The following is a 57,671-nucleotide window of genomic DNA, read 5'->3' as shown; positions in this document are numbered from 1 at the left end:
GGTGCGGCCTGTCTTCAGGCGGCGTGCACTCTGATTGGGCTTGTAGCCCACTTCACTGGCGTAGGCCTGCACCCGCTCACGGGTCGTGGCGCTGACATCCTCGAATCCGCCCAATGCCCGCGAGACCGTCGTGACCGACAGGCCCAGCTGGCTGGCGAGATGCTTGAGTGTGATGTTCGGCGGCATGGCACTTTTCCTTTGCGGTAACTGTGAGCGGAAACCGTTACCCGAAACGTTTCGGAAGCGATCTTTTCACTGTTTTGATTAGCTTGGCAAGAATGACGAGACCAAAGAATATATCCGTAATAATCCCGACATATAGCGCTGAAAATCGCCGCTCAGGCTGGCGATTGAGCCGGCGACGATACCACGCTATTTGCACGTAGCGATCTGGCGCGCGTCAGCGCAGGAGGAGGGCAGCAAGCCATGTACGTTGTGGGTAGCGGAGCCGCTCTCATGTCGTGAGGCGACGCTCGGCGGGGGCTCCTGGCGGGCATGACTGCCAGAGCCATAAACGCCGGCACCCCGCACAGGGCGGGGTGTCGGCGTCTGTAGAGCGTTATTCGAGTCAGACTTCAAAGCTAAGTCGTCAAGAGCCTCAGTTGCCCTGTGGCGCGAGTGCCGCTGCCTGCTCCTGCTCCTTCTCCTTGCGTGAAGGGCGGATCAGACGGCCCTGCAGGTCCTCAAGCGAGACACCCTTGGTCTCGGGCATGAAGAACAGCACGAACACCAGTTGCAGCAGCATCATGACGGCGAAGAAGGCAAACACCGGCCCGCCACTGAAGTGGCTGAGGATGGTCGGCATCAGCAGCGCGATCAGCGCCGCGAAGATCCAGTGCACGGAGCTGCCGAAGGACTGGCCCATGGCACGTACCTTGTTGGGGAATATCTCGGAGATGAACACCCAGATCACCGTGCCCTGACTCATGGCATGCGCCGCGATGAACACGCCCAGCAGCACCGGCACGCCATAGCCGCCCATGGCGGAGAAGTCCTCGAGATGGAAGGCCCAGGCGATCAGGCACAGCGACACCAGATAGCCGGCAGAGCCGATCTTGATCAGGGTGCGGCGCCCCAGCTTGTCGATCAGCGACATGCCCAGCAGGGTGAAGACGAGGTTGATCACCCCGATGCCCGCCGTCGAGAGCAGGGCAGCACTCGCTTCCAGCTGCGCCTCGGCCAGAATGCGCGGCGCGTAATAGATGATGAAGTTGATGCCGGACAGCTGATTGAAGGCCGCGATCAGGAAGGCGAACAGCACCGGCAGACGATAGCGCCAGGCGAACAGACGGGTGTGCTGTTTGGCACTTGCCTCGCTTTCGGTGCCGCGGATGATGGCGATTTCCTCGGCGATGTCGGCCTTGGGGTTGATCAGCGCGATGATCTCGGCGGCGGCCGCCTCATCGTTGCGCTTGAGGATCAACCAGCGCGGGCTGCGCGGCACCTTGCAGATCATCAACAGATAGAGCGCGGCCGGCACGGCTTCCACGCCCAGCATCCAGCGCCAGTTCTCACCGTCGATGAAGCCGATGAAGTAGTTGGAGACGAAGGCGATCAGGATCCCGAAGACGATATTGAACTGATAGAGCCCGACCAGCGCCCCACGCCGCTTGCGCGGTGCGATTTCCGAGATGTAGATAGGCGCCGCGACGGATGAGGCCCCCACGCCCAGCCCGCCCAGCAGACGGAAGAACGAGAATACATAAGGGTCAGTGGCCAGCGCCGACCCCAGCGCCGAGACCAGATAGAGGATACCGATGCCGATCAGCGTGGCGCGGCGCCCGAAGCGATCGGTCGGCCAGTTGCCGAAGATGGCGCCGATCACCGTGCCCCACAGGGCCATCGACATGATGATGAGGCCGTGGTTGAGATCGCTCAGACCCCACTGGCTCTGCAGTGAGGTATCCGCCCCCGAGATGACGGCGGTATCGAAACCGAACAGGAAGCCGGCGAGGGCAACCGTGATCGACCATTGAAGTATTCGTGACATGGTGTAACTCGTCCAATGAGGGCTAGGGTAAGTGACAGCAACTTGTGAAGCTTAATCGTTCAAGATTGTATGGCTGAATCGTGTCACCGCGCAATGTCAGCATAGCGTGTGCGATTCTTTCTATCAGCTATACCTTATGGTGAAAGGCATTTCGTTGAGGGATGTCGCTAATTGCCTATTCGGAAATTCAATAGCTAGAACAATAGGTTATTGAAAACGCCTTATTGTTATTCTATATGGTTTTAACGTTATTCTATTTTGCGTTATTGCCGCTGCAGGCGTAGGCTTGAGACATCAATCCTTGAGCGAAGCAGGAGGTCGAAAGATGGCAACCTCAACACAGCGCCCCCAGGTCGAGAGCTTCTTCGACGAAGACAGCAACACCTTCACGTACCTGGTGCGCGACCCGCAGTCCCGCCAGTGCGCGATCATCGATCCCGTGCTCGACTTCGATTATCCCGCAGGCCACACCAGCACCCGCTCTGCGGATGCCTTGCTTGCGCATATCGAAGCCGAGTCCCTCGAGGTGGCGTGGATTCTCGAGACCCACGTGCACGCCGACCATCTGTCGGCGGCCGCCTATCTGAAAGGCAAGCTGGATTGCCAGCTGGCGATCGGGGCGCGCATACGCGAAGTGCAGGACATCTTTGCCGATATCTTCGCCGCCGAGGCGGGCTTCGCGCGTGATGGCCGCCAGTTCGATCGCCTGCTGGAAGAGGGCGACAGCCTGGCGATCGGGGGGCTTGAATGCCGCGTATTGCATACGCCGGGCCATACGCCGGCCTGCGTGAGCTACGTGATCGGCGACGCCGTCTTCGTCGGCGATACCCTGTTCATGCCCGATTACGGCACCGCGCGCTGCGATTTCCCCGGCGGCGATGCGCGTACGCTGTATCGCTCGATTCACAAGGTGCTTTCGCTTCCGGACAGCACACGCATCTTCCTGTGCCATGATTATTCGGCCGAAGGGCGTGAAGGCTTCTGCTGCCAGACGTCGGTGGGTGAGCAGCGTGAGCACAATATCCATGTGCATGACGGCATCGATGAGCAGGCCTTCGTCGACATGCGCACCAAGCGTGATGCCGGGCTTGGCATGCCGCGTCTGATGCTGCCGGCGGTGCAGGTGAACATGCGTGCCGGCCAGATGCCGCCGGCGGAAGACAACGGTCGCGCCTATCTCAAGATTCCGCTCAACCTGCCGTTTGATCAGCTGTGATGGCTGCCATGCAGGCAGGGAGTGTGTCCAAGCGCTTTGCCTATGTAGCTTGCTTACGTAATTTTGTGACTCAAATGGACGATTTTCCGCGATGGGAGCCTTATCGATGAGCCAGAGCACGCCACAGACCCCGCCAGTTTCGGATTCTGCAACGACGCCTTGTGACAATCAGGGGGCTGATTCGGCCTCGGAAGCGACCCGCGCCGCCAATCACCGCCTGGCACCCAACGCCCACAAGGTGGTGATCATCGGTGGCGGGGCCGGCGGTATCGCGGTGGCGGCCAGTCTGCTCAAGCGCCAGCCGGGCATGGATATCGCCATCGTCGAACCCGCCGAGCAGCACAGCTATCAGCCGGGCTGGACGATGGTCGGTGGCGGCATCTTCACGCCGGAATTCACGCGCAAGCCGATGCACTCGGTGATGCCCAAGGGCGTGCACTGGTATCGCGATACAGCCACCGGCATCGATGCCGAGGCGCACGAAGTCACGCTCGGCAATGGCCATCGCCTGCGCTACGAGCGTCTGGTGATCGCCATCGGGCTGGAGCTGGACTGGGGCGCCATCGACGGGCTTGAGGAGACGCTGGGAATGAATGGCGTCACCTCCAACTATCGCTATGATCTCGCGCCCTATACCTGGCAGCTGGTGCAGACCCTCAAGGGCGGCAAGGCGCTCTTCACCCAGCCGCCGATGCCCATCAAGTGCGCCGGTGCGCCGCAGAAGGCGATGTATCTGGCCTGCGATCACTGGCAGCGCGAGAACGTGCTGTCGCAGCTCGAGGTCAGCTTCCACAACGCCGGCGGCGTGATGTTCGGCGTGCCGGCCTACGTGCCAGCGCTGGAAGAGGCGGTCGCGGGCTATGGCATCGACGTCAGGTTCCATCAGCGGCTGGTCGCGGTGGATGGCGAGACGCAGACGGCACGCTTCGAGGTGCCGGCCGCCGAGGAGGGCGGCGAGCCGCAGATCGTCGAGCAGTCCTTCGACATGCTGCATGTGGTGCCGCCGCAGAAGGCGCCGGCGTTGATCGCACAATCCGGGCTGGCCAACGCCGCTGGCTGGCTGGATCTCGAACCCGAGACCCTGCAGCACATGAGCCATCCCGACATCTTCGGGCTGGGCGATGTCAGCGGTACCTCGAATGCCAAGACCGCCGCGGCGGTGCGCAAGCAGTCCCCCGTAGTGGTCGAGAACCTGCTGGCCACGCTGACCGGTGGCGCGCTTACCGCAGGCTATCGGGGCTATGGCTCCTGCCCGCTGACGGTGGAGAACGGCCGTATCGTGCTGGCGGAATTCGGCTACGGCGGTGAACTGCAGCCGACCTTCCCCAAGTGGGTCAATGACGGCACGCGTCCGACTCGCCTGGCCTGGCAGCTCAAGGCACGGGGTCTGCCGTTCATCTACTGGAACCTGCTGCTCAAGGGCCACGAATGGCTGGCGCGTCCGGCGTCACGCGATGTCTGAGCCGGTTCGAGAGGCAAAGGGGACGTCGCTTGCCCGCTGGCTTCCGCTGGCGGGTTGGCTTGCCCACTATGACCGCCACAGTCTCGGGCGTGATCTGCTGGCGGCGGTGATCGTCAGCGTCATGCTGGTGCCTCAGGCGTTGGCCTATGCGCTGCTGGCCGGGCTGCCGGCGCAGGTCGGCCTCTACGCCAGCATGTTGCCGCTGGTGCTGTATGCGCTGTTCGGTACCAGCAGCACCCTGGCGGTGGGGCCGGTGGCGATCATCTCGTTGATGACGGCCTCGGCGATCGCGGGCATGAGCGGCGCCGATGGCGCGGCGCTCTCCACGCCCGAGATGCTGGCCGCCGCACTGCTGCTGGCCTTTCTCTCCGGCGCGATGCTGATCGCCATGGGGCTGTTGCGCCTGGGAGTGCTGGTGAATTTCATCAGCCACCCGGTGATCTCGGGCTTCATGACCGCCTCGGGCATCCTGATCATCGCCAGTCAGCTCGGGCCGATCACTGGCCTGAGCCTGAGCGGCGGCAATCTGATCGCGATGGGCGAGTCGCTGTCGGCAGGCGCGCAAGAGTTGCACTGGCCGACACTCGCCATCGGGCTGGGCTGCCTGGCGTGGCTGATTCTGGCACGCCGTCATCTCAAGCATGGCCTGATGGCCTTGCGGATGAGCGAGAGCGCGGCGGGCATGCTGTGCAAGACCACGCCGATCATCGCGGTCATCGTCTCCAGCCTGCTGGCCTGGGGGCTGAGTGATCCTCTCGTTCAGGGCGAACAGCTTGAGCAGGGCAAGAGCGGCATGGCGCTGGTCGGTGCCGTGCCCGGCGGGCTGCCCGACCTCAGCCTGCCGAGCCTTGTCAGCCATGACTGGTCGGGTCTGCTGATCTCGGCACTCTTGATCAGCGTGGTCGGCTTCGTCGAATCGCTGGCGCTGGCCCAGACCCTCGCCGCGCGGCGCCGTCAGCGCATCGACCCCGACAAGGAGCTGATCGCGCTGGGCGTCTCCAACATGGGCGCAGGCGTCAGCGGTGGCATGCCGATCTCGGGCGGGCTGTCGCGCTCGGTGGTCAACTTCGATGCCGGCGCCGCCACGCCCTTGGCGGGGGCCTTCACCGCCATTGGCATTCTGCTCGCCAGCCTGTGGCTGACCGACTGGCTGGCGTGGCTGCCGCGCGCGACGCTGGCGGCGATCATCATCGTCGCCACCACCAGCCTGATCGACATCGCGGCGATCAAGCGCACCTTCCGCTACTCGAAGGGTGACGGTGCGGCGCTGATGATCACGCTGATCATCACTCTCGCGCATGGGGTGGAGAGCGGCATCATCGTCGGCATCGCCGTGTCGCTCGGGCTCTATCTCAAGCGCACCAGCCAGCCGCACAGTGCGTTGGTCGGGCGGGTGCCGGGCAGCGAGCACTTTCGCAATGTCGAGCGTCATGAGGTGGAGACCGACCCCGAACTGGCGATTCTGCGCATCGACGAGAGTCTGTATTTCGCCAATGCACGCTATCTGGAAGACACGGTGCTGGCGCTGATGGCCGAACGCCCCTCGCTCAAGCATCTGGTGCTGGCCTGTCAGGCGGTCAACCTGATCGACGCCTCGGCGCTGGAAAGTCTGGAAGTCATCAATGAGCGCCTGAGCGCCGCTGGCGTGAAGCTGCATCTGAGTGAAGTGAAGGGCCCGGTGATGGACCGCCTCAAGTGTTCGGAGCTGCCGGCCAATCTCGGTGGCGACATCTATCTCAGCACCTTCGATGCCTGGCAGGCGCTGAGCATTCACGGCAGCCATTGCGGCCAGTCCTGCGCCCGGGACGGCATCAGCCAGACGGCGGCGGTCGGCTGATAGGAGAAATAGCTGGTTTCAAGAAAGAGTCGTGAACCAAAACGCCCCGCCTCGGTGATTGCCGAGGCGGGGCGTTTTCTTATCTGGTCACACAAGATGCTCAGTCAATACTATCAGTCAATACGTTCAGTCAATACGTTCAGTCAATACGTTCAATCAAGTACTGGGCCGATGATGTGCTTGACCTCCAGATAGCCCGCCAGGCCCCACGGCCCCAGCTCACGGCCGATGCCGCTGCGCTTGAAGCCACCCCAGCTGGCCTGCACCAGCGGCAGCTGCTCGCTGTTGTACCACACCACCCCGGCGCGCAGGCGACGACCGAGCTGCTGGGCACGTTTGGCATCACCGCTGACCACCGTGGCCACCAGCCCGAAATCACAGTCATTGGCGAGGCGAATCGCCTCGGCCTCATCGGCGACGCGGCGCGTGCACAGCACCGGCCCGAAGATCTCCTCGCGCCACAGACGGCTTGTCACCGGCACATCGGTGTATAGGGTCGGCGCCACGAAATAGCCCTTGCCTGGCAGGCTGCGATGGGTGCCATCGCGCAGCGCCGTCAGGCCTTCCTCGCGCGCCACGTTCAGATAGCTCAGCACGGTGTCGCGCTGGCGGGCACTGGTCATCGGGCCCATCTGGGTCGCGGCGTCCAGCGGGTCACCCAGCACCAGCGCATCGATGCGGCTGGCCAGAGCGGCGTGCAGCTCATCGGCGATGGCCTCGTGCACCAGCAGGCGCGAGGTGGCAGAGCAGATCTGACCGGCATTGAAGTAGATGCCCGCCATCACCCAGTCGGCGGCTTCCTCGATGTCGGCATCGTCGAGCACGATGATCGGCGACTTGCCGCCAAGCTCCAGGGAGACGCCGCGCGTGCCGCAGGCCGCGGCCTGCATGACCTTCTCGCCGACCACATTGCTGCCGGTGAAGGAGATCTTGTCGATGCGCGGATGACGGGTCAGCGGTGCGCCGATGCCCTCGCCATCGCCGTGCAGCAGGTTGAACACGCCCGCCGGAAGACCGGCTTCCAGCGCGATCTCGGCCATCACCTGCTCCGGCAGCGGCGTCACTTCAGACGGCTTGATCACCAGGGTGCAGCCGGCGGCGAGCGCCGGCGCGACCTTCCAGGCGCTGGTGACCAGCGGGAAGTTCCACGGCGTGATCAATCCCACCACGCCTGCCGGCTCGTGATAGGTGTGCGCGGCATAGCCTTCGACATCATGCGCGACCTCCGCACCCTGACGCGCATCCAGCGCGCGTGCCTGGGCGGCGTAATAGCGGTAGCAGCCGATGGCGTCATCGAGATCGATCTCGGCCTCGGCGCGAATCTTGCCGTTGTTGCGACACGACATCTCCACCAGCGCTTCCCGGCGTGAGGTCAGCCCCTCGGCGAAGGCCTCCAGATAGACCGCCCGCTCGGCGCCACTCAGTGCCTGCCAGCCCTCGAAGGCCTCGGCGGCGGCCGCGACGGCGGCCTGTACATCACGCGCATCACCCGCCGTCACCTCGGCGATGATGGTCTCCTCGAAGGGGTTGGTGACCGCCAGACGACGCTCGCCGTGAGACTTGACCCACTCGTTGTTGATGAACTGATGATCGAGCTTGTGCATGGACATTCCTGACATGTGAGTTTCTGGCATGAGAGTTCCATGCCGCCTGCCACCACAGGGTCACAGGCGGGCATTGTTCAGTGTTGTGGCGCTAAGCGGCGAGCCAGACTCACTGTGCGATTGAGCGCTGCCACGCCGCCGCATCAATTTCCACCAGCAGCGGGGCGCTTGCGTCGCGCTCGCTGATCGCTGTCGCCAACTCACGGGGGGAGTCGATCGCGACGGCGGCGCAGCCGAAGCCCTGGGCGAGCAGCTGGAAGTCGGGGGCCTTGATGTCGACGCCCAGGCGCGTGACGCCGGCGTTGTCCATGAAGCGGCGAATCTCTTCATAGCCCTGGTTGTGCCACAGCACGATCACCACCGGCAGCTGTTCTTCCACCGCGCAGGCGAGTTCGGACAGCGTGAACATGATGCCGCCATCGCCGACCAGCGCGATCACCGGCAGGTCCGGGCGGCCCAGGGTCGCGCCCATCGCGGCGGGCAGGCCGTAGCCGAGCGTGCCGTAGCCGGTGGAGGCATTGAAGTAGCGGCGCGGTGCCGGCTGGCTGAGCAGATGATTGGCGGCGTAGACGGTCGCGCAGGAATCGCCGACCCAGATCGCCTCCGGCAGCGCTTGCTGCAGGGTGTCGAACAGCGGCACGTAGGGCGCGAAGGCCGGGTCAGTCGGCAGCGCGAGGGCCTCGAGCGCGGTGGCGGTGATCTGCTCGCCGCGTGTCTTGCCCGCCTCTGCGTCAGCCGTCTTGTCATAGGTTTCGCCCAGGCTATCAGCAACGCTCGCGGCGAGAGTCTCCAGCGCCAGGCCGGCGTCGGCGACGATGGCGAGTGTCGCCTGCTGGTTGCGCGCCAGCTGTTCGGGGTCGATATCGATTCGGATCAGCTGACCGCCGATCACGAAGCCATCATCGAACACCACGTCGTAGTCGGTCTCGCCAAGTTCGGTGCCGATCGCCAGCACCACATCGGCGTCGCGCGCCAGTTCACGTACCGCAGGCAGTGCGGCATTGGCGCCGAGATCCAGCGGGTGGGCGCTGCCCAGCAGACCCTTGGCATTGATGGTGGTAACGGTGGGGGCATCGAGCGCCTCCACCAGCTGGCGGGCCGCGTCGGGTGCAGCGACACAGCCCCCGCCCAGCAGCACCAGCGGACGCTCGGCGCCCTGCAGCAGGCTCACGGCCTCAGCGAGCAGGGCCGGGTCCGGCGCGAGGCGGCCGATGCGCGGGCGCGTGAAGTCATGCGTGGTGCGACCGGCGGGCGGTGGGATCTCGGCATTGAACAGGTCAATGGGAATCTCGATATGCACCGGGCCTGGGCGGGCACCCTCGAACAGCGCGAAGGCGCGGGCCAGCACTTCCGGCAGCGCGGACGGGTCGAGCAGGGTGTGGCTGAAGCGCGCCACGCCCGATACCAGTTGCTGCTGGCTGGGCAGCTCGTGCAGACGCCCCTGGCCACGGCCGAGGGTGTCGGTGCGATTGACGCTGGAGATCACCAGCATCGGGATGGAGTCGGCCAGCGCCTGGCCCATCGCGGTGGTGATGTTGGTCATCCCCGGGCCGGTGATGATGAAGCACACCCCGGGCTTGCCGGTGCTGCGGGCATAGCCATCGGCCATGAAGCCGGCGCCTTGTTCATGGCGCGGGGTGACGTGGCGAATGCTGCGCGCGGCGGGATCGGCATCCGGCTCCAGGCCACGGTAGAGCTCGACGGTATGCACGCCGGGAATACCGAAGACGGTGTCGACGCCGTAGGTGTCACGCAGCAGTCGGATCAGGAGTTCAGCACAGGTCATGGCAGGTTATTCCAATGACGGGAGCACCGTGGTGCTCCCGTATGAGATGAGAAACAAGTTGAGTGCACGCTTGGCTCAGAACACGAACAGATGCGCGATACCGGCGATGATCGGCAGGGTGATCAGCGTGCGCAGCACGAAGATGGCCACCAGCTCCCAGATCTTGAGCGGAATCTTCGACTTGAGCAGCAGGGCACCGATCTCGGACATGTAGATCAACTGGGTCAGCGACAGGCAGGCGATCACGAAGCGGGTCAGTTCGCTGTCGATGTCCTTGGCCAGCACCGCCGGCAGGAACATGTCGGCAAAGCCGACCAGCGTCGCCGGGGCTGCCTCTGCCGCGTGAGGAATCTGCAGCAGTTCCAGCAGCGGGATCATCGGGTAGGAGAGCCAGGTGAACACCGGCGTGAACTCGGCCAGCATTAGCGCCACGGTGCCGATGGCGATCACCACTGGCAGCAGGCCGAGGAAGATGTCCGCCACGTTGAAGCCGGCCGATTTCACCAGCTTGAGCGGGCCCGGCGCATGCTCGGCGCGCGCGACGGCCATGCCGAGTGAGTAGCGCAGCACGCCACAGTCGCTCTGGTTCTCTTCACTGATCTGGCAGCCGACCGGCTCGTGATAATCATCACGCTTGCGTGACAGCGGCGGCAGACGCGGCACGATGACGGCGGCGATCAGGCCCGCGATGACGACGGTCAGGTAGAAGGGCACGAACAGGTGGTTGATGTTCATGAAACTGGTGACCAGCAACGCGAAGGCGATCGAGACCACCGAGAAGTTGGTGGCGATCACCGCCGCTTCGCGCTTGCTGTAGAAGCCTTGCTCGTACTGCTGGGTGGTGATCAGCACGCCGACGGTGCCGGAGCCCATCCACGAGGCGGTGGCATCGATGGCGCTGCGCCCGGGCAGATTGAAGATCGCGCGGAACGGACGACGCACCAGGCTGCCGATGAATTCCATGAAGCCGAAGTCAACCAGCAGCGGCAGCAGAATGGCCGCGAAGAAGAAGAAGGTCAGCAGTACCGGCGCGAGATCATTGAGCATCACGCCGCCGGTGAAGGCCGCGGTGACTTGGGTTGGCCCCCACTGGAAGTAGGTCATCAGCGCGAAGATGGCGCCGAGGGCGCGCATGGCGAACCATACCGGCGAGACATCGAACAGCTCGTGCGCCGCGCCCTGACGTGCCCAGGCGGGCTTTGCGAGCTTGACGAAGCCGGTGAGGATCACCGACAGACACAGCACCGCGACGGCGATGGCGGGCAAGGCGCTGCCGAGCGTGGCCTTGAGCCAATCGGCCATCAGGCCCATGCCGATGTTGATGGTGTCGCCGACACTGAACGGCACCAGAAAGAAGCTGACGCCGAGCAGTGACGGCACCAGGAATTTCATCAGCCCCTTGGCCGTCAGCGGCACGGGGCGGGTGGCGATGAGGTCTTTCTGCGCCTTCTGTGGCTTGGCGGTCTCAGGCTGTTCAGCACCTGAGCTAGAACTTGATACGGAACTTGAGACAGAGTCGGAAATAGCGCGGGGCGGCGTATGGTCCGCCGCGGAGTCGATGCTGGTTGTCATTCGGGTCACCTAGATCTTGTTGTAATGGTCAGGCTCTAGCCGAGCATTGTGTGATGCATCATGCCGTATCGTCTCGAGTGATTCTGTGTGCGCCGAGGGCGGGACGGGCCCCCGGCGCGGGTACAGCAGGACAGCGGGTCATTCGTGGATCGTTCGTGGATCAGTCGCGCTGTTGCACGCCCGGCAGTACGCAGAGCATTTCGTAGAGCAGGGTCGCGCCCATCAATGCGGTGTTGCCGCTGGTGTCGTAGGGCGGGGAGACTTCCATCAGGTCACCGCCGACGATGTTGAGGCCACGCGCGCCACGCACGATTTCCATGCCCTGCGGCATGGTCAGGCCGCCGGCTTCCACGGTGCCGGTGCCGGGGGCGACGGAGGGGTCCAGCCCATCGATGTCGAAGGTGATGTACACCGGGCGGTCGCCCATCATGTCGCGCACTTCGGCCATCAGCGGGGCGAGTGACTTGAACCAGCACATCTCGGCGGTCTCGACACGGAAGCCCTGCTGGCGGCACCAGTCGAAGTCATCGGCGGAGTAGCCGGTGCCACGCAGGCCGATCTGCACCACGCGATTGCTGTCGAGCAGGCCTTCTTCCTGGGCGCGGCGAATCGGCGTGCCGTGGGCGATGGGCTCACCGAACATGTGGTCGTTGACGTCGGCGTGGGCATCGATGTGGATCAGGCCGACCGGACCGTGCTTCTTGGCGATGGCGCGCAGCACCGGCAGGGTGACGGTGTGGTCGCCGCCCAGTGTCAGCGGTACGCAGTCGTGGCGCAGCACCTCATCGTAGAACTGCTCGATGATGTCCATGCTCTTGGGCAGGTGGAAGGTGTTGATCGGCACATCGCCGATGTCCGCCACCTGCAGGCTATCGAAGGGCGCGGCGCGGGTGGCCATGTTGTAGGGGCGCAGCATGCGCGATTCATCGCGGATCTGACGCGGACCGAGACGTGCGCCCGGACGGTTGGAGGTACCGATGTCCAGCGGAATGCCGATAAAGGCGGCGTCCAGGCCTTCCGCGGTTTCCTGAGCCGGCAGACGCATCATGGTGGCCGGGCCGCCGAAACGTGGCATGTCGTTGCCGCCCAGCGGCTGATTGAACTCGCTCATCTGTCTCTCCAGGGTCTTGAGTCGCTCGCGCTGACGTGACGGCGAGCGGGGTATTGTGATGGTTCGCCTGATCGCTCGGCCGGACGGTGTCATGAAAGCCGGCGATCTTCCTTGGCGCATACCCCAGCATTGCAGTAATCGTGCCAATTTTTAGTTGATTGATTTTATTGGGTTTTATTTGAGGGCAATGGCTGAGTGATTCATTTCTGGATCACTCGTGCGCCATTAATGATTCAAAAATGGATCACTGATTCATTTGTGGATCACATTCGGGCATCATCGAGAGTGTCTTCAAGCGCCGTGCGAGAAAGACCAGCTAGAAAGACCTGCTGGGAAGAACTGATAGAAAGAAGCGCTGGAAAGCCCGCCCGATTCACAGGCTCGACCATGAGGTGCCCGCCATGTCAGAGCTCGACCGTCAGATTCTCAAGACCATCATCGACACCGCTCACGATCACTACTTCGTGGTCAATGCGGATGGCCAGGTGATGGATGTCAGCCCCGGAGCCGCGGCAGTCTATGGCATGACCCGCGAGGAGCTGTGTGCCGCCAACGTGCATGAGCTGGAAGCCAGCGGCGTGCTCAAGCCCTCCATCAGCCTGGAGGTGCTGCGCACGGGGCGCACGCTGCAGATGATGCAGCTCACCGCCACCGGGCGGCGGGTGGTGGCGCAGGCGCATCCGGTATTCGTCGCGGGCAAGCTCGAGTGCGTGGTCAGCCGCTCGATGGATCTCACCGATATCCAGTTGTTGCAGCAGGAATACGCGGTGCTCCAGCAGCGCTTCAGTGATCACCTGCGCCGCAACTCGCGCGGTGGCGAGCTGAGTGGCGTCAGTCAGGCAGAAAGCGATTGGACAACGGCGGGGGCAGGGCAATCAGTACACGACACTGAGCAATATGCACAGAGCCAGGCTGAACAGCGGCAACGTGAACAATCAGCGCGCGAGCAGGCCGAGTGCGAAGACGCCGCGCTGGAGCTGGGCGAGCTGCAGGTCAGAAGCCCGGTGATGCGCGAGATAGCGCTGCTGCTCAAGCGGGTCGCGCCCACCAACGCCACGGTATTGATGCTGGGCGAATCCGGGGTCGGCAAGACGGCCTTCGCCCATCAACTGCATCGCTGGAGCCAACGCGCCGACGGCCCCTTCATCGAGGTGAACTGCGGCGCCATCCCCGAGAGCCTGTTCGAGTCCGAGATGTTCGGCTATCAGGCCGGTGCCTTCACTGGCGCGGGCAATCGTGGCAAGGCAGGCCTGATGGAGCAGGCCGAAGGCGGCACCCTGTTCCTCGATGAAATCGGTGAGCTGCCGCTGGCCACCCAGACCAAGCTGCTCAAGGTGATTCAGGACGGGATGATCACCCGCCTGGGCGACACCACCACCCGCCGCGCCGACTTCCGCCTGGTCGTCGCCACAAATCAAGACCTCGCCGCCCGCGTGGAACAGGGCCAGTTCCGCCTCGACCTCTACTACCGCATCAATGTGCTCCCCGTCAGCCTGCCGCCGCTGCGTGAACGCCGCGAAGACATTCCCGCCCTGATCGAGCAACACCTCTCTCGCCTCAATCAACGTCACGGTCGCCGCAAACTCCTCGACGCCTCGTTATGGCCCATCCTCATGCGCCAGGACTGGCTCGGCAATATCCGCGAACTGGAAAACTGGCTGGAACGCGCTTGGCTCAGCGCTCCTAGCGATGTCATCGACAGCGACTCAGTGAAAACACTTCTCAACACTTGTTCCACGAATAACGCTAATGGACTAGGCAATTCATTTGGCTTCAGTAATGACAAATCTAATGGAATAGGCGTTACTGAAAGTTTTACCACTGCCGATAACTCTCATAGTCCCAATGCCCTCTCAGAGCCTGCCGCTGAGGGGGCGGTAGCCATGCCAATCCCCAAACTCGGCCCCAACGAAACTCTAAAGGAAGGCCTGGCACGTATCGAAGCGCAATGGCTACGCGAGATGGCAGCCGAATTGCCCAGTACTTATGCGATAGCCAAGAGGGCAGGGATTAGTCAGCCATCGGTGGTGAGGAAGCTAAAACGGTGATTTGATTTTTTGTTATATTGATATAACGCAAGTAGAAGTTAATCTTGTCTTTGTTATGAGTGATAACTTATGGTGAGCATACTGCATAAGAAAGTAAGATAATGTTATTATGTTTCGCTTGTTTTTTAAGTTTTCGTAGCATATTCAACTGGTTTAGTATACAGGAGGGAAGCAATGAGTGATGCTGTTAAATATTTCATACAGCTGTTGATTGCATTGTCGGGCGCTTATTTGGTTGCGTTTCTCGCATTAAAAAAGATGTATAAAGATAAGTTGTGGGACAAAAAATATAATGCTTATGTAAATCTAATTGAAGCCTTTAATGATTATATTAGCTATTGTGCTAGCAAAAAAGATAATTACGAAGAGTCTTACGAAGGACTAGGCGATTCGGATCTATATCAAAAGTATGCAGTAGCCCATGGTATAATATTAAAGTCCCAAAATGTTGGGACATTGCTTTTGCCGGATAATGTTATGAAGGAGTTAGAGAATTTGAAAAATAGAGAAATTTTAGATTTCAATACTAACCCGATACAAGACTACTATGAAGAAGAATATAAAGCGCATGTTAAAACACTAAATGCTATTCTACCTATGATGAAAAATGATCTCAGAGGCACTAGTTAATGCTTGGGTGTCGGGTTCAGCCTGAGTAAACAGTTCCGGTCGTTTGGCCTGCCACTCCTTCATTGCTGCAACAGGTGCTCTGTGGTGTAGTGCCTTCAGAGGAATATGATGTTTGTATAACCAGCAATAACGCTCGAGAGTCTGTTCTAAATCCTCACTTGAGTCATAGCGCCGAGTCGCCAGCACATTGCTGATACGCCCATTGAAGCGCTCCACCATTCCGTTCGTTTGGGGGTCTGCCTGGCTTGATCAATCGATGTTCAATTCCATGACTCTGACATTCCTGATCGAATAGATGATGCCGACTGGGCTTACCCTCGCCACCCACGGTGAAGCGATCGGTAAAGGATTTACCATTATCCGTGAGTACGGTTCGAATCCTGAAGGGAGCCTTCTCTTCCACACGGCTTATGAACGCACGGACATCTTTTGCAGATTGACTTGATCTGACCTCCAGATAAACCCAACGAGCGGCACGATCAATCGCGATGTAGAGACAACGCTTCTGATCTTCGTCAGGCATATGGGGTAGGTACTTGATATCAATGTGCACATACTCGGGCTCATAATCCTTTAAGGGCCGATGCTTGGGCTTCTCGTCCTCTTCCGTATCTCGACGCGCCAGCTTGGCGAGAGTTGGTACATCACGTCGTTTGAGCATGCGCTGAAGCGCGGAACATGACAGATTGGGTTCAGGAATTCACGAGTAACGATAAGTGAATCATCGAGCCCCAGTCGTAGCCGTTCGAGCGGTGATGACCACCTCTTTCTGTTCTGGGGTTAGAATCTCAAGTAGGTTATAGCTATTGTGGAAACGATCTTGGACATTATCGCGGTAACGCCAGCGCTGGGACGCTGACCCCAAACTGACGAGCGAGATCTTTGTTAGTCGTGCCGGCAGGAGCAGCTTGTATGTCGGCACGAATTTTCGGTGTCCTCGTCGTTTGTTTATGCTGCTTGATGTCCATGAAGCCTTTCCTGAATAAATTGCTTGATGAGCTCACGCGAGGCTAACAAAGGATATCTTCGTTGTGAAATCCGATCATCCTGATCTCTACAGTTAATAGCATTTTGGGTTCTATGAACTATTGGCGTTGATAAGGAATTATATGTGTAAAGAGCAAAAAAGCGAGATAAATAAAGAGCTAGATTACAAAATAGATAAGTTGAAGCATCTTAAAAATAGGCGTGGTTCAAAATTAAGATATGCGAAAGTTTATTTTTTCTTAATGTTATTTTTTGCTTTGGCTGGCGTAGGGGTTATAATTTCGGGATTTTTTGACGTCACCTTCCTAGATGTTGCGATACTGCCTGATAATTTATTAATATTTATGCTATGTGTTTATGCTCTTGTTCTCTTTATCTTATCCTTGGGTGTGAAGTCTGACGCTACAATTATTGATCAAGAAATTAAAGAGCTAGAGTTTGAAATAGACTTGCAAAGATTTGAGAGAACATTACTCGAGTCTAAGGCTGAGAAAACACTTAGAGTAAATGATATTCAGCTACAGAAATATTATAACTTAAATCTTAATCATAATTCTTGGGTTTTTAAAATTGGAATTGGTTGTTTAGCTTTAGGCGTCATATTGATTGTATCAACATTATATGTCGTCATTAATTATGTAGATAAGCTAGAGACCCAATTTATTGTAGCAACCCTTGGTGCAATCAGTACTTTTTTGACAAGCTATGTTGCTGCTATGTTTTTAAAAATCCAAGCCTCTGCGTCTCAACATCTTGGAAGCTTTCATTCTCGACTTGTTGACACACATCAAATTCTATTAGCTAGCTTGGTGGCATCTAGAATAGCTGATAGCGGATTACGTGAAAGAACATTAAGTAATTTAGCGTTAAGTGTTGTTTCTAGGAAAAATAGTGATACAGATGATGCATAGTATCCCTATAACTACTTAAGTTATAACTACTTATTGGTTAGTGGTGTTTACGGTTTTTCTGATACGTTAAGGTATGTGGTATGATATATGGCTGTATCTGCTTTGGTGATTGGCCGGTTATCGTTAGTTATAGTTGTGTGGTTGTTTTTTGCACATAGTTTGAAAACGAGTGTTAACTAGTTGTGCCTGAGTTTGGGTGAAGCACCCCTCGAAGAGATACATTGTACGAGTCAGTCGAAAGTTACAATGCGTGACTGTTATATTTATCAACACTGCTCATGGGCGGATGCAGGCTCCGAGTGCAATACCCTATTGAATTGAGGGTGGTGCTTCATTGTGCTTTGTCATCAGTTCATTCATCACCTCGATAGGGCATTTGAAGTCGAAGCGTTTTCGAGGCCGCATATTCAGCTCGAAGGCAATGGATGAGCTCTTTGCGCAGTTGCCCAACCGGCAGTGCACAGATGGCGGTGTAAATTGTCTCGCGACAGACGTAGGCGACTTCAAGTTTAGGCAGGTTCATGTGTCGCAGCTTGCCGGCGATCTGCTCTGGAGACAAGTAGCGCTGAAGAAGGTACTCAACAAGCCTGAACCGCTCGCTATCGATGGTTAGCTTTCGTTTGGGCTAGCAAAAGTGCCGACGCTTGAGTCATGACGCTTGCGCGCTTTCAGCCCTATAGTCGTCAACCAAGATACTATTTCGGCGAATTTCTCGGCTGATAGTGGAGGGGGAGCGACTCAGGCATCGGGCAATGGTTCGTAGGCTCAAGCCTAGAGAGAGGCAAACCTGGATAGTGGCACGATCGGTAACGCTGAGTTCTGAGTATGACATGAGCGCAATACCTTACAGGGAAGCTCAGGTATTGCACTCAGAATCTGTGGCCAAGATGTATAAAAAAACCAAGTATTTAAAGTTCAGGTTGGCATGATGGAAACATCATGAGTATTAATGATATTAACTTGGCTGTAACTAATTGCTATAATGTTCTAGCTGTTAAAAGATAATAAAATTGTTTGATGTATAGGATTAGGCGAATTAATTCCTGTTCTTGTCTTTAGTATTAAAAAAACTAACACTCAAAATAAATCTATAGAATATAATCCACGCCATGGCGTGGTAGTGCATTATAATTGATATCTTAATAGCATGCTGCTTGTTACGAGATTAATAGATTAACTTCGATTACTTTGCCCCCTCCATCACCACCAAGCTCCCCATCACCCCTTCACACAACGGCTTGATCTCGCTGAAGCCGTCATCGACGGCGAGGTCTGTCTTGGCTTTGGCGTAGGTGGTGCCGTCGGCGGTGGGGTGGTAGCTGGTGCAGTGCAGGCGGATCAGTTTGTCGTCGAGGAAGAGCCCGTATTCGCGGGTCTGCGAGGTGATGGGCATGCCCTGGTGTCGTTGTGTCATGGCGATATCGAACCAGTAGACCTGACGGTGATCCACTCGGGTCAGGCCGGAGTCGAGCATCTGACTGTTGATGGGGGCCCATTGCGCCAGTTGGTCCGTGGCGGCCATTACCTTGAGCTGCGCGTCGCTGACGGTCTCGCCATGCAGATCATAGATCTCGAGGATGATCATGTCGGTGCCGGTGCCCGCCTGACTCTGCCATTTCTGCACGATATGCGGCAGGCGACCCTCGGCGGAAGACCACGAGGCAGGCAGTTGTAGCGCCAGGTTGACGCCCAGTGACTTGGCGTGGCCCTTGGTGTGGAATTCCTGGAAATAGCCGTCGTACAGCTCGTACACCGGCTCGATCTGATACTTGGTCGCCAGCAGGAATTCCTTGAACGGCGAGGGCAGGTATTCCCCCTGGGCGCGCAGATGAATGGCCTCGATGAAGCGGGCCGCGAAGTCGCTGGTCAGCTTGTCGGTGGTCAGCTGCGAATCCAGTTCCTTCTTTATCTGACGGCGGATGCCCTCCAGTACTTCTCGCGCGTGGTCCTTGCCCATCAGGGTGGCGAGGTTTTCCGCCAGACGATGGGTGATATTCGGGAAGGCATTCTTGAAGTAGACGGAGGCCAGTTCCGCATCCGGCGCGAGGCCGGGATACTCGTCGGCGATGCGTGACAGCGTGATGTCCTGGGCGATGACGAAGCCGTAGGTACTGCTCAGCGTATTGATGACCTGGGGCGAGGAGCGAAACTGTGCGGCTTCGGCGCGTGCCGAGGCACCGGGGGTAATGAGACATAAGCTCAGGCCCAGTCCGAGCGTCAGGGCGGTGACGGCCAACCCGGGAATTGCCCCAAAGGAGCGTGTTGCGGCAAACGCCATGCGTGACATCCTGTCAGAGTGCGATCAATTCAATCCTATCATCGGCTTACGATGACTTCTCGTGTGCTGGCGCTGTTCAGATGCCTAATCAGGCAGAAGTATCAGGCTGTGCGTCATGCGCCGCACGCGGTTTCCCTTCAGAGAGCAGCAGACAATGATGTTCAGACGACACCAGTATTCGGTTGAACTTGAGTGGACCGGCAATCGCGGCGATGGCACCCGCCATTACACCGCCTATGAGCGTGATTTCGTGGCCCGTGTCAGTGGCAAGCCGAGCCTGGAAGGCTCCGCCGACCCTGCCTTTCGGGGCGACGCTGGCCGCTGGAATCCGGAAGACATGCTGGTGGCCTCTGTCTCGGCCTGCCACAAGCTGTGGTATCTGCACCTGTGTGCTGAGGCCGGCATTCGTGTCATGAGCTATCACGACCACGCCGAGGGCACGATGCAGGAAGGCGCGCCCGCCACGGATGACAAGACTCAGGCAGAGAGCCAGGGCGAGGCGGGGCGCTTCACCTCCATCGTGCTGCGCCCCGAGATCACGCTGGCCGCCGGTGACGATATCGCGCTCGCCCATGAGTTGCACCACCGGGCGCATGCGCTGTGCTTCATCGCCAATTCGCTGAATTTTCCGGTCAGCTGTGAGGCGGTGATCACCCATCAGTGATGGGTAGCCCTCAGCCCGCGTCGGACTGACCGTGTCAGACTGACCGTGTCATACAGACCGTGTCAGAACCCAAAAGGCCACCAGAGCAATCTGGTGGCCTTTTTTGGTTTCAGCATCCTAAAGAGTCAGCGTCTTTCCAAAGAAACAGCGTCTCGCGGGCGAATCAGGGAGGGTGGATCAACCGCGTGCGTTCACTTCCTCGATCAGCTTGCTGGAGCCGGTGAGGTCCGGCAGGCAGGCGCCGTCGGCAATCTTCGCCAGCAGCACTTCTTCCGCTTCTTGCACCTCGATAGCATGAGTGGCGATGGCCGAGACTTCCTCGGGAGCCATGACGATGACGCCGCTTTCATCGGCGAGGATGGCGTCGCCCGGATTGACGACGACACCGCCGATGCTGACCGGCACATTGAGCGCGCCGCCGATACCGGCGAAGCGGGTGGTCAGCGAGGCGACACCGCGACTCCAGACCGGAAACTGCTTGTCGCGAATGGTCAGCGCATCGGTGGCCATGCCGTCGATCACCACACCTGCCACGCCGAGGCGCGAGGCGACCGTGGTCATCACGCCGCCCCAGCAGGCGCGGTGGCGATCGCCCTGACGATGCACGATCAGCACATCGCCCGGACGCACCAGGCGCATCAGGTGGTTGAGCAGGGTGCCATCTTCCGGCGGCAGCGAGACGGTGACGGCGGTACCGGCGATGCGCACCTCGGGCAGCATGCTGGCAATCGCCGGTTCGATGAAGCCGTGGGTGTGAAAGTGGCCGATGGTGGCCGTCTCGCACTGGCGGAGCTGTTCCAGCCGTTCAGGCGCGACCTGCGCTGGCATGTCATTGAGTTGGTACATGGAAGTCTCTCGTCGTGGTCGGTCAGATCAGGCTGGGCAGGAAGGTCGTCAGCCACGGGGCCCAGTAGAGCATCAGCATCGCGAACAGGAAGCAGATGACGATCGGCCAGGCCGCGGCGTAGATGGTCTGCATCGGCGTCGCCGGGGCAGCGCCTTTCACCGCGAACAGGTTGTAGCCGAAGGGCGGGGTCAGACTGCCCACCGAAATGTTGATCAGGAACAGTGTCCAGAACCACACCGGATCAAAGCCATACAGCTTGACCAGCGGCGCGTAGATGGGAATCACCACCATCATGAAGGCGATCTGATCGATGAACATGCAGGCGATCAGCGGAATCAGCATCAGGATCAGCAGCATCCATACCGGGTCAAGATCCAGCCCGGTCACGCTGCTCACCAGACCGCTGGTGGCGCCGGTGAAGCTCAACAGCTGCGAGAACAGCTTCGAACACGCCAGGATCAGGATGATCATGGTGCTGACCTTGAGCGAGGACATCACCGCCTCGCCAGCCATCTTGAACGAGAACTTGCGGTAGTAGGCCGCGACCACCAGCGAACCCAGCACGCCGGTGGCGGCGGATTCGGACGGCGTGGCGATGCCGAGCAGAATCAGACCGAGCACGGCGAAGATGATGATGGTGAACGGCAGCATGTTGATCACGGCGCGGCGCTTTTCCTGGGCCGTGCCGCCACCGCTTTCATCGACGGGCGGCGCGCGGCGCGGGTCCAGCGTGATACGCACCTTCACATAGAGGATGAACAGCGCGGCCAGCAGGATGCCGGGCAGGATACCCGCGATCAAAAGGCGTGCGATGGAGACATCCACCATCGAGCCGATGATGATCACCAACAGACTCGGCGGGATGATCGGCGCGAGACTCGCCCCGCCCAGAATCAGGCCGATGGAGAGCCTGTCGTCATAGCCGCGCTCCTGCATGGTCGGCAGCGCCGAGCGGCTGAGCATGGCGGTCACGGCCAGCGCCGAGCCGGACAGGGCACCGAACAGCGTCGAGAGGGCGACGACGAAGAAGTAGAGGCGACCCTTCATGCGGCCCATCAGGGCATCCAGCGAGTCGAAGATCACATCGATGGAGCCGGAGCGGAACAGCAGCTCCCCCATCAGTACGAACAGCGCGATGGTGGTCAGCGTCTCCGAGGTCATGCTGTCGTAGACACTGTTGGCGAACATGCCGAAACCGGCGGTGCCCATCAACCACAGCGTGCCGAGCACGTTGATGGTCAGGAAGGCGGCGAAAACGGGAATGCCGAGGGCAAACAGGCCCATCAGCAAGGCGATGGCCAGGCCCAGAGAGGTATACCATTCCATGACTCAGGGTCCTTTTCTGGCGGCGGTAGCCGGGGGCGTCGCGCGGGTGAAGGCGTGGCGCAGGAAGTACAGGGCGGCGCTGATCATCGCGTAGGCGATGAAGCTGGAGACCCAGTACTTGGGAATGTCGAGGCCCATGGCGGTGGTGGTGTGGTAATTGAACTGACGCAGGCTTTCCTGCACGCAGATCCAACCGGCCACGGCGCAGACGGCGCCGGTCACCAGGGCGAGGAGACGATCATAGAAGGCGCGCGCGGCAGGGCCGAGGCGCTCCGGCAGCACGGTGATGGCGATATGGCCATGGGTGCGTGCCAGTTCCGGCGTTGCCAGCGAAATCGAGAGGCATAGCAGGTAAGCCACCATCGCGCCGGACCACAGGGTGGGTGAGTTGAAGAAGTAGCGCGCGATGACTTCCAGCCAGAAGCACAGGACGATGCCACACAAGGTGACACCGCCCAGAAGGAAGCCTGCTCGCGTCACGCCGTCATGCACACGTGCAAGCAGGGTTAGCATGGTGGATTCCTTACTCGCTGACGGTGGTCAGGTTCTTCTCGATCGCCAGTTCACGCATGGCGGTCACCGTGTCCGGGGTCTTGTCGATGCCCAGCTGCCAGATACCGTCGGTGACGAGGGCATCCAGACGCTCGGCGTCTTCCGGTGCGAATTCGGTAGGCTGCATGCCGGCTTCGTCCAGCGCCTTCCACTCTTCGACTGCCAGCTCATCCAGGATCGGGACGATCTCGGTTTCCAGCTCACGGCCTTCGTCGAGCAGCACTTGCTGCTGTTCCGGCGACAGGGTGTTGAAGGCGTTCAGGTTCATCAGCACGAAGTTGTAGGTCTGACCGAAGGTCGGCTTGGAGTAGTAGCCGGCGACTTCCTGCCAGCCCATGTCCTTGACGCCATTCAGGCCCCAGGCCGCGCCGTCGATCACGCCACGGTCCATGGCGGAATAGACATCGCCACTGGACATCAGCACCGGCGTACCGCCCAGGCCCTTGGTGACGTTGGTATAGGTGGGGCTGCCGCGCAGACGACGGCCATCCAGACCCGGTGTACCAGTGATCGGCTCCTTCAGCACGTACTGGAAGCCGTGGCTGCCCAGCGGCGGAATCGCGATCAGCTTGAGGCCCAGGCCGTTGTAGTGCTCATCAACCATGTCCCACAGGCCGGATTCACGCGTCTGTTCCGGATTCACCGCCACGCCATCCATCGCGGCGCCGACGCCGGTGGTGTTGGTGTGGTAAGCGGCGTGGGTATACAGCAGCTGGAAGACACCGGCCGCGACAGGCTGCAGCTGCTCGAAGGGCGGTACGACATCCGGGCCGGTCAGCTTGATGGTGAGGTCGGCGGCCTTGTTGGCTTCGACTTCCTTGATGAAGCGCTGGGCAATCTCGCGGGAGTAGGCAGTGGTCTGGTCGTAACTGGACAGCATGCGCAATTCGGTGGCCATGGACTGGGTGGCCGGGAGGAGGGCGAGCAGCGGGAGCAACAGAGCGGGCTTGAGGGTTTTCATAGCAGTATCCACGTTATCGTTATTGTGAGCGGGGCAGTGCATGCGGGACTTCTCGTGACCATGATGCTGCGTCCGGGAGATGCATGCGGTACCTGTCCCTGCTTCTTGTTGTGATGGTACGCCTTCAATCTATGAGGCCCTCCCTTCGCGGTCAACGAATCATCATCCTTTTGGGCTTTCAAATTTCAATACGCAGTATTTGCCAAATTTATGTAAGAAAATATGTGTGTATTGTGCGGTGACAACATGCGGGGATTCCGATGAGAAATTGGCCGATTGATGGCAGAAAAGGCAGGCAAGTCGTCGCAAGGATAGTGGGCAGTCGCTCACGAAAAACCTGCCTGAAGCCATCTGCTCGGTCAGCAGAATGGTCAAAAGAATAGCCATCATGGTGGCCAGCAGAATGGCTATCAGAGTAGCGAGCAGAATGGCTATCAGAGTGGCGAGCAGGAAACCCGCAGAGCGATGGATCCTGACCACGGGAAAGCCCCCGTTGTCGATGCTCTCAAGAGGTCATCGGCAACGGGGGCTTTCGGGTGGTGCATCACTACTTGATAAGCACCGAGCGCAACTGTTCTCTCAGTCAGCTCGGCCAATCAGTGCGCCAAGTCAGCTCGGCTAGTCAGCTCAGTCAGTCAGCGCGCCGCGGACTCGGTCGAGAGGCCTAGGCTCGGCTTGCGCAGCGCCAGCGGCATCAGCGCCAGCGAGACCGGCAGACCGATCATCACCGGGTGCAGGCCGAAGGGATGGCCCAGCACCTGCCACAGCACGGCGGTAGCCAGCCCGCCCCACATCATGATCACCCCGCCACGCGGGTCTGGCGTGCGACGGCACAGCGCGACCACCGTCGGCACCAGCACACCGCAGACCAGCATCGCGCTGCCGAGAATCCAGATATCGAGCAGACGCGGTGCATAGAGCGCCAGGCCCAGCGAAATCAAGGACATGGCGACCACCGAGTGACGGCTCATGCGCAGCATGAAGGCATCATCGCGGCCCTTCATGCGCGGCTTGATGATGTCGTTGGCGATGGAGGACGCACCGGCGATGAAGAACGAATCCGCGCACGAGATGATGGTCGCCAGCAGCACGACGACCATGCTGACCATCAGCGGCAACGGCAGGGTGGCCTTGATGATGGCGTAGAAGGACAGGTCCGGATTGGCGACCGCGATATCCAGCCCCAGCTTGGCGAAGGCACCGATCAGGACCACGGCACCACCGACCAGCAGCGTGAAGACGATGGCGACGGCGTAGCCGGTACGTGCCGCCTTGAGGCTGCGCGCGGCCCAGAAGCGCTGCCACAGGTCCTGGCGCACGAACTGATAGGCGCCGATGGTCAGCATGTAGACCGCCAGTTCATGGCCGGAAATGCCGGTCAGGCTCAGGAAGTCAGGGTTGCCTTCGGGCATCGGTGCCGCACTGATGAATTCCCAGCTGCCGCTGGCGTAGTAGACGGTGACCAGCAGGAAGAAGATGCCCAGGGTCTGCAGGGTGCCCAGGATGGCATCTGACCAGATGACCGCCATCAGGCCGCCCAGCCATGTCTTGGCGGTCAGCAGTGCCCAGGTCAGCAGGATGCCCACCGGCAGTGCCAGGCCGAACACCAGCTTGAGCACCGTGGCCACGGCCACGAACTGCATGCCGGTGATGGCCGCGTAGGCACACAGGATGCTGAGCAGCGTCGGCACCCTGACGCCTTCGCCAAAGCGACTGACCAGGAAGTCGGCCAGGGTCACCATGTTGAGGCGCTCGCCTTCGGCGTGGATCTTGCCGATGAAGAAGTACAGCGCAATGCCCGCGAAGGTCATGCCCACCGGCAGCCACAGCTGGCCCATGCCGAAGGTGTAGCCCTTGGAGACGAAGCCCAGCAGGGTCGAACCGCCGACGGCGGTACCGATCAGCGTACAGATCAGCGGGAAGGTCGAGGTGGAACGGCCTGCGACATTGTAATCATCATAGGTCTTGATGCGGCGGAAGAAATAGAGCGAAAGCCCCATCAGAAATACGCCACATGCTATGATCATGATCGAGAGAATGAAGGTTTCTCGGGTATCGAACATCGTCGTGTTTTCCGCTTTATTGATATTGTATTGATCGTCATTAGTGTCTTGAGCGAGGGGGAATATATCACTCGAGGGCAGACGTTGGTGACGCGGTGCTGACTTTATTACCATCTGGCGTACCACCGGGAGTGCGTTTCATTGCGCTCTTGCCGGTCGCGCCACTTTCGGGACAGGAACAATCGCCATGCGACCCATACATGACACGCTGGACTGGAACCTGCTGAGAACATTCATCGTCATCGTCCAGGAGGAAAGCGTCAGTCGGGCCGCGGCGCGTCTCTACCTGTCACAGCCAGCGGTGAGTCTGTCACTCAAGCGCCTGGAAGAGCGCCTGGGGCAGCGTCTGATCGAACGGGACAGTCACAGTTTTCGCGTGACCGGGGCGGGGCAGGTGGTCTATCGCGAGGCGGTGGAGATCTACGCCAATGTGGCGCGTCTCGCCTCTGAGGTGGGCAATAGTCATACGGAGATTTCCGGACATGTCTCGCTCCTGTTCATCACCGGCATTGAATGCCGTTTCCTTGATAGCGTGTTCGCACGCTTTCACCGCTGTTTCCCCCAGGTCACCTTCTCGATCCAGGAAATGTCCAGTCACGAGGTGCAGCAGGGCCTGCTGCAGCGCCAGGGGGCCTTGGGTATCTGTCTGGCCCAGCAGACGCCTGAACAGCTGATGTCCCAGGTGCTGGCGCGCCAGAATTACCGCTACTTCTGTGGTCGCATGCATCCGTTGTTCGGCCAGCAGAACCTGCCGATGGATGCGCTGCGCAATGAACGCTATGTCTCCTTTGGCAGTGAACAGCTCGATGGCGTGCTGTCACCGCTGGCGATGTTCCGTGCCCGCGAAGGCGTGCAGGGTCCGGTGATCGGTCAGTCCAGCAGCTTGCAGGAAATCCGCCGCATGGTGCTGGCCGGTTGGGGCATCGGCTGTATGCCCGAGCACATCGTGCGCCGTGAAGTCGCGGAAGGAGAGTTGTGGCCCCTGCCGCCCTACGGTGGCGTGGCCGATATCGACCTGCACCTGATGTGGCACCGCGAGGCGCGTTTCAGTGCCGCCGAATCCACCTTCGTCAACTTCATGCACAACGCGCTGGCCAAGGTGCCGCTGGAAGAGCGTCTGCATCGCGGGCTGGAAATGCAGCCCGCCGCGGCCTCTGCCGCAGCCGACGGTGTGCCGGCCAGTCGCGACCCGCTTGCCGCCGTGCATGCTGATCCTGATGCGGCCCAGCCGGGTGCGGCCCAGCCCGAGTCCGACGAGAATGAGGGCGAGGGCGAAACCGTCTAGACCGAACCTCAGTTTCAAGCCCCATTTCTCGACTACCACCATCGGCACCGCTGCCATCCTGCAACATCGGATGGCAGCGGTGCCGATGGTGGGTGGATCGTCACAGGCCTCAGTAGGCGAGATTGATCCAGGTGGTCTTCAGGTCGGAGTACTTGTCCAGCGCGTGCAGTGACTTGTCACGCCCGAAACCGGACTGCTTGACGCCACCGAAGGGCACGCTGATGTCGCCATCGGCATAGCAGTTGACCCACACCAGACCCGCCTTGAGACGCCGCGAGACACGATGGGCACGCGCCAGGTCGCGGGTCCACAGACCAGCGCCCAGCCCGTAGATGGAATCATTGGCCAGTTCGATGGCTTCTTCCTCGCCGCTGAAGCGGGTCACGCCGAGCACCGGGCCGAAGATTTCCTCGCGCATCACGGTGCTGTTCTGGCCGCCTTCCACGATGGTCGGCTCCAGATACCAGCCGCCGGCGGTGGCGTCGCTGGGCGCGATCGCCTGACCGCCCTGGTGCAGCGTCATGCCTTCCGAGAGCGCCGTCTCGACGAAGCCGAGCACCTTCTCGTGGTGGTCCGCGCTGACCAGTGCGCCCATGCGCGTGGCCGGGTCGAGCGGGTCACCGGCCGGCATGGCGCGGGCGCAGGCGATCAGACGCGGCATGAAGTCATCGAAGATGGCTTCATCGACATACAGGCGCGAACCGGCGATGCAGACTTCGCCCTGATTGATGAAGATGGCGTCGGAGGCAGCGCGTGCGGCCTGGTCCAGGTCCGGGCAGTCGGCGAACACGATATGCGGCGACTTGCCGCCACACTCCAGCCACACACGCTTGAGGTTGGAGTCGCTGGCATAGCGCATGAAGCGCTTGCCGGTCGCGGTGGAGCCGGTGAAGGCCAGCGCATCGACTTCCATGTGCAGGCCGAGCGCCTGACCCGCCACCGCGCCGAGGCCCGGCGTGACGTTGAACACGCCCGCCGGAATGCCGGCTTCATCGGCGAGTGCCGCCAGACGCAGCGCACTCAGGCTTGAGGCTTCGGCCGGCTTGAGCACCACGCTGTTGCCCAGCGCCAGCGCCGGCGCGAACTTCCAGGAAGCGATCATCAGCGGGAAGTTCCACGGCACCACCGCCGCGACCACGCCCAGCGCTTCACGGGTGATGGTGGCGTGCACGTTCTCGCCGGTGGGCGCGATCTCGTCGTAATGCTTGTCGATGGCCTCGGCGTACCAAGCTACCGAGCGCGCGGTTTCCGCCAGATCAAAGCCCAGGCTGTCGCCGATCGGCTTGCCCATTTCCAGTGTCTGCAGCAGGGCCAGTTCTTCGGCATTGTCGCTGATCAGCTGGGCAAAGCGCTGCAGCACGGCCTTGCGGGCCTGGGGGGACTGACGCGACCAGACACCGGATTCGAAGGCGCGACGCGCGGCCATCACGGCGCGGTCGATGTCCTGCTCGGTGCAGGCGGTGATATGCGCCAGCACTTCGCCGGTGGCCGGATTCCAGGCCGGGAAGGTGTCGCAGCCAGTGCTTTCAGTGTAGGAACCGTCAATGAAGGCGCGTGTCTCGAAGGTCAGCGCGGCGGCGCGTTGCTGCCAGTCGGCATGCGTCAGCGGGGCGGATGTGGCAGTGCTCATTGGGCGTTCTCCGCGGTGTTGTGGGTCGCATTGGCGTCGTCAGTGTCAGTGCTGACGATGCCGGCACGCTTGAGCATCGCCAGCAGCAGGACGTTGGCGCCATCCTCGAGATCGGACGGTTCGGCGTTCTCGCTCTCGTTGTGGCTGATGCCGTCTTCGCAGGGCACGAAGATCATCGCCACCGGATTGATGCCGGCGATCTGCACGGCGTCGTGACCGGCGCCGGTTTCCATGTCGCGGAAGCTGAGTTCCAGCTCCTGGCTGGCGCTGCGCACCATCTCGATCAGTTCCGGCGCGAAGGGCGTCGGCGGAATGTGCTGGACCTCGATCAGCTCGATGTCTACGCGTTGCTTGTCGCTCTGGTTGGCGGCGTGATGCTTGAGGCACAGCGCCTTGAGCTGCTCGTGCATCTCGGCGAGCACTGCCGGTTCCAGGTGACGCAGGTCGACGCTGAAGCGCACCTGGCCCGGGATCACGTTGCGCGAGTTGGGATGCACATTGAATTCGCCGCAGGTGACGCGACCGTTGGGCTGGTAGGCATCGGCCAGCGTCAGGATGTCGCTGACCAGCGCGCAGGCGGTCTTGAGCGCATCGCGGCGGTAGGGCATCGGCGTCGGGCCGGCGTGGGCTTCCTGACCGCTGACCACCACGTCGAACCAATGCAGACCCAGCGAGCCGGTGACGGCACCGATGGTGATCTCTTCCTGCTCCAGCACCGGGCCCTGCTCGATATGCGCCTCGAAATAGGCGCCGAAATCATGGCTGCCCACCGGCACGTCGCCGGCATAGCCGGTGCGCGCCAGTGACGCGGCAACGCTGTCGCCGTCACGGTCGGTGGCGGCCAGGGCCTTCTCAAGCGGGATCAAGCCCGCATGCACGCCGGACCCCATCATCACCGGCACGAAGCGGCTGCCTTCCTCGTTGGTCCAGATCACCACTTCCAGCGGGGCTTCGGTCTCGATGCCGCGCTCATCCAGCACGCGCATGACTTCCAGGCCGGCCAGCACGCCGTAGCAACCGTCGAACTTGCCGCCGGTGGGCTGGGTGTCGATGTGGCTGCCGGTGGCGACCGGCGGCAGGTTGTCATTGCGCCCCGGGCGACGGGCGAAGATGTTGCCGATCTCGTCGACGCGCAGTGTCAGGCCAGCGGCCTCGAGCCAGCCGGTGACCAGCTCGCGGCCGGCGCGGTCTTCTTCGGTCAGGGCCAGACGGCAGTTGCCGCCCTTGGGCGTCGCGCCGATCTCGGCCAATGTCATCAGCGCGTCCCACAGGCGCTTGCCATCAACGCGCAGGGCGAGGCTATCCAGAATCTGCTGGGTCTGTTCGGTGTTGGCAGAGGGAGCTGAAGGGGTAGTGGTAGTGGACATGTTGTTGTATGACTCCTGTCGTCGCGCTCTGGCGGCATGGTTCAACTGTTCTGACGGTTCAACTGTTCTGACTGGCGACCTTCCCGCCTTCGGGCGACGGGAAGGTCGTCTGAAGGCGGGAAGGAGCGCCTCCCTGTGACTTACTCGGCCGCGTTGCGCGTGAGGGCATCTTCACGGATGCCGCTGAGCAGCTTGCCCGGGGCGATGCCGTCCGGGTCATAGCGCAGCTCGATCAGGGCCGGCAGACGCTCGCGGTCGGCGAATTCCAGGGCGCGCTTGAAGCTTTCCTCGAAGTCCTCGTCCTTCTCCACCACCTGACCCAGGCCGCCGTAGGCGGTGACCAGCGCGGCGAAGTCCGGGTTGGTGAAGGTCAGCGCGATCTCGCGGCCCGGGAAGTCGTTTTCCTGGTGGGCGCGGATGGTGCCCCACATGCCGTTGTTGAACACCAGTACCACGACGCCGAGGCGATACTGCAGTGCCACGCCCAGTTCCTGCAGGTTCATCTGGAAGCAGCCATCACCGGCGTAGCAGACGGCGGGGCGTTCCGGGTATTCCAGCTTGCTGGAGATGGCGGCGGGCAGGCCGTACCCCATGGAACCGACGGTCGGGGCCAGCGAGCTGCCCAGGCCACGGAAGCGCACGTAGCGGTGTGCGTAGAGCGCGTAGTTGCCGGCGCCGACGCTGATGCAGCCCTTGCCATCGAGAATGCGGTCGACGGTCAGGCTGACCTTGTCCAGGCTCAGCGGGCCCGGCGACGGCTGCTCTTCCAGCGTGGCCAGATAGGCGGCGCGTGCCTCGCGGGTAATGTTGGACCAGCGCGGGGCGCTATCCGGGGACAGGGTGGAGAGCGCCAGTGAGAAGCCGTTGACGTCGGTATTGATGGCCAGCGTCGGCTGATAGACACGGCCCAGCTCTTCCGGGTCTGCGTAGATGTGCACCAGCTTCTGGGTCGGTACCGGCGACTGGATCCAGCTGTAGCCTTCGCTGGTGGCTTCGCCGATACGGGTACCGACGGCGATCACCAGATCACTCTCGACCAGCTGTTGGCGCAGTGCGTCATGCATGCCCATGCCGACGTGTCCGGCGAATTGCGGCAGTTCGGCATCGACACATTCCAGACGGCGCCAGGCGACACCGGTGGGGATATCGAAGCGCTCGGCGAAGCCTTCCAGTGCGACCTGGGCATCGCGGGTCCAGCCGCTGCCACCGACCAGCAGGAAGGGGCGCTCGGCAGTCGCGAGCAGGCTCTTGAGCTCATCCAGCTGCGGCTGGCCCGGGTAGGTGGCCAGACGCGGGTGCGGCTTGACGTCCGCGACCTGGGCTTCGCCCCACAGGGTGTCTTCGGGCAGTGCCAGCACCACCGGGCCCGGACGGCCACTGCGCGCCACCTGATAGGCTCGCGCGATGTATTCCGGAATGCGCGAGGTGTCGTCGATCTGCGCGACCCACTTGGTCATCTCGCCGAACATGCGGCGGTAATCGATTTCCTGGAAGGCTTCGCGCTCGATGAAGTCGCCCCCGACCTGACCGATGAACAGGATCATCGGCGTGGAATCCTGATAGGCGGTGTGTACGGCGATGGAGGCGTTGGTGGCGCCCGGGCCACGGGTGACGAAGCACACGCCCGGCTCGTTGGTCAGCTTGCCGTAGGCTTCGGCCATGTAGCCTGCGCCACTTTCCTGGCGGCAGACGATGGGCTCGATGGCACCCTTGTGCTCATTGAGCGCATCGATGCACGGCAGGTAGCTTTCGCCCGGCACCAGGAAGACACGCTTGGTGCCGTGCAGACGGATCTGATCGACGAGGATCTGCCCGCCATTGCGCAGCGGCAGGGTGGAAGCGGAGGAAGTGTTCGCGGCCTGAGTCATGGGAGTGCTCTCGTTGTTGTTGAGAAATCAGTGTTGAGAAATCGGTGTTGAGACGTCGGTAGTTTCTGACGCGGTAATGAATTCGGTGCGGTGCTCGTCAGGGCAGCGGCTCAGGTCTGAGGCGCGGTGCTGTCGACGGGCATCAGGTCAGCGCTCCACCAGCGGGCATCGGGTCAGCGCCGCGAGCGGGCATGAGGTCATAAAGCGCCTCGAGCTGTTCGGGGTAGATGACGCAACGCGCCTGCAGCCCCTGCTGATTGGCCCAGTGCTGGTCGGTGCCCAGCCCGTGCTTCCAGCGCCACGGGCCATCGATGGCCAGTCGGCGATGGGTCTTGCAGGCCCGCGACAGCCGCTGACGCCACGGCTTGAGCGTCTCGGTGATGGTGGCGGCGGGCTGGTCGGGCATCAGGCCCAGATCCGTGGCCAGGTCCCCGGTACCGATCAGTGCTCCCAGCAGACGTGGCGTGTCATCGCCCGCGGCGAGCAGTTCCTCGGCGGCCAGCAGTCCGGCCTGGCTTTCCAGCGTCGCGACGCTCTTCAGACTGCCCCGTGGCAGGCCATGCTGGGCTTCCTGCTCGGCGAGGGCGTCATCCAGCGCGGCCAATTGAGCGCGTTGCTCGACGGCGGGCAGGAAGATGGCGGCGGGCGTGCCAGTGGGATCGCCCAAGGTGGTGCTGATCAGCTCTGCCAGCTCTTCGCGACCGCCGTGCTCCAGCAGGTTGAGGCGCACGGCCGGCCACACCTTCAGGGCACGGGCGCGTCTGGCGAAGTCGGCGAAGCGGCTGATGGCAAGCTTGCGCCCGGCGGCCGGGGTGAACTCTTCGAGATCGACGACGATGGCATCGGCGCCGCTGGTGAGGGCGGCCTGCAGACGGGCGGCGTCGTCACCCGGCACGAACAGCCAGCGCTGGGGAAGCTTGTGGTCCATGGCGGTGGTCATCACTCAGCCCTCCATCAGGTTGGGCAGGAACAGCACGAGTTCCGGAATGAAGGTGATCAGCATCAGCACGGTCAGCATCGCGCCCAGCATCAGGCCCAGCGGACGCAGCGAGTCGCTGACGTTGATGCCGGCGATGCGACAGGCGGCCATCAGGTCGATCCCCAGTGGCGGCGTATTGGCGCCGATGGCCAGATTGACGGTCAGCAGTACCCCGAAGTGCACCGGGCTGATGCCGTATTGCGCCAGCAGTGGCATCACGATGGGCGTCACGATGATGATGATCGCCACGCTTTCCATGAAGGAACCCAGTACCAGCAGCACGGCGGTCAACAGCAGCAGGACGCTGATGCGGCTGTCGGTGAATTCGCCGATCAGCTGGGCGATGGCCTGCGGCACCTGCTCGTAGGTCAGGCCCCAGGCGAACATGCCGGCCGCACCGATGATCAGCAGGATGGCGCCCGTGGTCTCGGCGGTTGCGCGGACGCTGTCCAGGAAGCCGCGCCAGGTCAGGCTGCGATAGACACAGGTGCCGATGATGATGGCGTAGAGAATCGCGGAGGCGGCGGCTTCGGTGGGCGTGAAGACCCCGAAGCGGATGCCACCGATGATCATCACCGGCACCATCAGGGCCGGCATGGCGCTGAGCAGGGCGCGGCGACGCTCGCCGGGCACACGGGCCGCGACACCGCCCGACCAGCCATGCTTGCGTGACATGTAGAGGGCGACGCCGACCAGCGCGACGGTCAGCATCAGGCCGGGGATGATGCCGCCCATGAACAGCTGGCCCACCGAGGTATTGGAGGTGGTGCCGTAGACGATCATCACGATGCTGGGCGGAATCACGGTGCCGATGGAGCTGGCGGTGCCGACCAGCGCACTGCTGAAGCCCTTGTCATAGCCGTTGCGGGCCATGGTGGGCAGCAGCATGCTGCCGATGGCGATCACGTCCGCCACGCCGGAGCCGGACAGCGCGCCGAACATCATGCAGGCGAGCACCGCGACCACCGCCAGACCGCCGCGGATGTCACCGACCATCGCCATGCACAGGCGTACCAGGCGTTCGGTCAGACCGGCGCGGTTCATCAACTGGGCGGCGAGCACGAACAGCGGGATCGCCAGCAGGGTGAAGCTTTCCATCCCGGCCACGAATTGCTGCGCCGAGACCATCATGGGCGCGGCACCGAAGGCCAGCAGGTAGAAGAGGGCCGACATCAACAGCGCGAAGGCGATGGGGATGTCGATGAGGATGCCGAGCGCGAATACGCCGAGCAGAGCCAGGGCGCCGAGAGTCATGAGGCATCTCCTTGGCGTGGGGATGACGGGGCGCCATCGGCCAGGGTGTCACGGGAGGTTGCGGTCGGCGTCAGCAGGTGCTCCAGCTGTACCAGTGCCATCGCGGTGCAGCACAGCGGCACGGACAGATAGACGATACCGGCCGGAATCTGCAGCGCAGTGGTGGTCTGACGCATGGTGATGGCACTCAGATCCATGCCTGCCTTGGCCAGCAACAGCAGCATGATCAGGATCATGGCGTCAGTGATGCGTCCGGTAATGCGCTGGATACGCACCGAGCGCACCAGCAGCGGCAGCAGGCCCGCACTCAGGTGAGTGCGGTTGCGGGTGCAGGACACCGCGGCCAGCAGGGTGGTCCATACCAGCACCAGTTGCGGCAATTCTTCTGCCCAGTGCGGCGGCTGACCCATGACCCAGCGCATGAAGACGGTCCAGATCACCAGTGCCGACAGCGCAGCGACTCCGCTGGCAGCCAGGGCCAGACAGCCCCGGCAGCTCCAACGTGAGAGGGTGATCATCAAGGTACGCACGGCACACAACACGGCCAGCGGCTTGACGGAGGGAGAGGCGGAAGACATCGTTACTCGCCCTTGCGGTATTGCTCGACCAGGCCCATCAGCTCAGGCCCGAAGACGTCGGTGTACTCGGCCCAGACACCCTGCACCTTGGCATTGAAGGGCGCGGTGTCGACCTCGTTGACCTGCATGCCTGCCTCTTCCAGCTTGGCGACCAGTTCGGCGTCATCCTTCTGGGTCATCGCACGCTGCTTGTCACGCCATTCGTCGGCGCTCTTTTGCACCGCGGCCTGATCCTGCTCGGAGAGCTGGTTCCAGGTGAAGTTGGAGATGGTCAGACACGCCGGTGCCCAGACGTGACCGGTGAGGGAGACGTAGTCCTGCACTTCGCTGAAGGAAGAGGAATAGATGATGGCCAGCGGGTTTTCCTGGGCATCGAACACGCCCTGCTGAAGCGCGGAGTAGAGCTCACCGAAGGACAGCGGCGCCGGGCTGGAACCCAGTGCGGTGAAGGTGTCCAGACGCATCTTGTCCGGCGTGACGCGAATCTTGAGGCCCGCGAGGTCTTCCGGGGTGGTGATGGGGCCACGGTTGTTGGTGACGTGACGGAAGCCGTTTTCCCACCACGACAGGATCTTCATGTTGTGCTCGTCGGCGACGTCCTCGAGCGCATCGCCCAGCTTGCCATCGTAGGCGGCGTAGGCGTGTTCGCGGTCCGGCCAGGAATAGGGCAGTTCGACGATGCCGAAGCGGGCATCCAGCGGCTGGAAGGAGCCACAGCCGATCACGCCAGCCGGCACGCTGCCGATCTGCATGCCTTCCACGACCGTCTTCTCGTTGCCGAGCTGTCCGCTGGGGAAGACCTGGAAATTGACGCGGCCATCAGTGGCCTCGGCGACATCCTTGGCAAAACCTTCCGCAGCGATGTTCCAGCTATGGGTGGGCGCCAGCACGTGGCCGAGCTTGATATCCTGAGCCTGAGCGGCGCTCAGCGGCAGGATAGCGGTAGCGGCAATTGCAGCGGTCAGCAGGGTACGCTTCATCGGGACACCTCTTGGAGTTGTTATCGTTGTGACAGGCGCCTCTGTGTGCGCCTTGATCCAAGAGTGTGTTCTGTTCGTGTATTTCGGTAGTTTCGATTTTTTATTCTTGGTATTAATCAGATTTATGCTGGGTCTCGATGGTTCGCCAATCCTATAGTCCAGTCCTTTTATATACCGTTATCTTTCTTTGTTGCCATTGCGGTTCTGGCAGGCTTGGGCGAAGCGGGAGTTATCGGGATACGCAACACAAGGCGCCCGCGAAGAGGGGTGTCTTCGCGGGCGCTGAGATATCACTGAGGCAGCCTGATTGGCGCCTGAATGGCGCCTGACTGTCGTTTAAGAGCCGCGCTCGGGTCAGGCCACCGCCTTGTCCAGCGCCTGGCTGACATCGGCGATGATGTCGTCGATATGCTCGATTCCCACCGAGATACGCACCAGATCCGCCGAGACACCGGCCTTGGCCAGTTCTTCCTCGTTGAGCTGGCGGTGAGTGGTGGAGGCCGGGTGGCAGGCCAGCGACTTGGCATCGCCGATATTGACTAGGCGCAGAATCATCTGCAGTGCGTCGATGAACTTGCCACCGGCGATGCGCCCGGCTTCGGCCTTGTCGTCACCTGTCGCGTCCGTCTTGATGCCGAAGCTTATGATACCGGAGGCCTTGCCGCCGGTGATCTTCTGGCAGGTGGCGTGATAGGGGCTGTCGGGCAGCGCGCCGTAGTTGACCCAGCTGACGCTCGGGTGCTGCTGCAGATACTCGGCCAGCGTGAGCGCATTGCTGCAGTGGCGTTCCATGCGCAGGCTGAGGGTTTCCAGGCCTTGCAGCAGCAGGAAGGCGCTCTGCGGTGACAGCGCCGCGCCGGTATTGCGCAGCGGCACCACACGGCAGCGCCCGATATAGGCAGCGGGACCGAAGGCTTCGGTGTAGACGACGCCGTGGTAGGAGGGGTCCGGCTCGTTGAGAATCGGGAAGCGCTCCTTGTTGGCGACCCAGTCGAACTTGCCGGAATCGATGATGATGCCACCCACGGTGGTGCCGTGGCCGCCGATGTACTTGGTCAGCGAGTGGATCACGATATCGGCGCCGTGATCGAAGGCGCGGCACAGCACAGGCGTGGCGACGGTATTGTCGACGATCAGCGGTACGCCATGCTGGTGGGCGATCTCGGCCAGACGCTCGAGATCGACGATGTTGCCGGCAGGATTGCCGATGGACTCGCAGAAGACGGCGCGGGTCTTGTCATCGATCAGCGCCTCGAGGCCGGCGTAGTCATCGAAGGCCGCCATGCGCACCTCGACCCCCTGACGCGGCAGGCTATGGGCGAACAGGTTGTAGGTGCCGCCATACAGCTGACTGGTGCTGACGATGTTGTCGCCGACCTGCACCAGCGCCTGGATGGCATAGGTGATCGCCGCCATGCCGGAAGCCACCGCCAGCGCCGCGATACCGCCCTCGACGGCGGCCATGCGCTGTTCCAGCACGTCATTGGTCGGGTTCATGATGCGGGTGTAGATGTTGCCCGGCACCTTGAGATCGAAGAGGTCCGCGCCGTGCTGGGTATCATCGAAGGTGTAGGAGCTGGTCTGGTAGATCGGTACCGCCGCCGCCTTGGTGGTGGCTTCCGAGGTATAGCCGTGATGCAGGGCGAGGGATTCCAGCTTCATGTTGTCAACCGACATGACAGTGTCCTTGTGCGAGAGCGTGGCGAAGTCTTGTTGTGTCGTGCTGTTCTTCGTGATGTTCAGTTCGTGCTGTTGTCGTTCGTCCGTATGCGGCTGCGGTCTGCCTTCACCGCCAACAGGGCGCATGCCGCGACGACGCTCAACATTAGCAACGGGTCATCGCCAAGTCCAAGCGTCGCTACGCGGGCACCACCGGCCCCTGACTGGGCGGCACGCCGAACTGGCGGCGAAAGGCGGTGGCGAAGTTGGCCGCGCTGCGATAGCCCGCCAGTTGGGCGAGCGCTGCCCGCAGATCGAGGTGCAATGGCGGCGTTATGCAGGCGAAGACCACGGCAGCGTGATGTGGCCCGCGGCGCGCTCGGTGATGGAGATGTTGTTGGGGTCACGCTGATCAGGCTTGCCTGCGCGAAAGTGCGAAAGCGCGTACGTGCAGTTGAAAGGAAGCAGCTAGACAGTAAAGACACGACGGCGGCATCAGCGTGGGACGTTTTGTCCTTGCTGATGCCGCCGTCGTGTCTGGTTTGGTGCAGTCCTTACTTACTAATTGCAGAGCAACGCTTACATCACCGCACGTACCGCCAGGAACAGCACCGTCGGGGCGAGCAGAATGCCCAGACCGGTGTAGAAGGTGGCCGTCATCGCGCCGTAGGGCACCAGGCGGGCGTCGGTGGCGGCGAGACCGGCCGCGACACCGCTGGTGGTGCCGATCAGGCCGCCGAAGATCATCGCGGAGCGTGGATTGTCGAGCCCGATCAGGCGCGCCGTCATCGGCGTGGCGACCATGGTCAGAATCGACTTCACCAGTCCGGCCGCGATCGACAGCGCGACCACTTCGGAGCTTGCCCCCAGGGTGGCACCGGTGACCGGGCCGACGATGTAGGTGACCGCGCCCGCGCCGATGGTGGTGATATCGACAGGATCGGTATAGCCGAAGGCGATGGCGACACCCCCACCGGCGATGAAGGAGATCAGCACGCCGACGAACAGCGCCACGACCCCACGGAAGCCGGTCTGGCGGATTTCCTTGAGGTTTACCCCATAGGCGGTGGCGATGATCGCGAGATCACGCAGCATGCCGCCGCCCATCAGGCCAAGCCCCGAGAACAGCGTGACATCAGAGAGCCCCTTGCTGCCGCCGGTGGTCGCGCCGCCCACATAGGCCAGCACCAGGCCGAGGATGATGGCGATGGCGGAGCCGTGCAGCTTGCCGTGGGTCAGGTTGTTGCTGATCCAGTAGGCGACATACATCGCCAGGCCGATCACGGCGAAGGCGGCGACCAGATGATACTTGTCGAACAGTTGGACGAGTGACTCGATCATGGTTCAGCCCTCAGTGTTTGTGCGCAGGAGTGGAGGAGGTGTGGCGGCTGCGGTCCAGTACCGGCGCCCCCGTCGTCACTGAGGTTCTGGTCGGCGTATAGCGGGTCTCGCCGGCGAGCGGGTCATCTTCCAGCGTATTCTCGGGGCGCTTGCCGGTCAGCAGCGGCACGAGGGCCAGCCCCAGCACCACGGCCAGCACGCCCGCGACCAGCGCGACCATGCCGCCACTGAAGGCCGCGACCACGTTCTGGCTGGCGGCCATCGCGACCACGATGGGGATGTACATCGCGTTCCAGAAATTGATGCCGCTGGCGGTGCTGTCGGCCATCTTGCCGCGGTCCTTCAGCACGCCGGTGATGAAGATGAGCAGCAGCATCGCGATGCCGACGCCGCCGAGATTGGAATTGATATTGAGCATTTCTCCGAGCAGATCACCGATCACGAGACCGGCCATCATGCACCCTGCGAGCAGGGCAACTCCGTAGATCACCATGGCGTAATACCTTCTTGTTGTTGTGGTGAAGGGGTGGTGAATCAGTGTGGCGTCTTGTCGTCTATCTGATTTATTTAACTTCTCGTCCATCCAGGTTGGACAATCCAGGTTGGCTAGCCTGGCTATTGCGTGTCTTCTACAGGGTTTGAGGGTGAGTGAAACCACCGGCATGACGTGATGGCGTCACGCCATGCCGGTGGCACGAGGGTGTCAGGTGTCGGTCCTGACAGGGGTGGAAAAGGTGACAGGGCTGGCTCAGCCGTGTGAGCGGGCCGGTTCAGGTGCGAACAGCTGTGCATATTCCTCGCGCAGCTGTTTCTTCTGCACCTTGCCCATCACGTTGCGTGGCAGGCTACCGATGAAGAACACCCGCTTGGGCTGCTTGTAGCGGGCCAGCTTGTCGCTGAGGGCGACCAGCACCGCCGCTTCATCGAGACTGTCCTGATGGCCGGGCTGCATCACCACCACCGCGCAGACGCCTTCACCGAAGTCAGGGTGCGGCACGCCGAACACCGCCGATTCGTTGACGCCGGGCATGTCATCGATCAGCAGCTCCACCTCCTTGGGGTAGATGTTGTAGCCGCCGGAGATGATCAGGTCCTTGTCGCGGCCGCTGATGCACAGATAGCCATCGGCATCGATATGACCGAGATCGCCGGTGATGAAGAAGCCATCCTCGCGGAATTCGCTGGCGGTCTTCTCCGGCATCTTCCAGTAGCCCTTGAAGACGTTCGACCCACGCACCTCGATCAGCCCGGTCTCGCCGCGCGGCAGGATGGCGCCTGTCTCGCGGTCGGTGACGCGCACTTCGCTGCCGGGCAGCGCCATGCCCACCGTGCCCGGGCGACGCTCTCCGTCGTAAGGGTTGGAGGTGTTCATGTTGGTCTCGGTCATGCCGTAGCGTTCGAGAATCGCGTGGCCGGTGCGTGCGCTGAATTCGCTGTGGGTCTCGCTGAGCAGCGGCGCGGAACCGGAGACGAACAGGCGCATGCTGGCGGTCGTCTCGCGGTTGAGGCGCTCGGATTCCAGCAGGCGCGTGTAGAAGGTCGGCACGCCCATCAGCACGCTGGAACGCGGCATCAGATCAAGAATCTGCTCGGCATCGAACTTGGGCAGGAAGGTCATCGAGGCACCGACGGTCAGCACGATATTGCAGGCCACGAACAGGCCGTGGGTATGGAAGATGGGCAGGGCGTGGATCAGGTGGTCGTCCGCGCTGAAGCGCCAGGTCTCGGCCAGTGCCTGGCAGTTGGAGGCCAGGTTGGCGTGGGTCAGCATCGCGCCCTTGCTGCGTCCGGTGGTGCCGGAGGTATACAGAATGGCGGCGAGATCATCGGCGGCGCGTGGCTCGACCTCGTGGCTCGCGCTGCACTGGCGCGCCTGCTCCATCAGGCTGCCGTCCTGCTCGGTACCGAGGCTCTCGATGCGCGGCACGCCGCATTGCTTGCCGAGTTCGCGTGCCGTCTCCAGCACCTTGGGCTGGCAGACATACAGGTGCGGGCCGGCGTCACCCAGGAAGTAGAGGATCTCCTCGCCGGTGTAGGCGGTGTTCAGCGGCAGATAGACCGCCCCGACCTGCAGGCAGGCGAGATACAGGATGACGGTTTCGCAGCTCTTGTCGATCTGCACCGCGACGCGGTCGCCCGGTGCCACGCCCAGCTCGCGCAGGGCACTGGCCATCTGGCCGGCGGCGGTGCGTGCCTGGGCGAAGGTGTAGCCGTGGCCTTCGACGGTATCGAGGAAGGTGGCATCCGGGCGCTCATCGAAGTTGCGCGCGAATTGCAGATAGAGGTTGTCGTGGTTGGCGTGAGACATCATTGGCTCCAATGGCATTGTTTTTGTAGTGAGGCGTGCTCCGGCAGGCGGCGTGCCTGACGGGCGAATCATTTTTCGAGCGGCTTATTCTTCCAGAGACTCAGGCGCTTGCTTGCTGTCATTGGCATCAGCAGCCGGTTTCGGTGCTTGCGGCTGTTCGGCTGTTTTTGATGACAGGGAATCGCTTTCCTTCTTGGCCTCGCGCTTTGGGGCCTTGGCCAGTTCCTTGTTGGCTTTCGACTCCTTCTTTACCTCGCTGCTGCACACCACGCTGTCGTTGCGGCTGAAGGCCTCGTGGTTCTGCTCGATGCGGTGCGGCTCATAGAGGTAATTCACCATCAGGCCGTGGGCCTGTTGGCGGCCATTGGGTGAGGTGTCACCGGGCCAGTTGAGGCGATGCAGGCTGGCACCGTTGCCGAGGTGGAAGCGCGCGACCGGGTCCATCGGCTGGCCGCTGCGATGCTTGACGTTGACTAGATAGTGGGCGGCGAGGGCACGCAGCTCCGGCGCCATCTTCTGCTGGGCCTCCTCGTCATTCATCCAGTCATCGTGCTGCAGGTGATGGGCCAGCAGGTCTGAGACTTCCAGGCCTTCCTCGTCACGTGCGCGTTCGAGCCAGTGACTGAAGCCGGGCACCGGCGAGAGGGTGACGAAGCGGCTGAGATTGGGTAGTTCGCGTTGCAGTTCCTGCACCACCTGCTTGATCAGGAAGTTGCCGAACGAGATGCCTTTCAGGCCCTTCTGGCAATTGCTGATGCTGTAGAAGACGGCGGTGTCCGCCTCGCGCTCGGTGGTCTGGCCGCTGTTGGCGAGCAGATGCTGGATGTTGTTGGGCACGCCCTTGCACAGCGCCACCTCGACGAAGATCAGCGGCTCATCGCCGATGGCCGGGTGGAAGAAGGCGTAGCAGCGGCGGTCCTCGGGGTCGAGACGTCCGCGCAGGTCGCTCCAGTCCTGGATGGCATGCACCGCCTCATAGCGGATGATCTTCTCCAGCACCGCCGCGGGGGTGTTCCAGTCGATGGCTTCCAGCATCAGGAAGCCACGATTGAACCAGGAGGCGAACAGATGCGCGAAGTCGGCATCCAGCGGCTTCAATTCCGGATGCTGCTTGATGAGCTTGAGCAGGTCGGCACGCATGCGCACGATTTCATAGGTGCCGCCGGGGCACAGGTTCAGGCGGCGCAGCAACGATTGGCGTCTGGGTTCACTGGCGGCGAACAGCGCACTGAGATTGGCGTTGTCCGGGGAGTCGCGATAGGCCGCGTAGGCAGCGTGGATACGGTCTTCATCGGCGGCGTAGTGCTCGGCCAGCACGCGGAAGAAGGCGAGGCGCTGCTCGTGATCCAGCTGCTGATAATCCTCCAGTGCCCGCTGGGCCATCATGATGCGCGAGGCTTCACCGCTGCTCTCGGTGAGGTTGTGGCAGCTCTCGGTCAGGCGGGCGAGGGCGGTGTCTTCATTGCCGGCGCCGGGCGAGAGGCCGACCTGCTGGCGGGCACGCTGGCCGACATGGGTCAGCAGATCCTGCAGAAAACTCAGATTGATGTTCATGGCGGTTCCTCAAGGCGCGGGACTAAGCGACGTATTCACTGATTTAGCTCTCAGTATGGCGTCTGAGGCTTAAATATTTGCGTCGTCTTGTTGTATACAACAGATAGGCGCATCGTGTGGTAGCGTCAAGGAATCCCATGCATGACTAGACTAAAGTCAGTTTCCTGCACGGCCACTTCCCTGTTCAATGAAGGCAGGAGAGCGAGGGCAGAATGCTGTGAGAACGGCGTGGTGCTGGGCGGGCTCGCGGTGACTCAGTGATGGCTCATCAAGCATCATCGCAATGACGAGGCCGTCGCGCTCGAGCTTGCAGGCTCTTCAGTTTTCCAGCGCTCAGGCTCACAGGGATTCAAGGGCCGCTTTCGAGAGAAGCGCCGTCAGGCCACAGTACAAGGACGACGATGATGATCAAGATGTCTCATGCGCAACGCCTGCGAGACCTGCTGGAAGATGCCATCGTCGAAGGGCGCTTCCCGCCGGGCACCAAGCTCGACCCCGAAGCGCTGGGCCGCGAGTATCAATGTTCCCGCACGCCGATCCGCGAGGCGCTGCAGCAGCTGGCGGCCTCCGGAATGGTGAAGGTGGTGCCCAAGCGCGGCACCTTCGTGACGCAGCTGGGCGTCTCGGAGCTGGTGGAACGCTTTGAAGTCATGGCGGAACTGGAAGCCATGTGCGGCCGACTCGCCGCGCGGCGCATCACCACGCAGGAGCTTTCGGAACTCAAGGACGCCCACGCCGCCTGCCGAGAACGCCTGGAAGCCGACGACGCCAATGGCTACTACTACGAGAACGGCCTCTTTCATCATTGTCTCTACCGCGCCAGCCACAACGCCTTCCTCACCGAAGAAGCCACGCGCCTGCACGCCATCCTCAAGCCCTATCGCCGCCTGCAACTTCACGTCCGCCACCGCATGCACAGCTCCTATGCCGAGCACGAAGCCATCGTCGCCGCCATTGAAGCCGGCGACGCCGCTGCTGCCGAACAGGCGCTGAAGGATCACGTGCATATTCAGGGGGAGAGGTTTACGGATCTAGTGGCGAATATTGAGAGATTGCATGAGGTTGGGTGAATATAAATTTGCGATATTTTTACATCTTTTATTTATGGTTAGTTGGTGGCGTGAACTAAAAGAGCAAGTACATTGACTTATGTACTTGCTCTTTGTTTTAATGGTGTGATTTTGGTTTAATTTTTCTTTATAAACTGGCTGTAACTAGCTTCTAGGTTACCAGTGGATACGCATCTTGCGCTGGCACTACTTACCACATTCCCATAACCATTTCTTACTGTTATTGCAGAGCTGCCAAATACATTTACTGTTGCTCGAGTTTTGTTAGGTCCTACTCGACGTACTAATATGTTTATATTGCTTTGTATTGATTCAAAATTAGCCGAATAAAGCCCTACATTCCCAGTAGGCTGCCCACAATTAATAACTCTGAAACTAGGAGAAAGGCCGTGATTAGATGAAATTAATCCAGAGTCTTTTTCCATGCTGTTTATTGGTATATTATTCATTGCAAACCATTCGACTGTGTTACTCCACACCTCATCATAGCTCTGGGAGAATAAGAAGTTTTTATCAAAATCTTCGCTTGGTAAATCTTTAACGCCAGCAGGTGTGCAGCCTGCTAGTGTTGCAGTAATTGCTAAAGATGTTAATAGTTTTTTCATACTTATGAATCCCCTTGTATAGTTATAATGTTTTGTTAGAAGTAGTCTTCAGGCGATTGCTTGGACTTATAGCATGATGCCGATGACCTGTTTATCGCTGCCATAGAACCACGCAAACCAAATTCCATATAAGTAGGCGTTTTTTCTGTAGCAACTTTGAATCTTATTACTGATCCATTTATCATATCTTGAATTAATCTTCTCTTGTTTGGGATTTCTAAATTTAAATAGATCCCCGTATCCCCTCTCTCGATGTTAACATTAGATAGTCCAACTTGTTTCTCCCTACGATCAACCCTGATTTCTGTCTTCAAAAGATCAAGCGATTTGGTTGTGGCGGACACTTCACTACCAGTAATGCGTATAGACATATTTGGATTGGAGCAATCCACAGGGAAGTAATCTATTGCCAAATACATGTCCTTATAGTTAGAGCTGTTTAGGGCGCGAAAAAAACTTTCTGAGCCTAGATAGAGTTCAAATGATTCCCACTGACCATGGTCTCTTGGATCTCTCAGGTTGTAACTCGCTGACTCTGCTGAGTGAGCGATAGCTAAGAGAGGTAATATAAGAGCCATTACCGTATTTTTCATACCCATATCCCATGCAATTGCTGACTTTAGTTTTAGTATTAGGAGTTTCTTGCTTATTATGCTTTCTTTTATCATGATTTCATTATTAGATCAAGCGAAATTTAAACAGTTTTTCTTTTAGCAGTCGTTAGGTGCGACCATTATCTTCAGTCGTAACAATGCTCATGACTATTTTTCATTAACATACCGCGCACATTATCTCAAGAAGAGATCTACATTCAAGAGGGTATGATTTGAGTATATGTCCGAGGTGGCAGATATAGACGTTTAAGGGCGAGGCTTACCGACTGCTCATCTAATACAGTAATAACTAATCTTGGATGATATTCACACTAAGAGGGTACATCAGAGCATTAGATTCTAGTTTTCCCTAGTAATGACAACCTTGTGTGGGAAAGGCAGGCTCATAGCTCGATAGTGTCTACCGCCCGTGCAGTGTGATTGACGGGGGTATAGGAGATAATTCGATATAGTGCCACTGAGGGAGCCAGCTCAATCCTTATACAGTTGATTGAATCCTTTGACGCTGAACCCCTTCAAGAACTGATCGCCAATCTTCAGGACAGGCACGCTGCGAAAGCCTGTCTTGGCGAATTCCTTCTGTCCCGCGGGGGATCGGACGTCCACCAGGCGGAAGCCGATCTTCTGCTGCTCCAGATACTGCTTGGCTGTCTTGCAGTGCGGGCAGTTTGCCATGGTGAAGAGTGACACTCGTTTCATTGCTGTTGCTCCCGTGTTGATCAATCCCGCGTGTTGTACGCACCTGGCCTGAGACGCTGGCGGGCAATGATACCAGCCGTCGCTTTCTCTCTACACCAGCACTCTCTACACCAGAACTTCCTGCACCAGCACTTTCCGCACCGGGCGTTGTGAAGATCAGTCCTTGCGCGGGATATGGCTCATTGCATGTTCCGCCAAGGCGGTGATGGTCAGGCTGGGATTGACGCCCAGGTTGGCGGCGAGCATTGAGCTGTCACAGATCAGCATGTTGCGGTAATGGAAGACGCGGTTTTGCCCATCGCAGACGCCGTCCTCGGGGGATGCCGCCATGGCCGCGCCGCCCATGCAGTGCGCTGTGGTGGGGATGTTGAAGAGTATTTCGGGGATGCTGCTGCCGGGGATGGCGCCGATGGCCTCTGCGCCACGCGTGACGAAATCATTCGCCTCGGGGATGAAGGTCGGGATGCGCTTGCCCTCGGTGACCAGCGCCTTGCGCAGCGGCCAGTACCACAGGCGTTTGAGCTGCATGTCGAGGTGGCCATCCGCCGTCTGCATGCACAGAAAGATGATCGTCTCCTTCGCGAAGCCCCACGGTAGCTGGAATTTCAGCGCGCGGCGCGGATTGGCCGCCACCACCTTCGCCATGGCCTTGAGCCACGAGAAGGGCCGTGTCCAGCCGGGCTCCCTGGCCATCGCGGTGAACAGCAGCCCCATGAAATCGGAGCCCGCCGGATAGCGCGTGGCTTCGATATGGGTGTGCTCATCGATATGAATACCGGAGCCGATGGCGATGCCCTTGGACATGTCATCGTGACTGTCCGGCATGCGACAGCTGATCAACGACTCCGCATTGGTGCGCACCCGCTTGCCCAGCGCGTTCGAGATGTTCGGCAATGAGCCCTTGTCCCTGAGGTGAAACAGCAACTCCTGAGTGCCGAGCGACGAGCCAGCGAAGACGATGGACTGACAGGTGACGCGGCGCTTGCCCAGCCCGAGATAGAGTCCGGCGAAGGTGGAGGGCACCGTCGTCACCGCATAGCCATCGGCCCCATCCGCCTTGCCATTGAGCGGCACGACATCGATCACCTTGGTCTCGGCGTGCACCTGGGCGCCGTGCTTCTCGGCCAGATACAGATAGTTCTTGTCGAGGCTGTTCTTGGCGCCGTGTCGGCAGCCCATCATGCAGCCACCGCAGCCGATGCAGCTGTGTCTTTCAGGGCCTTCGCCAGCGAAGTAGGGGTCTGCATGCGCGCTACCGGCGGCTAGCGTGCCGCTTTCTCCCTCGGGGCCGAAGAAGATGCCGACCTCGGTGGGGTACCAGGTGTCTTCGCAGCCGGCGACTTCCGCCATGCGTTTCAGGTGGTGATCCGCTGGCGCGATGATCCGATTGGTGGTCACGCCGAGCATCTGCTTCGCCGTGGCGTAGTGCGCCGGCATCACCGCATGCCAGTCATTGAGCCCCGCCCACTGGCCGTTGTCCCACACCCTGTCGGGCGGCACCAGCAGCGTCTGCGCATAGGTGATGGAGCCGCCGCCCACCGCGTTGCCATGCAGCACGATGACATGGCGGAAAAAGCTCATGGTGAAGAAGCCGCGCAGGGCCCAGCATCGGCCGCCATAGCCAGCGACTCAGTCGCCAGTTGGAGCGCGGCATGTTGTCCGGTGTCCAGCGTTTGCCCTGTTCCATGACCGCCACGCGATAGCCTTTCTCTGTCAGGCGATGCGCGCACACCGAGCCGCCAAAGCCCGAGCCCACGATAAGGTAGTCGTAGCTGTGTTTATGGCCGTGCCTATGCTCGTGCTTATGGACGTGCGCCTGTTGCGCGGTGTCACTGGCATGGCGATCGGTCTCTGACATGGCGGCTCTCTTCAGGGAAGCGCTGCTCTCAGCAGGAAAGAACGCCTTGCACGGCGCTGGCTGGGCGACTGCCTTCTGGATGCTGGTGAGCGGGCTAGCGAGGGGGCTAGCGAGGGGGCTATCGAGGGAAGTACTGCGCCAGCTGCCGGACGATCAGATCGACGAAGCCCTGACGGTCGATCTCGAACAGCACCCTGGCGTTGTGCGGCTTGCCGGTGAGCTGATAGCGGTCCACCACCGTCATGCCCTGGGTGTGCTCGCCCTGTGTCTCGACGCCGACCCAGCACTCCACCGTGGTGAACAGCTCAGGCGCCAGCAGCCAGGCGATGGTGCAGGGATCATGCAACGGCGCGCCGTTGAAGCCCCACTTAGGATCGCGATGGTAGATCATGAAGAAGTCGAGCAGTTCAGCGACACACTGGGCGACGGGATTGTCGATGGCGCGGATGCGCTCGATGTCCTCATCCATGATCTGCGCCTGATGGGTGACATCCAGCCCGCACATCACGATGGGCAGGCCGGACTTGAACACCATGTCGGCGGCTTCGGGGTCGACGAAGATATTGAACTCGGCGGCGGGCGTCCAGTTGCCGACACCGGCCGCGCCGCCCATCAGCACGATGCTGTCGATGCGCGAGTGCAGCTCAGGATAGGCTGAGAGAAACAGCGCGATGTTGGTCAGCGGGCCAGAGGGCCAGAGGGCCAGAGGGCACCAACGTAACCTTCTGCTCACAGGCGCGAACCTTCTCGGCCATCAGCTCGATGGCGCTCTGGGTGACGGGGGCAAAGCCGGGCTCTGGCAGTTCAGGGCCATCCAGGCCACTTTCGCCATGCACGTTGTCGGCGATGATCAGCTCGCGCGCCAAGGGCTTGAGCGCACCGCCCGCGACCGGGATATCGTGGCGGCCCAGCAGGGTGAGCACCCGCAGCGCATTGTTGAGCGTCTTGTCGGGCGTCTGATTGCCGGCACTGGTGGTGACGGCCAGTACGTCGAGCGCGTCTGAGCTGAGGGCCAGAATCAGCGAGATGGCGTCGTCGTGGCCGGGATCGCAATCGAGAATGATGGGGCGCGGCATGCGGCAGTCCTTGTCGTGAGTCGTCTTGTTGTCGTGGCTTGCCTCTATAAGCTTTTCCTTTATGCCTGAACGCAAAACGACACGCCATCCTTGCGAAGGGCGTGTCGTCTGTCAGGGCAATCGGGGAATGCGGGGCGGATCAACCCGCCTGCTGGGCACGCGCCTCATTGAGCATCTGCACCAGCACTTCCACCGGCTGCGCGCCGGGCACGTAGTACTGGCCGACAATGGTGCTGGGCACCGACTGGATACCGGCGTTGCGCAGCGCCTCCTGCTGGGCGGCGACTTCCTGTTCGCCCGCGTCGGAATCAAGGAAGGCCAGCGCCTGCTCGATGCTCAGGTCGTTATCGTGCTGGCTTGCGATCTCGGCCAGCACCTGCCGGTCACCCACGTCCTTGCCATCGTGGAAGTAGGCGCTGAACAGAGCTTCCAGCAGCGGGCGCTCCGCCAGGCCCCTGGATTGCTGGCGCCAGACGATGCGCTGGGCATCGGTGGAGTTGGGCGTGCGCTCCATCAGGGCATGACGGAAGGTGACGCCGCTCTGCGCGCCGGCTTGGGCCACCTGGGCATCCAGTTCCGCGCCGCGCTCGACACTGCCGAACTTCTGCGCGCGGTAGTCGGCCCGCATCATGCCTTCACGCGGCACCCAAGGATTGAGCTGGAAGGGCAGGTAGTTCACGCGCACCTCATCCTTGAAGTCGAGTTGCGCGATGGCGTCATCGAGATGGCGCTTGCCGATCCAGCACCAGGGGCAGACCACGTCGTAGGCGACCTGGATATCGAGCTGTGACATCGGGATTCTCCTGCTGATCTCTCATGCGCTCTTCACTACAGCGTGAAGGGCGCTGTGAGAGCATGTCGAAAAGTGTACGTCGAAATGATTTTGAGCAATCGCTCATCTGTGTCCTGCCATCCTAGAGATTCTGGGCGCGGGACGCTACCGAAAACGCCCTGACCGATCATGTGTGATGACCGGACAGGGCGTTCGTGTTCAGTGCTTGGAGCTCAGCGTGCGTATCTGCTCAGCACCTCAATCAACTCAGTGCCTTGCGCAGATCCGCCAGGGCGCGGATGTCGTCCGGGCCGGTGCGGCAGCAGCCACCGATGGCCGTGGCGCCGGCGGCCAGCCAGCGCGGTGTCCAGCCGGCGAGGTCATGGTCGTGGTCATAGCCGTGGTCAGAACCGTGCTCAGAGCTTTGGCCTTCGGCATCAGCTGAGACGGCGCAGGCGGCAGACCAGGTCTTGGTGACCGGGTCATAGACCTCGCCGGAGTTCGGGTAGATGACGATGTCCTTGTCCGTCTCGCCACGAATCTCGCGCACCAGCGATTCGATGTGCTCAAGCGCGGTGCAGTTGACGCCGATGGCGACCACCTGCTCGCAGTCGGCGATGGCGCGCACGGCATCGCGGATCGGCGTACCGTCGCTCAATTCGGTGGCGTTGCGCGCGCTGAAGGCGATCCAGGCACGCGCCGTCGGAAAGTCATCGCGCAGCAGATCACACACGGCCAGTGCTTCCTCGGCGCAGGGGAGTGTCTCGACGGCGAGCATGTCCGGCTTGGCATCGAGCAGCGTGGCGAGGCGGGCACGGTGGAAGTCGCGCAGGCCGGCGCGGTCCAGCGCGTAGCCGCCACGGTATTCGCTGCCATCGGCGAGCCAGGCGCCATAGGGGCCGACGGAGGCCGCGACCAGCGGTGGGCAGTCCAGGCGCTCCGGATGCGCGGCCAGATAGTCGCTGCGGGCCTGCGCCGCCAGGGTCACGGAGCGCTGGATCAGCGCGCTGGCCTGAGTCTCGCTCAGGCTGCGTGCCATCAGGCCCTCAAGCGTTGCCTGATAGCTGGCCGTGGTGGCGACATCGGCACCGGCCTCGAAGTAGGCGCGGTGGACATCGACGATCGCCTGCGGATCATCGGCGAGCACCTTGGCCGACCACAGCGAGTCGTTGAGATCGAACCCGGCGCGCTCAAGCTCGGTGGCCAGGGCGCCATCGACGATCATGAAGGGCTGGCGCGCGGTGATGGCGCTCAGCGGATTGCGGGTGGCATCAGCGGGCATCGAGGGCCTCCTGCGGGGTCGGGTTTACAGGTTTCGCGGCGTCACCAGACGAGCGATGGGTCAGATAGTGCACCAGATAGCACAGCGCCACGAAGGGCACGCCGAAGTAGAGCGCGATGCGCTGGTTGGGATCGAAGGCGATGCCGATGCAGGCCAGCGCGCAGAACAGGAAGGCGGCAATCGGCACGAAGGGATACAGCGGCGCACGGTAGGTCAGCTCGCTGGCGCTATGGCCGGCCTTCAGCCACTGGCGGCGGAAGCTGAACTGGCTGGCGGCGATCGCCATCCACACCAGCACCACGGCAAGCCCGGAAATCGACACCAGCGCCAGATAGAGGGTGTCCTCGGCATAGACGCTCGAGAGCAGCGACAGCAGGCCGCCGAGCATGGTGATCAGCAGTGCGGGCACCGGAATGCCACGCTGATTGACGCGACTGAACACGCGCGGCAGCGTCTTCTGGTCCGCCAGGGTCCACAGCATGCGCGAGGCGGCGTAGAGGCCGGAATTGGCCGCCGACAGCAGCGCGGTGATGATCACGAAGTTCATGATATCCGCCGCGTAGGGAATGCCGGTGAGCTGGAAGACCGCCACGAAGGGGCTTTCCTTGAGGCCGGCGCTGTCCTGCGGCAACAGGGCGGCGATGACGATGATGGTGCCGATGAAGAAGATGATCAGGCGCCACAGGGTCGCGCGGATCGCCAGGGGCACGTTCTTCTCGGGGTTCTCGCTTTCGCCGGCGGCAATGCCGATCAGCTCGGTGCCGGAGAAGGCGAAGCTGACGGCCAGCAGCGTCATCAGGATCGGCATCACGCCGTGATCGAACACGCCTTCCTGCAGGATGCGCGTGACGCCCGGCGCCTCGACATTACCCGCCAGGGGCGTGAAGCCGAACATGGCGGCGGCGCCCACCGCGATGAACACGATCACTGCGGCGACCTTGATCAGTGACAGCCAGAATTCGGATTCGGCGAAGAAGCGCGCCGAGACGATGTTCATGCCGAACACGATCAGCGAGAAGATGCCGCACCAGATCCACGGTTCGACGCCGGGGAACCAGCGCCCCATGAACACGGCGGAGGCGGTGAATTCCGACCCCAGCGCCACGGCCCAGGTCAGCCAGTAGAGCCAGGCCACGGTATAGCCGGTGGCAGGGCCCAGATAGCGGGTGGCGTGGGCGCTGAAGGCGCCGGGTTCCGGGTGATGCACGGCCAGTTCGCCGAGGCACATCATCACCAGATAGACCACCAGGCCGCCGATCAGATAGGCGAGTACCGCACCCGCCGGGCCCGCCTGCTGGATGGTATAGCCGGAGCTGAGAAACAGGCCGGTGCCGATGACACCGCCCAGTGACAACATCACCAGATGGCGCTGCTGCATGCTGCGTTTGAAGTCAGTGGCATTGCTGTCAGACATGGCGGGTATCACTCGTGGAGCTGATGATCTGACTCTCGCTCAGGCTGGCGATCAGAGCTTGCTCGTGCAGGCCGCGCTCGTGCAGGCAGTGCGGATGGATGGACACATGTGGCATGGCAGAAACCGGCTGGAGGTGGGAGGGAAACAGGCCGGATATGATAAATGAGCGATAAAGTCTATCCCAACGAATCGTCAAGCCGATTGGCTATATATTTAGATGGGCAACTAACGGTGAAGTGCGCGATTGGTGGTTGAAGAACCCCGCAGCGGCAGGGCTTGGCGTGATAATTCATCTCACGCCCTGAAACGGGGTCGTGGCGTATATCGCCAGACTTTTCACAATGATGGCGTCGCCTTTTCTCGTGTCATGTTGTGCGATGGCAGGTTGCAGAAAACGCAAAACGGCCACCCGAAGGTGGCCGCTGTTTTCTGCATGCCTGCGCTAGACGTTCTGCGCCAGGCAAGCGATCAGGCGAGGCTTTCCAGCGCCTGCTCGATGATGGTGAGACCTTCCTCGAGCACTTCCGGCTCGACGGTCAGCGGCACCAGGATACGGATGGTGTTGGAGTAGAAGCCACAGGACAGCAGGATCAGCCCCAGCTCCTTGGCCTTGGCACAAACGGCGGCGGTCGCGGCGGCATCCGGCTGGCCATTGGCATCCACCAGCTCGAAGGCGGCCATGGAGCCCTGGTTGCGCGGGTGAGCGACATGCGCGAAGCGCTCTTCCCACTGGGCGAAGCGTGCGGCCAGCAGCTCGCCCATCTGGGTGCTGCGCTCCAGGATGTTCTCTTCACGGATGACGTCGATGACGGCCAGCGCCGCGGCGCAGGACAGGGCGTTACCGCCGTAGGTGCCGCCCAGTGAGCCCGGGCCAGAGGCGTCCATCACCTCGGCGGTACCGACCACCGCAGACAGCGGCATGCCGTTGGCCAGGCTCTTGGCCATGGTCATGATGTCGGCTTCGACACCGCTGTGCTCCATCGCGAACAGCTTGCCGGTACGCGCAAAGCCGGACTGCACTTCATCGGCGATCAGCAGGATACCGTGCTCGTCACACAGTTCACGCAGCGCGGTCAGGAAGCTCGGCGAGGCGATGTAGAAGCCGCCTTCGCCCTGGACCGGCTCCAGAATGATGGCAGCGGTGCGGCTGGCCGGAATGTCGGTCTTGAACAGGGTGCGGATGGCATTCAGGGACTGCTCTTCGCTGATGCCGTGCTTCTCGTTCGGGTAGGGTGCGCGGTAGACGTCACCCGGCATCGGGCCGAAATCGCCCTTGTACGGCACGACCTTGCCGGTGAGGGCCATGGTCATCATGGTGCGGCCGTGGAAGGCGCCGTCGAAGGTGATGACGCCGCTGCGGCCAGTGGCGGCACGCGCGATCTTGATGGCGTTCTCGACCGCTTCCGCGCCGGAGTTCATCAGCAGTGCCTTGCGCTCGGGGCCACGCACCGGCGTCAGTTCACACAGCTTCTGGCTCAGTTCGACGTACAGCGGGTGGGACATCACGCCAGCAGCGGTGTGCATCAGCTTGTCGAGCTGTGCCTTGACGGCAGCGACGATCTTCGGGTGACGGTGACCCAGGTTGAGCACGCCGATACCGCCGGCGAAGTCGATCCAGCGGGTGCCATCCGCGTCCCAGATTTCCGCGTTCAGTGCGGTGTCGGCTGACTGCGGGGTCGCGGTGGCGGCACCACGTGCAACGTACTTCTTCTTGAGAGTTTCGAGTTGAGCGTTGTTCATCTTGTTCTCCGTACGGATTTCATCGGCCTGCACTGTGCACGCCTGTCACTGTTCGGGGCCCGCACGCCGTGGCGTGCGGGAATCTTGTCGAGAGTTGCCGTGCCTCAGAGGCCGCCGATGCAGACGTACTTGAGCTCGGTGAACTCTTCCAGACCGTGGTGTGAGCCTTCGCGACCCAGGCCGGATTCCTTGATGCCACCGAAGGGGGCGAGTTCAGTGGAGATCAGGCCTTCGTTGACGCCGACCATGCCGTATTCCAGCGCTTCCAGCGTGTGCCAGATGCGGCGGTAATCGTTGGCGTAGAAATACGCGGCCAGCCCGAACGGGGTGTCGTTGGCCATCGCGATGGCTTCCTCGTCCTTGCCAAAGCGGAACACCGGCGCCAGCGGGCCGAAGGTTTCTTCATCCGCGACGACCATGTCGGTAGTGACATCGGCCAGCACGGTCGGCTCGAAGAAGCTGTGACCGAGAGCGTGCTTCTTGCCGCCGGTGACCAGGCGCGCGCCCTTGCTGACGGCATCATCGACGTGGCTCTGCACCTTGTTGACCGCTGAATCGTTGATCAGCGGACCGATGGTGTTGCCTTCGACCAGGCCATCACCGACCTGCATGCTCTCGACACGTGCCGCGAGCTTGGCGACGAAGGCGTCGTAGACACCGTCCTGAACGAGGAAGCGGTTGGTGCACACGCAGGTCTGGCCGGCGTTGCGGAACTTGGAGGCGATGGCGCCATCGACGGCTGCATCCAGGTCGGCATCATCGAAGACGATGAAGGGTGCGTTGCCGCCCAGCTCCATCGCGGTCTTCTTGACGGTGGAGGCACACTGCGCCATCAACGTCTTGCCCACCGGCGTGGAGCCGGTGAAGGACACCTTGCGGATGCGCGGATCGGTGGTCAGCACTTCCCCGATGGCGATCGGCTTCATGGCGGTGACGACACTGATCAGCCCCTTCGGCAGGCCGGCTTCCAGCGCCAGGTCTGCCAATGCCAGCGCGGTCAGCGGGGTGGCTTCGGCCGGCTTGATGACCACGGCACAACCTGCGGCGATCGCCGGGGCGCACTTGCGGGTGATCATCGCCAGCGGGAAGTTCCACGGCGTGATCGCGGCCACCACGCCGATCGGCTCGCGCAGCACCATCAGGCGCTTGTCGGCGCCATGGGACGGCAGGGTCTCACCGGCCATGCGCTTGGCTTCTTCGGCGAAGAATTCGATGAAGGAGGCACCGTAGGTCACCTCGCCACGCGACTCCGCCATCGGCTTGCCCTGTTCCAGCGTCATCAGCTGGGCGAGGTCTTCACGGTGCGCCAGCACCAGATCGAACCAGCGACGCAGCAGTGCGGAACGCTCCTTCACCGGCACCTTCTTCCAGGCGTTGCCGGCGATCTCGGCTGCGGCGACGGCGTCACGGGTGTCATCGGCGCTGACCTCGGCGACACGCGCCAGCTGCTCGCCGGTGGCCGGATTGGTCACGTTGAAGGTGGTGCCGGTCTCGCGGTGCTCGGTACCGATGAGCGCCGGGACGAAGACGTCGCTGCTGGTTTCCGAATTGACGTAGCGCTTCAGGAAGTCGCTGATCGGGAGGGCGGAACGGGACATGTGAAGCTCCTCTGGCGTTCTGGCGTGCAGGTCATTCATGGAGTGAGCAGCATGTCGCAAGAGGCGTCAGCTGCTCTCGAATCGGCTCGAATATGACTGAGTCGAGATGGCTGGGCAGGCGGAACAGACTGCCCAGCGGTGTAGGTATTGCGTGTTTACTGCGCCGTGAAAGCCGGTGCCATGACACGGTCGCTATAGGCTCGGCCGAATTGCTTCAGGGCGATGACATACATCACCAGACCCAGAGCCATCCAGGCACCGAAGATCAGCCATTCGGTACCGGTCAGCGCGGAAGGACTACCCGGCAGATACAGGCAGGCCATGCCGAAGGACAAAAGGGTGGCCAGTGTGCCGCAGAGCTTGCCGTGGCGGACGCGGAACGGACGCGGCATGTCGGGCTCACGGATACGCAGGATCAGGAACGAGATCGCGACGAACAGATAGGCGATGACGATACCCAGGCCACCCGCATCGACGATCCACACCAGTGCCGGACGACCGAAGAAGGGCGCGATGCAGGACAGCAGACCGATCAGCAGTACCGCATTGGTGGGCGTCTTGTGCTTGGGGTGCAGCTTGCCCAGCCAGGCAGGCAGCATGCCGGCATGTGCCAAGGCATAGATGGCGCGAGAGCCACCGATGTAGAAGGCATTCCAGCTGGTGATGATGCCGGCGATACCTGCAAGGATCATCAGCTTGCTGGCCCAGGGCGAATTGAACAGGGCGCCCATGGCGTCCGGCACGCTCAGTGAACTTGCCAGCAGGGAGTCATGATCCAGCGCCATGCTGGTGGCCAGGATGATCAGCGCATACCAGACCACGGCCAGTACCACGGACATCATCAGCACCTTGCCGATGGCGTTGTAGGGCAGATTGATTTCCTCTGCGGCCTGCGGAATGACGTCGAAGCCGACGAACAGGAAAGGGACCAGTACCAGCACCGCGATGATGCCTGCCACCACGCCGCCTTCGGACTGGGTGAACAGCGGTGTCATGTTGGCGACATCACCTTCGAACAAGGCGCCGGTCACGAACAGGACGCCGGCGATCAGAATCACGCCTGTGACGACCTTCTGCAGGAGTGCGGCAGTGGTGATACCGACATAGTTGATCGCCATCATGGCCAGCGAGCCGCCGACACCGACAGCCACCCAGGTCGCCTTCACATCCCAACCGGCGATGGTCCACATGTGGCCAACGGCATAGTTGGGCGCGAGGTTCTCGATGACCGTGGGCAATGCCACCGCCTCGAAGGACACCACGCTCAGATAGCCGAGAATGATCGTCCAGGTGCACAGAAAGGAAGAGAAATGCCCCATGGCCCGGTAGCTGTAGACATGCTCACCGCCCACCTTGGGCATGGCTGCTGCCAGTTCTGCATAGGTCAGACCGATCAGGACGACGGCGATGCCGCCAATGATGAAAGCGATGATGGCGCCGACGCTGCCGGCATCCTGAATCATGCCGCCGGTGAGGACGATCCAGCCCCAACCGACCATGGCGCCGAAGGCAAGTGCCAGGACGTCGCCACGCGCAAGGACTCTGACTAGCTGTTCTGCAGGGGGAGTACTGTTGTTCATTGGAATACTCAAATCGATCTTGGAATTTGTTATATAGCGAAGCCGTTTCCTGCTGATGTCCCGTGCGCTCTTCTCAATTTCAAATCCAAAGCTTGCTGGCATGAACGAGAAGTAATGACAGTCCTGTCGCTGGCTGATGCTTGCTGAAAGGTCGCTCCTGTAAAGGGGGAGCCAAGAGCGATTCAGCAATCATTTCGCTGTGAGCATCAGTCAGTAGGCAACGCCTGAAACACACGCTACCAGCGCCATGCCCGATGGCGAATAGACCAATTTTGCGTTTGACTGGACCAATCAGCAGGGGCTGCGGATAATCAGGGCTGAATGGGCGTTGCGCGCCGCCTGTCAGGCGAGTGGCTGGCGGGGGATGGACAACCTCGGGAAGCTGCGTGAAAGCACTACGACAACGGGAGACCGAGATGGAACTGGCCGCGCTGGAGCCGCTGATCGAATGTTATCGCCGCCAGTCCGAGACCCTGGGCAAGCAGGTACGGCTGGAGCAGGCGTTGCTCGAGGTGATTCGTGAGCAATGGCCGCTGGGTGCGCGGCTGCCGCCGCATCGCAAGCTGTGTGAGGCGCTGGGGGTGGCGCGCAATACGCTGGCCTTGGCGATAAAGTCGCTGATCGAGGAGGGCTATCTGCACACCGGCCAGGGGCAGGGCACATGGACGCGTCGCCCGCATGCGCGCCACCCCCAGCGCCTCACACAGCTTGCGAT

48 protein-coding genes and 3 pseudogenes (1 of these 51 running past the window's edge) are annotated in these 57,671 nt (G+C 61.2%); 10 read left to right on the top strand and 41 right to left on the bottom strand.

What is annotated here, in order from left to right:
* Both AOG28_RS15020 and AOG28_RS15015 read right to left on the bottom strand, forming a co-directional pair.
* A protein-coding gene (locus tag AOG28_RS15020) for a substrate-binding domain-containing protein (RefSeq protein ID WP_054556976.1) crosses the window boundary here: on the bottom strand, positions 1-186 show its beginning. The gene continues 816 nt to the left of window position 1, outside the view; only the first 186 of its 1,002 coding nucleotides appear in the window; it begins with the start codon at positions 184-186; the stop codon falls past the left edge of the window.
* A 412-nt stretch (positions 187-598) separates the two neighbouring features.
* Positions 599-1,990, bottom strand: coding sequence for a sugar porter family MFS transporter (locus AOG28_RS15015; protein WP_054556975.1), 1,392 nt, complete (start codon positions 1,988-1,990; stop codon positions 599-601).
* A 325-nt stretch (positions 1,991-2,315) separates the two neighbouring features.
* On the opposite strand from AOG28_RS15015, the gene AOG28_RS15010 reads away from it, so the two are divergent.
* The 3 genes from AOG28_RS15010 to AOG28_RS15000 all read left to right on the top strand — a co-directional run bounded on the left by AOG28_RS15010 (position 2,316) and on the right by AOG28_RS15000 (position 6,505).
* Positions 2,316-3,206, top strand: coding sequence for an MBL fold metallo-hydrolase (locus tag AOG28_RS15010; protein WP_054556974.1), 891 nt, complete (start codon positions 2,316-2,318; stop codon positions 3,204-3,206).
* A gap of 106 nt (positions 3,207-3,312) precedes the next feature.
* Complete coding sequence (locus AOG28_RS15005) at positions 3,313-4,668, top strand: NAD(P)/FAD-dependent oxidoreductase (protein WP_200906808.1); 1,356 nt, start codon at positions 3,313-3,315, stop codon at positions 4,666-4,668.
* The gene (locus AOG28_RS15000; protein ID WP_054556973.1) at positions 4,661-6,505 is read left to right on the top strand and encodes a SulP family inorganic anion transporter; all 1,845 of its coding nucleotides are present in this window, start codon (positions 4,661-4,663) and stop codon (positions 6,503-6,505) included. Before AOG28_RS15005 ends, AOG28_RS15000 begins: the two co-directional genes overlap by 8 nt.
* 152 nt (positions 6,506-6,657) lie before the next feature.
* Here the strand turns inward: AOG28_RS15000 and AOG28_RS14995 are convergent, their stop codons facing one another.
* From AOG28_RS14995 to speB, 4 genes are all read right to left on the bottom strand, one after another.
* Entirely contained in the window at positions 6,658-8,109 is a 1,452-nt protein-coding gene (locus AOG28_RS14995; RefSeq protein ID WP_054556972.1) for an aldehyde dehydrogenase family protein, read from the bottom strand.
* A gap of 109 nt (positions 8,110-8,218) precedes the next feature.
* Positions 8,219-9,895 carry a 5-guanidino-2-oxopentanoate decarboxylase gene (locus AOG28_RS14990; protein ID WP_054556971.1) on the bottom strand — a complete coding sequence of 559 codons (1,677 nt, stop codon included), beginning with the start codon at positions 9,893-9,895 and terminating at the stop codon, positions 8,219-8,221.
* Positions 9,896-9,970: 75 nt separating this feature from the next.
* The gene (locus tag AOG28_RS14985) at positions 9,971-11,287 is read right to left on the bottom strand and encodes a YjiH family protein (protein WP_131433041.1); all 1,317 of its coding nucleotides are present in this window, start codon (positions 11,285-11,287) and stop codon (positions 9,971-9,973) included.
* Positions 11,288-11,627: 340 nt separating this feature from the next.
* The gene (gene speB / locus AOG28_RS14980; RefSeq protein WP_054556970.1) at positions 11,628-12,578 is read right to left on the bottom strand and encodes an agmatinase; all 951 of its coding nucleotides are present in this window, start codon (positions 12,576-12,578) and stop codon (positions 11,628-11,630) included.
* Positions 12,579-12,979: 401 nt separating this feature from the next.
* Here speB and AOG28_RS14975 point away from each other — a divergent pair, with 401 nt between their 5' ends.
* Together AOG28_RS14975 and AOG28_RS18295 are read left to right on the top strand one after the other, a co-directional pair.
* A complete protein-coding gene (locus AOG28_RS14975; RefSeq protein ID WP_054556969.1) occupies positions 12,980-14,626 on the top strand; it encodes a sigma-54 interaction domain-containing protein in 1,647 nt (548 codons plus the stop codon).
* A gap of 174 nt (positions 14,627-14,800) precedes the next feature.
* Positions 14,801-15,256 carry a hypothetical protein gene (locus AOG28_RS18295; protein ID WP_054556968.1) on the top strand — a complete coding sequence of 152 codons (456 nt, stop codon included), beginning with the start codon at positions 14,801-14,803 and terminating at the stop codon, positions 15,254-15,256.
* Here AOG28_RS18295 and AOG28_RS17860 read toward each other — a convergent pair.
* Positions 15,218-16,224: pseudogene (locus AOG28_RS17860) on the bottom strand (DDE-type integrase/transposase/recombinase). The gene AOG28_RS18295 and the pseudogene AOG28_RS17860 sit on opposite strands and share 39 nt — an antisense overlap.
* A 141-nt stretch (positions 16,225-16,365) precedes the next feature.
* Here AOG28_RS17860 and AOG28_RS17855 point away from each other — a divergent pair.
* The gene (locus AOG28_RS17855) at positions 16,366-17,154 is read left to right on the top strand and encodes a hypothetical protein (RefSeq protein ID WP_082388850.1); all 789 of its coding nucleotides are present in this window, start codon (positions 16,366-16,368) and stop codon (positions 17,152-17,154) included.
* 412 nt (positions 17,155-17,566) lie between these two features.
* Here AOG28_RS17855 and AOG28_RS18740 read toward each other — a convergent pair.
* Together AOG28_RS18740 and AOG28_RS14960 are read right to left on the bottom strand one after the other, a co-directional pair.
* Positions 17,567-17,986, bottom strand: a pseudogene (locus AOG28_RS18740) (transposase); the annotation flags it as partial.
* 351 nt (positions 17,987-18,337) lie between these two features.
* On the bottom strand, positions 18,338-19,432 hold the full coding sequence (locus tag AOG28_RS14960) for a hypothetical protein (RefSeq protein WP_054556966.1): 1,095 nt from the start codon (positions 19,430-19,432) through the stop codon (positions 18,338-18,340).
* Positions 19,433-19,589: 157 nt separating this feature from the next.
* Here AOG28_RS14960 and AOG28_RS14955 point away from each other — a divergent pair, with 157 nt between their 5' ends.
* On the top strand, positions 19,590-20,096 hold the full coding sequence (locus AOG28_RS14955) for an OsmC family protein (RefSeq protein WP_054557027.1): 507 nt from the start codon (positions 19,590-19,592) through the stop codon (positions 20,094-20,096).
* Positions 20,097-20,273: 177 nt separating this feature from the next.
* Here AOG28_RS14955 and AOG28_RS14950 read toward each other — a convergent pair whose 3' ends face one another.
* From AOG28_RS14950 to AOG28_RS14930, 6 genes are all read right to left on the bottom strand, one after another.
* Positions 20,274-20,942: an RraA family protein gene (locus tag AOG28_RS14950; protein WP_054556965.1), complete on the bottom strand. Its 669-nt coding sequence runs from the start codon at positions 20,940-20,942 to the stop codon at positions 20,274-20,276.
* Positions 20,943-20,964: 22 nt separating this feature from the next.
* Positions 20,965-22,269, bottom strand: a complete 1,305-nt coding sequence (locus AOG28_RS14945; protein WP_054556964.1) for a TRAP transporter large permease — start codon at positions 22,267-22,269, stop codon at positions 20,965-20,967.
* Positions 22,270-22,272: 3 nt separating this feature from the next.
* On the bottom strand, positions 22,273-22,782 hold the full coding sequence (locus AOG28_RS14940) for a TRAP transporter small permease (RefSeq protein ID WP_052384734.1): 510 nt from the start codon (positions 22,780-22,782) through the stop codon (positions 22,273-22,275).
* A gap of 10 nt (positions 22,783-22,792) precedes the next feature.
* Positions 22,793-23,782 carry a TRAP transporter substrate-binding protein DctP gene (dctP, locus tag AOG28_RS14935; RefSeq protein WP_043334967.1) on the bottom strand — a complete coding sequence of 330 codons (990 nt, stop codon included), beginning with the start codon at positions 23,780-23,782 and terminating at the stop codon, positions 22,793-22,795.
* A gap of 162 nt (positions 23,783-23,944) precedes the next feature.
* Positions 23,945-24,262 (bottom strand): hypothetical protein, encoded by a 318-nt coding sequence (locus AOG28_RS18290; RefSeq protein ID WP_152965439.1) that lies wholly within the window; start codon positions 24,260-24,262, stop codon positions 23,945-23,947.
* A 155-nt stretch (positions 24,263-24,417) separates the two neighbouring features.
* Entirely contained in the window at positions 24,418-25,845 is a 1,428-nt protein-coding gene (locus tag AOG28_RS14930) for a sodium:solute symporter family protein (RefSeq protein WP_054556963.1), read from the bottom strand.
* Positions 25,846-26,032: 187 nt separating this feature from the next.
* Between AOG28_RS14930 and AOG28_RS14925 the strand changes: the two genes are divergently transcribed.
* Positions 26,033-27,130 (top strand): LysR family transcriptional regulator, encoded by a 1,098-nt coding sequence (locus AOG28_RS14925; RefSeq protein ID WP_082388844.1) that lies wholly within the window; start codon positions 26,033-26,035, stop codon positions 27,128-27,130.
* Positions 27,131-27,239: 109 nt separating this feature from the next.
* Here the strand turns inward: AOG28_RS14925 and AOG28_RS14920 are convergent, their stop codons facing one another.
* The 12 genes from AOG28_RS14920 to AOG28_RS14865 all read right to left on the bottom strand — a co-directional run bounded on the left by AOG28_RS14920 (position 27,240) and on the right by AOG28_RS14865 (position 42,648).
* On the bottom strand, positions 27,240-28,760 hold the full coding sequence (locus tag AOG28_RS14920) for an aldehyde dehydrogenase (RefSeq protein ID WP_054556962.1): 1,521 nt from the start codon (positions 28,758-28,760) through the stop codon (positions 27,240-27,242).
* A complete protein-coding gene (locus AOG28_RS14915) occupies positions 28,757-30,127 on the bottom strand; it encodes a Zn-dependent hydrolase (RefSeq protein WP_082388842.1) in 1,371 nt (456 codons plus the stop codon). The genes AOG28_RS14920 and AOG28_RS14915 overlap by 4 nt, the downstream gene beginning before the upstream one ends.
* A 140-nt stretch (positions 30,128-30,267) precedes the next feature.
* The gene (locus tag AOG28_RS14910; protein WP_054556961.1) at positions 30,268-31,995 is read right to left on the bottom strand and encodes a thiamine pyrophosphate-binding protein; all 1,728 of its coding nucleotides are present in this window, start codon (positions 31,993-31,995) and stop codon (positions 30,268-30,270) included.
* Positions 31,996-32,137: 142 nt separating this feature from the next.
* On the bottom strand, positions 32,138-32,935 hold the full coding sequence (locus AOG28_RS14905) for an aldolase/citrate lyase family protein (RefSeq protein ID WP_152965438.1): 798 nt from the start codon (positions 32,933-32,935) through the stop codon (positions 32,138-32,140).
* Between the two features lie 3 nt (positions 32,936-32,938).
* Positions 32,939-34,228 carry a TRAP transporter large permease gene (locus AOG28_RS14900; protein WP_054556959.1) on the bottom strand — a complete coding sequence of 430 codons (1,290 nt, stop codon included), beginning with the start codon at positions 34,226-34,228 and terminating at the stop codon, positions 32,939-32,941.
* Positions 34,225-34,806, bottom strand: a complete 582-nt coding sequence (locus tag AOG28_RS14895) for a TRAP transporter small permease (RefSeq protein WP_235507050.1) — start codon at positions 34,804-34,806, stop codon at positions 34,225-34,227. The genes AOG28_RS14900 and AOG28_RS14895 overlap by 4 nt, the downstream gene beginning before the upstream one ends.
* A gap of 2 nt (positions 34,807-34,808) precedes the next feature.
* Entirely contained in the window at positions 34,809-35,786 is a 978-nt protein-coding gene (locus AOG28_RS14890; RefSeq protein WP_054556958.1) for a TRAP transporter substrate-binding protein, read from the bottom strand.
* A gap of 354 nt (positions 35,787-36,140) precedes the next feature.
* Positions 36,141-37,448 (bottom strand): O-acetylhomoserine aminocarboxypropyltransferase/cysteine synthase family protein, encoded by a 1,308-nt coding sequence (locus AOG28_RS14885; protein WP_054557025.1) that lies wholly within the window; start codon positions 37,446-37,448, stop codon positions 36,141-36,143.
* A 576-nt stretch (positions 37,449-38,024) separates the two neighbouring features.
* Positions 38,025-38,786, bottom strand: coding sequence for a malonate transporter subunit MadM (gene madM, locus AOG28_RS14880; RefSeq protein ID WP_054556957.1), 762 nt, complete (start codon positions 38,784-38,786; stop codon positions 38,025-38,027).
* A 10-nt stretch (positions 38,787-38,796) separates the two neighbouring features.
* Positions 38,797-39,279 (bottom strand): malonate transporter subunit MadL, encoded by a 483-nt coding sequence (madL, locus tag AOG28_RS14875; protein ID WP_082388841.1) that lies wholly within the window; start codon positions 39,277-39,279, stop codon positions 38,797-38,799.
* A gap of 255 nt (positions 39,280-39,534) precedes the next feature.
* Positions 39,535-41,094: a malonate--CoA ligase gene (locus AOG28_RS14870; RefSeq protein ID WP_054556956.1), complete on the bottom strand. Its 1,560-nt coding sequence runs from the start codon at positions 41,092-41,094 to the stop codon at positions 39,535-39,537.
* Between the two features lie 84 nt (positions 41,095-41,178).
* A complete protein-coding gene (locus tag AOG28_RS14865; protein WP_082388840.1) occupies positions 41,179-42,648 on the bottom strand; it encodes a malonyl-CoA decarboxylase in 1,470 nt (489 codons plus the stop codon).
* 404 nt (positions 42,649-43,052) lie between these two features.
* Here AOG28_RS14865 and AOG28_RS14860 point away from each other — a divergent pair, with 404 nt between their 5' ends.
* Positions 43,053-43,718, top strand: coding sequence for a GntR family transcriptional regulator (locus AOG28_RS14860; protein ID WP_054556955.1), 666 nt, complete (start codon positions 43,053-43,055; stop codon positions 43,716-43,718).
* Positions 43,719-43,834: 116 nt separating this feature from the next.
* On the opposite strand, the gene AOG28_RS18285 is transcribed toward AOG28_RS14860, so the two are convergent.
* From AOG28_RS18285 to AOG28_RS14815, 14 genes and pseudogenes are all read right to left on the bottom strand, one after another.
* Positions 43,835-44,323, bottom strand: a complete 489-nt coding sequence (locus AOG28_RS18285) for a hypothetical protein (RefSeq protein WP_152965437.1) — start codon at positions 44,321-44,323, stop codon at positions 43,835-43,837.
* A 35-nt stretch (positions 44,324-44,358) separates the two neighbouring features.
* Positions 44,359-44,916, bottom strand: a complete 558-nt coding sequence (locus AOG28_RS18280) for a hypothetical protein (protein ID WP_152965436.1) — start codon at positions 44,914-44,916, stop codon at positions 44,359-44,361.
* Positions 44,917-45,408: 492 nt separating this feature from the next.
* Positions 45,409-45,636: a glutaredoxin family protein gene (locus AOG28_RS14855; RefSeq protein ID WP_054556954.1), complete on the bottom strand. Its 228-nt coding sequence runs from the start codon at positions 45,634-45,636 to the stop codon at positions 45,409-45,411.
* 156 nt (positions 45,637-45,792) lie between these two features.
* Positions 45,793-47,217 (bottom strand): GMC oxidoreductase, encoded by a 1,425-nt coding sequence (locus AOG28_RS14850; protein WP_200906802.1) that lies wholly within the window; start codon positions 47,215-47,217, stop codon positions 45,793-45,795.
* Between the two features lie 100 nt (positions 47,218-47,317).
* Positions 47,318-47,494, bottom strand: a pseudogene (locus tag AOG28_RS18940) (NAD(P)-binding protein); the annotation flags it as partial.
* A gap of 118 nt (positions 47,495-47,612) precedes the next feature.
* Positions 47,613-48,227, bottom strand: a complete 615-nt coding sequence (locus AOG28_RS18550) for a nucleoside hydrolase (protein WP_200906800.1) — start codon at positions 48,225-48,227, stop codon at positions 47,613-47,615.
* A complete protein-coding gene (locus AOG28_RS18545) occupies positions 48,139-48,570 on the bottom strand; it encodes a nucleoside hydrolase (protein WP_200906798.1) in 432 nt (143 codons plus the stop codon). The genes AOG28_RS18550 and AOG28_RS18545 overlap by 89 nt, the downstream gene beginning before the upstream one ends.
* A gap of 139 nt (positions 48,571-48,709) precedes the next feature.
* Positions 48,710-49,363, bottom strand: a complete 654-nt coding sequence (locus tag AOG28_RS14840) for a DsbA family oxidoreductase (protein ID WP_054556953.1) — start codon at positions 49,361-49,363, stop codon at positions 48,710-48,712.
* A 241-nt stretch (positions 49,364-49,604) separates the two neighbouring features.
* Entirely contained in the window at positions 49,605-50,624 is a 1,020-nt protein-coding gene (gene mmuM, locus AOG28_RS14835; RefSeq protein ID WP_054556952.1) for a homocysteine S-methyltransferase, read from the bottom strand.
* Complete coding sequence (locus tag AOG28_RS14830; RefSeq protein WP_054556951.1) at positions 50,614-52,038, bottom strand: amino acid permease; 1,425 nt, start codon at positions 52,036-52,038, stop codon at positions 50,614-50,616. Before AOG28_RS14830 ends, mmuM begins: the two co-directional genes overlap by 11 nt.
* Positions 52,031-52,153, bottom strand: coding sequence for a hypothetical protein (locus AOG28_RS18835; RefSeq protein ID WP_268750738.1), 123 nt, complete (start codon positions 52,151-52,153; stop codon positions 52,031-52,033). The genes AOG28_RS14830 and AOG28_RS18835 overlap by 8 nt, the downstream gene beginning before the upstream one ends.
* Before the next feature lie 353 nt (positions 52,154-52,506).
* A complete protein-coding gene (gene gabT / locus AOG28_RS14825; protein WP_054557024.1) occupies positions 52,507-53,778 on the bottom strand; it encodes a 4-aminobutyrate--2-oxoglutarate transaminase in 1,272 nt (423 codons plus the stop codon).
* 104 nt (positions 53,779-53,882) lie between these two features.
* The gene (locus AOG28_RS14820; RefSeq protein WP_054556950.1) at positions 53,883-55,376 is read right to left on the bottom strand and encodes an NAD-dependent succinate-semialdehyde dehydrogenase; all 1,494 of its coding nucleotides are present in this window, start codon (positions 55,374-55,376) and stop codon (positions 53,883-53,885) included.
* A 155-nt stretch (positions 55,377-55,531) separates the two neighbouring features.
* The gene (locus AOG28_RS14815) at positions 55,532-56,956 is read right to left on the bottom strand and encodes an APC family permease (RefSeq protein ID WP_054556949.1); all 1,425 of its coding nucleotides are present in this window, start codon (positions 56,954-56,956) and stop codon (positions 55,532-55,534) included.
* A 386-nt stretch (positions 56,957-57,342) separates the two neighbouring features.
* Here AOG28_RS14815 and AOG28_RS14810 point away from each other — a divergent pair.
* Positions 57,343-57,671: GntR family transcriptional regulator (locus AOG28_RS14810; protein ID WP_235507049.1), on the top strand; the 329-nt coding region annotated here is incomplete at its 3' end.

This window comes from Cobetia sp. UCD-24C (assembly GCF_001306765.1).
Taxonomy (GTDB): domain Bacteria; phylum Pseudomonadota; class Gammaproteobacteria; order Pseudomonadales; family Halomonadaceae; genus Cobetia; species Cobetia amphilecti.
This window is presented reverse-complemented; position numbering and strand designations above follow the sequence as displayed.

What these genes read in the sequence shown, in the direction of transcription:
- AOG28_RS15015 (WP_054556975.1), bottom strand. Translation starts at nt 1,990, where the DNA reads ATGTCACGAATACTTCAATGGTCGATCACGGTTGCCCTCGCCGGCTTC.
- AOG28_RS15010 (WP_054556974.1), top strand. Translation starts at nt 2,316, where the DNA reads ATGGCAACCTCAACACAGCGCCCCCAGGTCGAGAGCTTCTTCGACGAA.
- AOG28_RS15005 (WP_200906808.1), top strand. Translation starts at nt 3,313, where the DNA reads ATGAGCCAGAGCACGCCACAGACCCCGCCAGTTTCGGATTCTGCAACG.
- AOG28_RS15000 (WP_054556973.1), top strand. Translation starts at nt 4,661, where the DNA reads ATGTCTGAGCCGGTTCGAGAGGCAAAGGGGACGTCGCTTGCCCGCTGG.
- AOG28_RS14995 (WP_054556972.1), bottom strand. Translation starts at nt 8,109, where the DNA reads ATGCACAAGCTCGATCATCAGTTCATCAACAACGAGTGGGTCAAGTCT.
- AOG28_RS14990 (WP_054556971.1), bottom strand. Translation starts at nt 9,895, where the DNA reads ATGACCTGTGCTGAACTCCTGATCCGACTGCTGCGTGACACCTACGGC.
- AOG28_RS14985 (WP_131433041.1), bottom strand. Translation starts at nt 11,287, where the DNA reads ATGAAATTCCTGGTGCCGTCACTGCTCGGCGTCAGCTTCTTTCTGGTG.
- speB (WP_054556970.1), bottom strand. Translation starts at nt 12,578, where the DNA reads ATGAGCGAGTTCAATCAGCCGCTGGGCGGCAACGACATGCCACGTTTC.
- AOG28_RS14975 (WP_054556969.1), top strand. Translation starts at nt 12,980, where the DNA reads ATGTCAGAGCTCGACCGTCAGATTCTCAAGACCATCATCGACACCGCT.
- AOG28_RS18295 (WP_054556968.1), top strand. Translation starts at nt 14,801, where the DNA reads ATGAGTGATGCTGTTAAATATTTCATACAGCTGTTGATTGCATTGTCG.
- AOG28_RS17855 (WP_082388850.1), top strand. Translation starts at nt 16,366, where the DNA reads ATGTGTAAAGAGCAAAAAAGCGAGATAAATAAAGAGCTAGATTACAAA.
- AOG28_RS14960 (WP_054556966.1), bottom strand. Translation starts at nt 19,432, where the DNA reads ATGGCGTTTGCCGCAACACGCTCCTTTGGGGCAATTCCCGGGTTGGCC.
- AOG28_RS14955 (WP_054557027.1), top strand. Translation starts at nt 19,590, where the DNA reads ATGTTCAGACGACACCAGTATTCGGTTGAACTTGAGTGGACCGGCAAT.
- AOG28_RS14950 (WP_054556965.1), bottom strand. Translation starts at nt 20,942, where the DNA reads ATGTACCAACTCAATGACATGCCAGCGCAGGTCGCGCCTGAACGGCTG.
- AOG28_RS14945 (WP_054556964.1), bottom strand. Translation starts at nt 22,269, where the DNA reads ATGGAATGGTATACCTCTCTGGGCCTGGCCATCGCCTTGCTGATGGGC.
- AOG28_RS14940 (WP_052384734.1), bottom strand. Translation starts at nt 22,782, where the DNA reads ATGCTAACCCTGCTTGCACGTGTGCATGACGGCGTGACGCGAGCAGGC.
- dctP (WP_043334967.1), bottom strand. Translation starts at nt 23,782, where the DNA reads ATGAAAACCCTCAAGCCCGCTCTGTTGCTCCCGCTGCTCGCCCTCCTC.
- AOG28_RS14930 (WP_054556963.1), bottom strand. Translation starts at nt 25,845, where the DNA reads ATGTTCGATACCCGAGAAACCTTCATTCTCTCGATCATGATCATAGCA.
- AOG28_RS14925 (WP_082388844.1), top strand. Translation starts at nt 26,033, where the DNA reads ATGCGACCCATACATGACACGCTGGACTGGAACCTGCTGAGAACATTC.
- AOG28_RS14920 (WP_054556962.1), bottom strand. Translation starts at nt 28,760, where the DNA reads ATGAGCACTGCCACATCCGCCCCGCTGACGCATGCCGACTGGCAGCAA.
- AOG28_RS14915 (WP_082388842.1), bottom strand. Translation starts at nt 30,127, where the DNA reads ATGTCCACTACCACTACCCCTTCAGCTCCCTCTGCCAACACCGAACAG.
- AOG28_RS14910 (WP_054556961.1), bottom strand. Translation starts at nt 31,995, where the DNA reads ATGACTCAGGCCGCGAACACTTCCTCCGCTTCCACCCTGCCGCTGCGC.
- AOG28_RS14905 (WP_152965438.1), bottom strand. Translation starts at nt 32,935, where the DNA reads ATGACCACCGCCATGGACCACAAGCTTCCCCAGCGCTGGCTGTTCGTG.
- AOG28_RS14900 (WP_054556959.1), bottom strand. Translation starts at nt 34,228, where the DNA reads ATGACTCTCGGCGCCCTGGCTCTGCTCGGCGTATTCGCGCTCGGCATC.
- AOG28_RS14895 (WP_235507050.1), bottom strand. Translation starts at nt 34,806, where the DNA reads ATGTCTTCCGCCTCTCCCTCCGTCAAGCCGCTGGCCGTGTTGTGTGCC.
- AOG28_RS14890 (WP_054556958.1), bottom strand. Translation starts at nt 35,786, where the DNA reads ATGAAGCGTACCCTGCTGACCGCTGCAATTGCCGCTACCGCTATCCTG.
- AOG28_RS14885 (WP_054557025.1), bottom strand. Translation starts at nt 37,448, where the DNA reads ATGAAGCTGGAATCCCTCGCCCTGCATCACGGCTATACCTCGGAAGCC.
- madM (WP_054556957.1), bottom strand. Translation starts at nt 38,786, where the DNA reads ATGATCGAGTCACTCGTCCAACTGTTCGACAAGTATCATCTGGTCGCC.
- madL (WP_082388841.1), bottom strand. Translation starts at nt 39,279, where the DNA reads ATGGTGATCTACGGAGTTGCCCTGCTCGCAGGGTGCATGATGGCCGGT.
- AOG28_RS14870 (WP_054556956.1), bottom strand. Translation starts at nt 41,094, where the DNA reads ATGTCTCACGCCAACCACGACAACCTCTATCTGCAATTCGCGCGCAAC.
- AOG28_RS14865 (WP_082388840.1), bottom strand. Translation starts at nt 42,648, where the DNA reads ATGAACATCAATCTGAGTTTTCTGCAGGATCTGCTGACCCATGTCGGC.
- AOG28_RS14860 (WP_054556955.1), top strand. Translation starts at nt 43,053, where the DNA reads ATGATCAAGATGTCTCATGCGCAACGCCTGCGAGACCTGCTGGAAGAT.
- AOG28_RS18285 (WP_152965437.1), bottom strand. Translation starts at nt 44,323, where the DNA reads ATGAAAAAACTATTAACATCTTTAGCAATTACTGCAACACTAGCAGGC.
- AOG28_RS18280 (WP_152965436.1), bottom strand. Translation starts at nt 44,916, where the DNA reads ATGAAAAATACGGTAATGGCTCTTATATTACCTCTCTTAGCTATCGCT.
- AOG28_RS14855 (WP_054556954.1), bottom strand. Translation starts at nt 45,636, where the DNA reads ATGAAACGAGTGTCACTCTTCACCATGGCAAACTGCCCGCACTGCAAG.
- AOG28_RS14850 (WP_200906802.1), bottom strand. Translation starts at nt 47,217, where the DNA reads ATGAGCTTTTTCCGCCATGTCATCGTGCTGCATGGCAACGCGGTGGGC.
- AOG28_RS18545 (WP_200906798.1), bottom strand. Translation starts at nt 48,570, where the DNA reads ATGCCGCGCCCCATCATTCTCGATTGCGATCCCGGCCACGACGACGCC.
- AOG28_RS14840 (WP_054556953.1), bottom strand. Translation starts at nt 49,363, where the DNA reads ATGTCACAGCTCGATATCCAGGTCGCCTACGACGTGGTCTGCCCCTGG.
- mmuM (WP_054556952.1), bottom strand. Translation starts at nt 50,624, where the DNA reads ATGCCCGCTGATGCCACCCGCAATCCGCTGAGCGCCATCACCGCGCGC.
- AOG28_RS14830 (WP_054556951.1), bottom strand. Translation starts at nt 52,038, where the DNA reads ATGTCTGACAGCAATGCCACTGACTTCAAACGCAGCATGCAGCAGCGC.
- AOG28_RS18835 (WP_268750738.1), bottom strand. Translation starts at nt 52,153, where the DNA reads ATGCCACATGTGTCCATCCATCCGCACTGCCTGCACGAGCGCGGCCTG.
- gabT (WP_054557024.1), bottom strand. Translation starts at nt 53,778, where the DNA reads ATGAACAACGCTCAACTCGAAACTCTCAAGAAGAAGTACGTTGCACGT.
- AOG28_RS14820 (WP_054556950.1), bottom strand. Translation starts at nt 55,376, where the DNA reads ATGTCCCGTTCCGCCCTCCCGATCAGCGACTTCCTGAAGCGCTACGTC.
- AOG28_RS14815 (WP_054556949.1), bottom strand. Translation starts at nt 56,956, where the DNA reads ATGAACAACAGTACTCCCCCTGCAGAACAGCTAGTCAGAGTCCTTGCG.